Raw genomic sequence first — 57671 nt, forward strand, 5'->3', positions numbered from 1 at the left:
GCGTCGTCTTTCGTCGAGCGGCAGCGGATGTTCGCGCTTCCGCGTTCGTCGTGGGCTGATTACGACAAGTCCCTGATCAGCCCCGGCGGCGGCGTCTACGACCGGTCCGCCAAGGCGATTCCGGTGACCGCGCAGGTGCGTGCCGCGCTGGACCTGGCTCCGGAGGTGACCACGCTGTCCCCGCCGGAGATGATCAAGGCGATCCTGCTCGCGCCGGTCGATCTGTTCTGGAATGGCGGCATCGGTACTTATGTGAAGGCCAGTACCGAGACCAATGCCGATGTCGGCGACAAGTCCAATGACGCGGTGCGGGTGAGCGCGAACCAGTTGCGGGTCAAGGTGATCGGCGAGGGTGGCAACCTGGGTGCCACGGCGTTGGGGCGGATCGAGTTCTGCCGCAACGGCGGCCGGATGAATACCGACGCGTTGGACAACTCCGCGGGTGTGGACTGCTCCGATCACGAGGTCAACATCAAGATCCTGCTGGATGCGGTGGTTTCCAGCGGCGAACTCGCGGTGGCCGACCGCAACCCGTTGCTCGCCTCGATGACCGACGAAGTCGCTGATTTGGTGCTGCGTGACAACATCTCCCAGAACTTCCGCCTGGGGATGTCACGGGCCGACGCGGCGGGGATGTCGGGCGTGCACGGCAGGCTGATCGCCGATCTCGAGGCGCGCCGCGGCCTCGATCGCGAGCTCGAGGCGCTGCCGACGGATGCGGAACTGGCGCGCCGCGCCGCGGAGGGAACCGGGCTGACCTCGCCGGAGTTGGCGAATCTGATGGCGCACGTGAAGCTGTCGCTCAAAGCGGATCTGCTCGCCGGTGACCTGCTCGACAGCACGGCGTTCGCGTCGGTGCTGCCCGCCTACTTCCCCGCACCGCTGCGTGAGCGATTCGCGGCGGCGATCGGCAGGCACCCGCTGCGGCGCGAGATCGTGGCCACGGTGGTGATCAACGACATGGTCGACTTCGGCGGGATCACCTACGCCTTCCGGCTCGCGGAAGAGGCGGGCGCGACCACCGATGACGCGGTGCGCGCGTACACGGCCGCCGTGGAGATCTTCGATCTGCATGTGCTCTGGCAGCGGATCCGGCAGACCCCGATGTCCACGGCAGCGCGCAACGAACTGGAACTGGAGACCAAACGCAACCTGGACCGGGCGTCCCGGTGGCTGCTGTCCAACCGTCCACAGCCGATCGCGATCGGCGCCGATATCGCCCGGTACCGGGACGGTGTCCGTGCGCTCGCCAGCCAGGTGCCCGACTTGCTGACCGGCTACCTCGCCGACGATCTGGCCGAGCGGTCACGCGGGTCGATCTCCCGTGGCGCGCCGCAGGATCTGGCCGATGAGGCGTTCGGGCTCATCCACCGTTTCCCACTGCTGGACGTAACCGATCTGGCGGAGATCGCCGAGCGTGATCCCTCCGAGGTCGCGGTGCTGTATTACGCGCTCAACGAGCACTTCCAGATCGAGCGTTTGTTGACCGCGGTCGGCAACCTCGAGCGCGGCGGACGCTGGCGCACGCTGGCGCGTCTGGCGGTCCGCGAGGATCTCTACGATTCGCTGCGCTCGCTGACGCTCGACGTGCTGACCGCCACCGAACCGCAGGACAGCACCGCGGAGAAGATCGCGTACTGGGAGTCGACCAACCGGTCCCGGCTCGCGCGCGCAGGCGCATCGCTGGCGCAGATCTTCGCTGCCGAGACCCATGATCTGGCCTCGCTCTCGGTCGCGGCGCGGCAGGTCCGGAGCATGGTGAGCAGCGGTGGTGAGTCCACCGCCGTAGCGCCGACAGTCGTCGGCTGAATACCGACGATGCCCGGAGGTTCGACGCGCTCGGCGTCGGCCTCCGGGCATCGGCGTTTCCGCGGTTTCCGCGCGGCGAGTTCCGATGTGCTCGGCGTCAGCCTCCGGGCATCGGTGTTCCGCAGTTCCCGCAGAACTTGGCCGCCGCCGTCGATTCCGTGCCGCAGCTGGGGCAGTGCCGCGGCTGCGGCGCAAGGGATGTTCCGCAGTTCATGCAGAATCGCGCGCCCGCCGGGTTCGCGGTATGGCAGGTAGCACACAGGGATTGCCCCGTGTCGGCCGCGGCGGGCGGAAGTTGCGGCGCGCCCGAATGGTTGGACACATGCTGTCCGATGGCACTGATACCCAGTGCGGCGCCGAGGAATCCGCCTTCGCCATGGTGGTGACCGTGCGCGAGACCGTGTCCCGCTCCGAGCGCCAGTTCGCCCGCGGCATAGCGCTGGAAGTCGCCGGTCAGGCGAATGTATTTGACGTCCTTGGCGAGTCGCTTCAGCCGTTCCGCGTCCTCCGGCGCCAGTGTGATATCGAAATTACCCATGCGCGGGATACGCAGCCCGTACTCGTAGAGCGCGGTGTTGGTCTGGTGCATGACCGCGGCCTCGATCGGCTGTAATTGCGCAGAGAGTCCGAGTACTTGCCAGTCGCCTCGCGAAATGCCCTGGGTGACTGCGATTTTCATGGACTTGAGCAGCAAGTCCGCGCACCAGTTCTGTACTTTGTCCTGGTCGGTGAGATCGGCGGTGCCCGCCAGCGAGGTGAGCAGTTCGGCTGGATCGCGGATGGCGAGCGCGAACTCACCGAAGACGCGCAGGGTCACCACCTGCTCGCTGACCGGGTCGAGGATGTCGGCCAGTCGTCCGCCGAATCGGACGCCTGGTACCTCCCGGGTCGAGACGAAATACAGTTCGGCGCGATAGTAATTCCCGCCGGTGACGGTGTCGACGAGCGCGCCGAGCACCGGCAGTTCGTCGGCATCGATGCGATGCCGTCCGGGGCCCATCGCCGCGACCACCTGCCCGGACTTGACGAACAAGGCGATCTCGTCGGCGTTGACGATCGCACGTGTGTAGCGGCGGATATTGACATCCGGCCACTTGTAGACCATCTGGTTCTTACGGTCCTCGGGGACCGCTATGAACTCCCGTTCGAACCACGCCATCTGCGCTCCATCAGCCGATTTCATCCCGAGCGTACCGACACGCGGTGGCCCGATCAACGAGGCCCTTCCCATCACTGCTGCTCGGACACCTTTTCCAGGACTGTCTTGATATCCGGACTGTGACAAAGCCGGGTCGCTATTGAGCGTGCCGCTATCTAACGGTACATTGAGCGAAGTTATGATCGCCGTCACCTGAAAGGCCATCCTCATGACCACAGTTCGACCTCCCTCGGAGGTGCCCGCGCCGGCGGGCATCCACGAGGAGGATGCGGGTTACCACAAGTCGTTGCGCCCGCGTCAGCTGCAGATGATCGCGATCGGTGGCGCCATCGGCACCGGATTGTTCCTCGGTGCGGGCGGGCGGCTGGCCAGCGCGGGTCCGGGACTGTTCATCGTGTACGCCATCTGTGGCGTGTTCGTGTTCTTCGTCCTGCGGGCGCTCGGCGAGCTGGTGCTGCATCGCCCCTCCTCGGGGTCGTTCGTCTCCTACGCGCGTGAGTTCTACGGCGAGAAACTGGCGTTCGCGGTCGGCTGGATGTACTTCTTCCACTGGTGTATGACCGGCATCGTCGATATCACGGCGATCGCGACCTATGTCCATTACTGGGGGGCCTTCGAGGCGATTCCGCAGTGGTTGATCGCGCTGGTCGCCCTGGCGTTGGTGGTGAGCGTCAACCTCGTCTCGGTGAAGTGGTTCGGTGAGTTGGAGTTCTGGGCCGCGCTGATCAAGGTCGTCGCGCTGGTCGCCTTCCTGATCATCGGCACGATCTTCCTCGCGGGCCGGTTCACCATCGACGGGGAGCACACCGGACCCAGTGTCATCGCCGACAACGGCGGACTGTTCCCCAGCGGCCTGCTCCCGCTTGTTCTGGTCACCACGGGTGTCGTCTTCGCGTACGCCGCGGTGGAATTGGTCGGCACGGCGGCTGGTGAGGCGGAGAACCCGGAGAAGATCATGCCGCGGGCGATCAACTCCGTGATCGCCCGAATCGCGCTGTTCTATGTCGGATCGCTGGTGCTGCTCGGCCTGCTGCTCCCTTACACCGCTTTCAAGAACGGTGAGAGCCCCTTCGTCACCTTCTTCTCGCGAATCGGCCTGAACGGCGCCGGCTCGGTGATGAACCTCGTCGTCCTGACCGCGGCCTTCTCCAGCCTGAACGCCGGGCTGTACTCGACCGGCCGAATCCTGCGGTCGATGTCGATGAACGGCAGTGCGCCCACCATCGCTGCGCGAATGTCGAAGGGCGGAGTGCCTTATGTCGGCATCCTCGCCACCGGCGCGGTCGCGCTGATCGGTGTCGGGCTGAACGCGGTGGTGCCGGAGAAGGCATTCGAGATCGTGTTGAACATGTCGGCGTTGGGCACCATCGTCGCGTGGGCCGCGATCGTGGTGTGCCAGTTGCAGCTGTGGCGTTGGTCGCGCACGGGTCGCGCGGAACGTCCATCCTTCCGGCTGATCGGTACGCCCTACACGAGCTTCGCGACGCTGGCCTTCCTCGTGGCGGTAGTCGGTCTGATGGCCTTCAGCGACGACGACGTGCAGCGCGGCGCGGTGATCGCCATGGGTCTGGTCGTGGCTCCCGCACTGGTCGCCGGCTGGTTCCTGGCACGTAAGCGGGTACTGCGCATTGCGGAGGTCCGACAGGGCGTCACCGGCCAGTTCCCCGTCCTGGCCGAGCGTCCCCCGCGCAACCGCGCATCGGCGGGTAGCGACGCGGTGGTGATTCTCGACAAACCCGACGAGGAGTGAGCCAGTATCCGTCCCGGGCTTCGACCCGGGGCGGATACTATTCCCAATCTCGGGAACAATACTCGCGCGCATCGACAGGTAGCGGACCAGAATGAAACCCCGATTCAACGGTGGGTTTGAGAGGTTCGTATGCCGGAGCACCCCAGCGCCTCCGACCGTCCACTTGCGCATCCGTGGGCGAATCGGCGAATGCGCGGCACCGAAGTGCCTCGGCGAACTTCCGACCCCTGGGCGACTCGACATCTACTCAAGACCGAGATGCCCCCACGACTGCCTCATCCATGGTCGACGCCTCAGCATGTGGAGGGTCCACCGACCCAACGGTCCGGTACCGGTGAGTCGATCCCGAGCGTCGGACGGTCGACCGCCGCGGGGCTCGCGTCCGCCGAGCTCACCATCGGCACTGCCGGCCTGCTCGACGATCTCGAATCGGATCCCGGTTCCGGGCGCAGTGCGCGCTCCCGGCCGAGCGTCCGAAGATTGGGTGATGGCCTGGTGTCCATGCCCAAGGTGAGCCCGCTCGATCCGCGTACCGCGGTCATGCAGAGTCCGGAAATGCCGGAGCACAAACGGTTTTGCTGGAAGTGTCAGCAGCCGGTCGGACGAACCAGCGACGCCGGGCCCGGTGTGGTGGAGGGTGAGTGCGGCCGGTGTGGATCTCCGTTCAACTTCCGGCCCTCGCTCGGCCAAGGCGAGATGGTCGCCGACCAGTACGAGGTACAGGGCTGTCTGGCCCACGGCGGGCTCGGCTGGATCTATCTCGCCATCGATCGCAACGTGAGCGATCGCTGGGTGGTGCTGAAGGGGTTGCAGAATCCGCTCGACTTCGAGGCTCATGTGGTCGCGCTCGCCGAACGCCAATTCCTCTCCGAAGTCGCCTATCCCGGCATCGTCAAGATCCACAACTTCGTCAAGCATCGGTCTGGGCGTGACGTTCCCGACGGCTACATCGTTATGGAGTATGTCGGCGGCCGTTCGCTCAAGCGAATGCTCGATCTGCGCGCGCCGGACCGCATTCCGGTCTCGGAGGCGATCGCCTTCATGATGGAGATCCTGCCCGCACTGGACTATCTGCACTCGTTCGGTCTCGCCTACAACGACCTCAAGCCGGACAACATCATGGTCAGCGAGGACGAGGTCAAGCTGATCGACCTCGGCGCGGTCGCCGCGATGGAATCTTACGGCAGTATCTACGGCACCCCTGGTTACCAGGCGCCGGAGATCACCGAGACCGGTCCGACGGTGGCCTCGGACATCTACACCGTCGGCCGCACCCTGGCCGCGCTGGTGCTGAACATGCCCAAGACCGACGACGGTCATCAGCTGCCCGGTATTCCGTCGGCCGACGAGCAGCCGCTGCTGCGGCGATACCCTTCGCTGGACCGGTTGCTACGGCGGGCCACCGACCCGGATCCGCAGCGGCGGTTTCCGTCCGCCTATTCGATGTACGGGCAGCTCGCCGGCGTCCTCCGAATGGTGCTCGCCGCCGACACCGGATCGGAGCATCCCCAGGCCTCGCTCGAGTTCGGTTCCATGCGTGGCGATTTCGGCATCGAGACGCTCATCGGACAGACCGATGGCATGGCCGACGGACGTCATCGGCTTCCGGCGTTGGACGCGCCGAGTGTCGTGGCGGCCCTGCCGGTTCCGTTGATCGACAGCGAGGATCCCAGCGCCGACCTGCTGTCGACCTTGCTGCACGGCGACCCGAGGCACGCCCTCGACGCGCTGCGCCGCACTGCCGACCGGATCGTATCCGGGACGATCCTGGAGCCGGAGACCTTCGAGTTGGAGGGAACGCTGACCGCGGTCCGCGCGCACCTCGATCTCGGCGAGGTGGTCCCCGCCTGCGATCGGCTCGCCGACCTGCGTCCGGGTTACCCCACGGACTGGCGGATCGAGTGGTATTCCGCCGTTGCCGCGCTGCTGGACGGCCAATACGAGCGCGCCTATGAGTACTTCGCCCTGGTGCACGACATGCTGCCCGGCGAGATCGCGCCCGCCCTGGCGTTGGCCGCCACCGCGGAGCTGACACTGCAGCATCTCGGCACGCCCGACGACGACAACCGCTGGCATCGGCTCGCCACGGAGTACTACCGGACGGTGTGGCGGACCAACCACGGTGTGGTGAGCGCGGCGTTCGGCCTGGCCCGCAGGCTGGTCGCCGACGGCGAACTGTTGGAGGCCGTCGGGGTTCTGGACCAGGTGCCGGAGGCATCGCGGTATCAGAGCGTGGCGCGGATGACCGGGTGTCTGCTTTTGGTCTCGCAGCCTATTCCGGAGACCGCCGAGGCCGATCTCACCGAAGCCGCGGCGCGACTCGATGCCGCGCCCGACGAGCCAAGGGCACTGCAACTGCAGGTCATCGTTGTGGGTGCGGCGCTGGAGTGGGTGCGGGCGGGTGGGGCGTCGGTGAATTCCGAGGCGACCCTGCTCGGTTTCCCGGTGACCCCCCTGGGGCTGCAGCGCGGGCTCGAATCGAGTTTGCGCGCGCTCGCCCGCATCGCGCCGCAGCGCCTGCACCGGTACCGCCTGGTCGACCTGGCCAACTACGTGCGGCCGAAGACCAGGTGGTGACCGAGCTCAGGCCGTCCGCGCGGTAATCATGAAAAGCGCTGGTGCGGCCAGGATCACGAGCAGCCAGAGCCAGTTGCCGGTGGACACCGTGAGCACCACGGCGAACACCACGGCCGCCCCCGCCAGTACCGCCATGCGAGGCAGGGGATTGGTCGGCTGCACCACTGGTGGCGGCGGTGTGCTGCCCGGCAGGTCGGCGAACAGTTCGGCGAGCTGACTCTTGCTGGTCGCCGCCGCGACGGCCGCGCTGAGTTCGTCGAACTCGGTCAGGCCCAGTCTGCCCGCGCCTAAGTGCTGGGTCAGTTCGCGCAGTGCTCGTTCACGGTCCGCAATGCTGGCCGGGGGGCCTGCAGATTCAGCCATAACGGAAGAATAGGCGCAGTGGCAAAAGCCGTGTACCGCGTCGGTTTCCATGGGCGGGAAGGCCGGCGTTGCGCTGGCACGCCGCAGCGTGCCGCGCGAAGCGAATCGGACCGGATAGGGTGCCGTTGCTGAATTGTCGCTAAAGTCGGGGTGGTTACCGAAACATGCCCGTGCAGCCACCGTCGGCTCGTGTTGCGATGTGGTTTGCTTGAGGTATGACTGCGGGTGTGGAATACACGATCGATGAGCTGGCACGGGAGGCCGGTACGACCGTGCGCAGCCTGCGGGTTTACCACGAGCGCGGCGTGCTGCCGCCACCGCAGGTCAAGGGTCGGACCGGCTTCTATGGCGCCGACCATCTGAACCGGGTACGGACCATCAGCAAGCTGCTCGATCGCGGGATCAAACTCAACGGCATCAAAGAATTGCTCAATGCGTGGGATCGTGGCGACGACCTGGGGGACATCCTCGGCGTCGCCGAGTCCGAAGCGTCCGACTCGGTCGCTGCCGGTGACATGATCGCGGCGACCGAACTCGCCGAGCGCTACGACGACGTGCCCAACGGTCTCGCGCGCGTTGTCGCGGCGGGGCTGTACGAGCCGGTCGATGCCGCGACCTATCGCGTCGCGGATCGTCAGCTGGTGGATCGTCTCGAACGATTGCGGTCGGGTGGTATTCCGACCGATGAGGTTGTCGGCGAGCTGGAGAAGCTGCGCGCGGACGCCGAGCGCATCGCACGGCGATTCGTGGATCTGTTCCGCCGCACTGCCTGGTCATCGTTCCAGGACTCCGACCGGGGCCCGGCCGAAGTCGCCGAGCTCGGGGAGCGGCTGGCGACGACGCGCCTGGTTCCCGGTGAAGTGACCGCCGAACTCGTAAGCCTCTTTGTGGCAAGGTATCTCGATCAGGACGCCGAGCTGGTCGACGCACTGCAGGAGGCCTGACCGCCTCGGGCGGCAACCAGCGCTGGCTGTGTGCGCCTCGCATTCCCACCAATGGAGATGTGTGGCAGTAACGTGCCGTTAATCAGCGGTATATTGGTTTCATCCGGCCACGTGTTCACGGGGTGGGAAATCTGCTGATGCCCGCCTACCTACGTAGGCCCTCCGCGAATCTACCGATGCGCGCCGGTGTTGCTCTCCCCGACAATCTGCCAATCGCACAAAGCGGACAGATGGGTGTGGCAATGGGAAGCGTGACACTGTGGATGCAGATGTCGCTCGACGGCTTCGCAGAGGGGCCGGATCAGGAAATCCACTGGCCGGTGGTCGACGAGGAACTGTGCGAATCGTTTCTGGACGAACTGCACTCGGCCGACGTTTTCCTCTACGGGCGCAAGACCTACGACATCATGGCATCGTTCTGGCCGACCGCCGATGTGGATCCAGCGATATCGGAGTTCTACATCGACTTCGCGCGGTGCTGGAAGGAGACGCCCAAGGTCGTGTTCTCCCGCAGCCTGGCGGCGGCGGAGTGGAACACGAGGATTGTCCGGGACGATCTGGTCGGGGAGATCACCGCGATGCGCGCGCGGCCCGGGTGTGACATGGTCCTGTTCGGCGGCGCCGAGACGGCATCGATGTTCATGAAGCATGATCTGATCGATGAGTACCGGCTGTTCGTTCACCCCATCCTGCTGGGTGGCGGGATCCCGTTGTTCCCGACACCCTCGGTGGTGTCGGGATTGCAGCTGGTCGATGTGATGACCTTCGACAGCGCCGTCGTCCAGATGCATTACCAACAGGCGGCCTCGGCCTCGTCCCAGTAGCGCGCATGCGCCACGAGGTGGCACCCCGCCGCAGGGAAGGTGGCGGGGTGTCGTCGGAACTCGACCCGGCATTGTCGAGCGCGTAGCCGCCGCGTCGGCTAACTTTCGTTTGTATGGCCATGGTTCAGGCACGTGGCGGCGTGCTCCCCGCATCCACCAGTGAATTCATCGGCCGGGAAACGGAATTGGACCGGCTCGGCGTGTTACTGGACAGTGACGCGTGCCTGGTCACCCTGGTCGGGCCGGGTGGGATAGGTAAGACGCGGTTAGCGGCGGAGGTGCTTCGCCGCTGCCCGCGAGCCAGGCGCAGGCCGGTCTATTGGGCCAGGCTGGCCGAACTGGAGCCCGACAGCACGGCGACTGCGCAGGATGTGATGCAGTCGGCGGTGCGCACCGAACTCGGCTCTCGGCCGACCGCGGACACTCTGGTTCGCACTCTCACCAGCGGCGCCCCGTCCGCCGACCGGGCGGTTCTCGTGCTGGACAACTGCGAGCATCTGCTCGGCGCCATCGGCGCGATGATCGCCGATCTGCTGGAGGCGGCGCCGGGGCTCACGATCTTGGCTACCAGCCGGGAGCCGATCGGATGGGTCGACGAATACATCCTGGCCGTGCCCCCGTTGTCGGCCTGTCAGTCCCTCGAGTTGTTCCGTCGGCGAGCCGAGCTCGTCCGGCGGACGATCCCCGACGTGCGCGAGCAGGTGGCCATCGCTGCGCGGATCTGCCGCAGAGTCGACCACAATCCGTTGTTCATCCGGCTGGCCGCGGCACGACTGCGGCATCAGCCACCGGTCATGGTGTTGCGCGAGCTCACCGGAGACGCCGACGACAAGCGCCTGCACTGGACACATGGGGCGCGCGCGGGCGCCGAGCAGCGCCACCGCGGCGTGTACGACGTGGTGGCCTGGTCTTTCGCGCTCTGCGCCCCGAAAGAGCAGTTGCTGCTCGAGCGCTTGTCGGTTTTCGCCGCAGGCTACGAGACCGATGACGAATCGCGGCGCGGCGGCATCGAGCTCGACGCCGCGATCGCGGTGTGCGCGGACGAGGCCCTGCCCGCGGGTGAGATCGATTACCTGCTGGAACGGCTGGCCGAGCAATCGCTGCTGTCGACGCATCACACCACGACCACGGTCAGTTGGTATCTGGTGGAAAGCGTGCGTGTCTTCGCTCGTGACCGGCTGCGCCGCCGCGACCGCGGCGAGTCCGACCGTCTCGCCGCCCGGCATCGCCGGTACTTCCTGGACAAAGTCATTGCTGGACAGGCCATGTGGCTGGGCCCACAGGACCAGGCTTGGCTGCGGTGGGTGCGGTTGGCGTGGAACGACATCGTGCTCGGTATCGAATCCGGTCTCGCGGATCCGGCGCAGGCCCTCGTCGCGCTGGAAACCGCGACCGTTCTGTTGTCGATGAAGGTGCCGTTCGTGCGGTCTGGCGCGGGCGCGCTCATCCGGCTGACCGAGCGAGCGCTGGATGCCACCAGAGCGTGCGGGCTCGGCCCGTCCGGTCTCGGTGATCTGGCTACCGCCCTGCTCGGCTGGATCGCGCTCTGGCAGGGACGGACCGATCGCATCGCGCGGCTGCTTGCGGACTGCGTCACGTTCTCGACGGCTGGCGAATCCGGCGCCGGCCCGCGCTGCACCGATACCGATGTCGGCCTGTCCGCGCCGGTCGAATGGATGTGGGGCCTGGAGTTGATGATGGTGCGGGCCGACCGGCGCGCGATCACTGTGCTCACCCGGGCGCGGCGCAAGTTCGGGGAGATCGGCGACCGCATCGGCGCCGAGCGCAGCGACGTGTTCGTCGCGTTCTGCGCCGCGCTCGTCGGCGACCGGACCGAAGCGCTGGACAACACCGCGCGGTTCCTGGAGCGTTCGGTGTCGTCGGGCTCGACGCTGTCGACGGCGTGGGCAGAGATCGCGCGCGCGGTGGCGCTGGCCAAGCACGGGGCCGCGACCGAGGCGTGCGCGCTGACCAGTGGCGTGCTCACCCGCCACGCCGGCGAGCAGGACACCTGGACGGCGAGCTGGGCAGTCGGCGCGCACATCGTCGCGCTCGCACAGCTGCTCGTAGCGGATCGGGACACCGGAGGCGATCCCGCGACCGCGACCGAGATCGCCTACCTGGTAGGGAGTTTCACGGCGCGCCAGCGGTCGATGGGGATCGCCATCGATCAGGTTCCGTTGATCGCCGCCGAGATCCGCCGTGCGTCGGAGGTCTCGCGCGCGGTGCTCGGTGACCGGGCGTACGCCGCGGCCGAACGAAGGACCCGGCCACGCCCTGAGCTGGACGAGTTGTGGTGGTCGACCGGGGATGCGGCGCCCGCGCCCCGCCGGCCCGACCGGCCCGCCGCCCCACGTCCGCCGTCGAGGCGGCCCAGCTCTCGCTGGTGCGAGTTGTCAGAAGCCGAACGTGACGTCGCCGTCTTCGCGGCGGCGGGTTGGTCGAACAGCGCGATCGCCTCCTGCCGGCACAGCTCGATCAGGACGGTCGACGCGCAGGTCGCAGCGATTCGACGGAAACTGATGATCGTCTCCCGCGCCGACATCGTGGACCATATTCCCGAAGAACTCGGCGATCGCGTACGGTACGAGTCCGAGCGACGGCCCCGCCGTTCTCGCAGGTCGGTGGCTAATCGATAGGCTGCTCCGACCGACGGTTTCTGAATTGATAGGTGCACCGGCATGTCGGAAGTGAACAGCGGCCGTGGCGACGGCCCCGCCGCGCCCCGTGAATTCGTGGGCAGGCATGCCGAGCTACGGCAGATCGACACGCTGCTTCGCTCATCCAGCGCCCGGCTGATCACCCTGGTCGGTCCGGGCGGCATCGGCAAGACGACGCTGGCCGCGGAGGCGGTACGTCGATATCGCGGCGCGGCGCGGCGCGCGGTCTACTGGACACGGCTGGCCCGGTTGGCGACCGAAGCGGAGACCGGGACGGTCGCCGAAGAAGTGGTGCAGTCGGTCGCCAAGGACGACGTCGCGGGACGGTCGGCCTGGGACGGCCTGGTGGAGACTTTCAGCGGCGGCGACGTGGGCGCGGGCGAGCCGACGATACTGGTGTTGGACAACTGCGAGCACGTGCTCGGTGGGGTGGGTCCGCTGATCGTCAGCCTGCTGGAGGCGGTGCCCGGCCTCACTATTTTCGCCACCAGCAGGGAACCGATCGGCTGGATCGATGAGCATTTGGTGGCCGTGCCGCCGTTGTCCAGCGATCATGCCCTCGAGCTGTTCCGGCGGCGCGCCGAGCTGACCGGACGACCCATCTCCGAGGAGCCCGGGCAACTCGCCATCGCCGCCCGGATTTGCGGGCATGTCGACAACAACCCGCTGTTCATTCGGCTCGCGGCGGCGCGCTTACTGCATCGGCCGCCGGCGATCGTGTTGCGTGAACTGTCCGGCGACACCGACGACCGGCGCCTGCAGTGGTCACATAATGTCAGGGGAGGGGTAGGGGAGCGTCATCGCAGTGTGCGCGACGTGATCGCCTGGTCCTACGGCCTGTGCACCGATCGCGAACAGTTGCTGCTGGATCGGATGTCGGTGTTCGCCACCGGCTATGACTCCGAGAACAGTGAAGCTCCCAGTGGCGGGGTGGAGATCGACGCCATCGTGGCGGTGTGCGCGGACGCGTCGCTGCCCGGTGTGGAGATCGAGAGCTTGCTGGAGCGCCTGGTCGAGCGGTCGTTGCTCTCCGTGCATATGACCGCGGCGACGGTCCGGTATTACCTGCTCGAGAGTGTCCGGGTGTTCGTGCGGGATCGGTTGTCGGCGCGCGATGACGATCTGGACGAGGTGCGACTACTCGCCCGGCATCGGCGGCACTTCCGCGACCGGGTCGCCGCGGGTCCCGCCACCTGGTACGGCCCGCAAGAACAGGAGTGGCTCGCCTGGGCCCGCGCGGCATGGGACAACATTCTCATCGCCATCGAGACCAGTCTCGCCGACCCGGAGGAGGCCGTCATCGGCCTGGAGACCGCCGCGACGCTGATGGCGCTGCGCGTCCCGTTCATCACCGGATCCAACCGCGCCATCACCGGCCTCACCGAACAGGCCCTGGAAGCTACGCGACGGGTCGACCCACCGCCGACCAGGTTGCGGATCAACGCGACCGCGTTGGTCGGATGGATCGCCATCTGGCAAGGCAGGTACGCCTATACCGCTCAGCTGCTGGACGAGTGCGCAGCGGAATGCTTGTCCGACCCGGACCTGCGACGCCGTTGGCGCGAGACCACCGACAGCGATGTCGGTTTGCCCGCCGCGGTCGAGTTCACCTGGGGCCTCGAACTGCTTCTCGTCCAGCTCGACCTGCGGGCGGTCGACGTATTGGGCAGGGCTCGAAGGAAATTCGCCGCCGCGGGCGATCGGGCCGGGGAACAGCGCAGTGAGCTGTTCGAGGCGCTGACCTGCGCGAATTTGGGAGACGCCGACCTGGCGCTGGGCGCCGCGCGGCGGCATCTGGAGCGGGCCGTCGCCTCCGACGCGGGCTGGGCGATCTCCTGGGCGGAGCTGGCATGGATGATCGCGGTGTCCAGACACGGCGACCCGCATGAGGCGGTAACGCTCGGGCGCTCGACACTGGAGCGCGTCTTGACCACCGGTGATACCTGGACGGCGGGTTGGGTCGTCCACTTCCACACCATGGCACTGACCTACCTTCTCTCCGCCCGGATCGCCGCGGGCGACGCCGGCCGGGCCGAACTGGTCGCCGCCGCCACCGAGATCGCCCATCTCCAGGGCGGAATCGCGACGCTGCACCGATCGATGGGCATCGTCGCGGACCGGGTGACACTGGTGGCGCGCGGCATCGCCGGCGCTACCGAGGTGGCGACCTCGATCATCGGTGCGGCGGCCTACGCGGCGGCGGCCTACCGCGGCGCGCGCTTGCGGCCGGAACGTGATGAGTTGCAGCGGTTTGTGCTCGGCAGGCTGTCCATCGACCAGGTGCCGGGCCTGCGCCCAGAGGCCAGAGTGACTGTCTCGCGCTGGGACGAATTGACGCCGGCGGAGGGCGAGGTGGCGATACTCGCCGCCGCGGGCTGGGCCAACAGCGCGATCGCCGCGCGAAGGGGAAGTTCGATCCGGACGGTCGACGCGCAGGTCGCCACCGTCCGCAGGAAGCTGATGGCGGCCACCAGGGCCGACATCAGCTGGCACGTCCCCGATCAGCTCGAGGAGCGGGTACAGCTCGAATCCGAGCGGCGTCCGGCACGAACGCCGCCACGCCCGTAACCGCAGCTGCGGTTACGGGCGTGGCGTCAGGTGGTGTCGGGTTCGATCAGGTCAGCGAGCCGTCGATGCACAGGCTCGACGACCGCCAGGAACGCTGCGGGCCGGTGCCGGGGTCGAAGGACCACTGCGCGATCGGTCCCGCGGCCTTCCACCACAGCGCACCCCGTCCGTCCGAGACGACCTGGTATACGTCCTCGGAGCCCTCGACAAGCTGGTTTCCGACGCAGTAGTCGTTGTAGTCCGTGCCGTACTGGCGTGCTCCCGCGCTGAACAGACCGGCCGGGTTGGCGGACGCGCCCGGGTTCGCTACGGTGCTGCGCTGTCCCGTCGCGTTCCCGCGGTGCCAGTACGGGGCGCCGAACTGATCGGTACCGCAGGCGAAGCTCCAGCCGCCGGCGACGACCGAGTCGCCTTGACCGTAGCCATTGCCCGCCCAGAGACAGGGCGCGCCCTGGGCCTGTGCGGCGCCTGCTCCGAGGCCGAGGCCACCCGCGACCAGCGCGGACGACGCCAGCAGTGTCAGCGCCAGCGTCCGTGCCATGGCGGTGCGCTGGGCGAGCTTCAGACGCAGGGCGTTGATTTTAAACATGGGTGTTTCTCTTTCGTGTTCTAACTCTGCCGATGTCGATCGGATTTACGAGATTTCGGATGCTTCAGGTAATGTGCCGCTACATAGCGGCACGATGCGGGGAAGTCTCAGGGTGTTGGCGAGTGCGCCGGCGGTGCGATCACCGGCACCAGCTGGCCTGCGGCTTGCATACGGTGTATCCGCTGCCGTCCGGACGCTGTGCATGCGACCAGCTCGGGCTGCTGTTGCCGCCCGTGCCGGTGTTGCCCGGCGTTGGCTGGCTCTGGCGCTGGTGGTAGTCGCGGAGCGCGTTGTTGTGCTGTTGGGTCCGCAGCGGGCTGCGGTCGCGGTGGTTGAAACCCATGGGGTCGATGTGGTGCCAGCCGGTGGTGTCGCCGGTGCCGTTACGGGGGTCCGAGGGGCCGTGCGGCTCGGCGGTGGAGATGCCCGCTCCGCCCACGGTGATGGCGCCGATGATCGCGGCACAGGTGAGCAGTCGTCGGGCGGCAGTGTTGATAGTCATCGTAAGTCTCCGTTCGGATTTGAGCTGCCTGCGGCACGGCTCGCGGATCGGTCGATCCGGCGAGCGTCGGTGGCCGAAGCAGCCGCCGAAAGCTGGGGCGGGGAAGGGGGCCGGGCGGCAGCCGTCGCGGCCGTCGTGTCGGTCGCGGTGCGGTGCCGGTCGTCGCGGTCCCGGTCGTTGCGATGGGGGGAGCCCGGCCTGTCGTCTCCTTGGCGGCCCGGGCGTCCGGGGCTCGATGCCGCGACTGTCGCGTCCGGCTCGGCCAGCGCTTCGGTCGGCGCCGGGGTTTCCGGCGTGGCCGCTATCGCGCTCACGATCAGCGGACGGACGAGCCAGGTCTGTGTCCGTCGCTGTGGTGCCGTGATCCCGGTCATTGTCGAAGTCCGTTCTCTCGTCACCTCGGGGATCGGGTGCGGGCCGTTGCGGTCCGTTCTCCGATGCCCTGTCTATCGTGCCGTTGGATAACGTCACATTAATTGACGTGTCGATTATTGTCGAGCGGTTTCCCAAAATTGGGAAAATCCCTGGATCTGCCTGGCTGTTCGGGGTAACTAGCTGCAGTGATGTCGGCCGATGCGCGAGCAATGCCTAGCGGGTTAAACAAAATACGATCGTCCGTATAGTTTGGTCGGGTCGCTGAAGTCTAGGGGATCCGTGGGCGCGGTCTGACACGATCGGTGGTGTGTCGCGAAATTCGATGGCGGTGGTTGCGCCGGAATGACGGTCTCGACCCTGGGCGCGCACATCGTGGTGTGTGGATCGGCGATTCGGGCCGGTGTAGGAGCATCGCGGGAGATGGTCCGACTGGTTTCCAGCCGGATATCAGCTGAGCTGCGCGGTCCTCTTGATCATTTCGGTCGGCTGGTTGAGCTGGACGGGCGTGTAAGAGTTTTCGACGTGTCGTCGCGAGGGGGCGGCCCATGTTCAGGCGGGTCGCAGGAGCCCTTCGATACTGCGGCGCGCGCGAGCGGCGACCTCCGTGTCGCCGATCCGGAACGCGGTGTTGGTCGCGCACAGAACCGCGTCGAGTTGGAAGGCGACCAGATCGGCAGCCATCGTGGCGATCTCACCGGCGGACACCGCGAAACGCAGTTCGCGTTCCAGCAATCCGACCCATTCTCGATGGTCACGCAGCAGCGCGTCGCGAACCGGACCCGGCTTGCTGTCGTACTCGGCCATGGTCGCGACGCGGAAGCATCCGCCCGCGAACACTGGCGTCTCGGCGTAGGCCAGCCAGGATTCGACGAGTGCCCGCAGGCGGGCGAGGCCGTGCGGCGCGGTCCGTGCCGGGTCGACGACCGCCTCGGCGAACCGGTCGCGCGCGTAGTCCACGGTGGCCAGTTGCAGCGCTTCCTTGGTACGGAAGAGGGTCTGGATGCCGGCTTTGCTCAATCCGGTGTCGCTGGCGAGCCTGCCGAAACTCAGGCCGGTCAACCCGTCCAGCGAGGCGATGTCGACGGCCTGTCGCAGCACCGTCGCGCGGGTCTTCGCACCGCGCAGCAGCCGCCTGTCGGTGATGCCGCCGTTCTCGCCGGCGAGTAGCGCGGACTCCTGGCCATCTTGCATACGATCGATCGTACTTATGAACACCTGAATCGTTGCCGCGACCGGTGTTGCTGTGCTCGGATCGGGACGTGTCCGCTGCGGCTGTGGAAGACCTGGAAGACCTGATTTCGTGTTCGATTTCGATGGCAAGCCCGTCCGCTGCGCAAGCGAGGACTCGTGCGGCGGGCCCGGGACGCGACTCCACTGCGTGAACCGAAGCCGTTGTCACGCAGACCCGTAAGGACGTTTCGCGCGGTTCTCAGGTGCCGTACGGCCACGTCCAGTTCTCGACTTCGGGGATGTCCGCGCCATGCTCCCTGGTCCACATGCGCGCGGCCAAGCGTGCGTCGACCATCTCCTGGCGCAGCCCCGCGGCCTGCGCACCCAGGCTCGGTACGCGATCGATCACGTCCATCACCAGGTGGTAGCGGTCGAGGTCGTTGAGCATCACCATGTCGAACGGCGTTGTCGTGGTACCACGTTCCTGGTAGCCGCGCACGTGCATCCCGCTGTGGTTGGTCCGACGGTAGGTGAGCCGGTGGACCGACCACGGGTAGCCGTGGAAGGCGAAGATCACCGGCCGATCGTGCGTGAACAGCGTGTCGAACTCACAGTCGGGCAGTCCGTGCGGATGCTCCTCCCGTGGCCGTAGACGCATCAGATCGACCACGTTGACCACCCGAACACGCAACTCGGGCACGCGTTCTCGCAGTATCGCGGCGGCGGCCAGCGTTTCCAGCGTCGGTACATCGCCCGCGCAGGCGAGCACCACGTCGGGGGTGGTGCCCAGTATGTCGTTGTGGCCGGCCCAGTCCCAGATCCCGATGCCGCGTGCGCAGTGCTCGGCCGCGTCGTACGCCGAAAGCCAGTCGGCCTGAGGCTGTTTGCCTGCTACCACCACGTTGACGTAGTGCCGTGAACGCAGGCAATGGTCGAAGGTGGACAGCAGCGTATTGGCGTCCGGCGGCAGGTATACGCGCACGATCGAAGGCTTCTTGTTCAACACCACGTCGAGGAAGCCGGGATCCTGGTGAGTGAATCCGTTGTGGTCCTGCCGCCAGACATGCGAGGACAGTAGATAGTTCAGGCTGGCGACGGGACGCCGCCACGGCACCGCCGCGCTCGCGTCGAGCCATTTGGCGTGCTGGTTGAACATCGCGTCGACGATGTGGATGAACGCCTCGTAGCAGGTGAACACTCCGTGCCTGCCGGTGAGCAGATAGCCCTCCAACAGTCCCTGGCAGATGTGCTCGGACAGCACTTCGATCACTCGGCCCGCGCGGTCGAGTCTCTCGTCGTATTCGCCGATCTCGGCCTGCCAGTCGCGGCCGGTGACCTCGAGGATGTCCTGCAGCCGATTGCTGGCCAGTTCGTCGGGGGCGAAGGTGAGGAAGTTGTCCGGATTCTTTCTGGTGACCTCGCGCAGCCACCCGCCGAGCACCCTGGTTGCCTCGTGCTCGGTCGCGCCCGGCGCGCTCACTTCGACGGCGGAATCGCGCCAGTCCGGTAGCCGGAGATCGCGGACCAGCGCGCCTCCGTTGGCGACCGGGTTGGCGCTCATCCGCCGATCGCCGCTGGGCACCTGGTCACGCAATTGCGACACCGGCCTGCCCGTCGGGTCGAACAACTCCTCGGGGCGATAGGACCGCAACCACTGCTCGAGCACATCTCGATGCCTCGCGTCGGTGCGGGCGGCCGGCAACGGGACCTGGTGCGCGCGGAAAGTGCCCTCGACCCGATCGCCGTCCACCACGGGCGGACAGGTCCAGCCTTTCGGCGTGCGCAAGACGATCATCGGCCAGATCGGCCGATTCCCGTCGGCTCCGCCGCGCGCGGCGCGCTGAATCCGGGCGATGCGCTCCAGAGCGGCATCCATCGCGCTCGCCATAGCCTGGTGCACCACCGTCGGTTCGTCACCTGCGACGATGATCGGCTCGTAGCCGTATCCGCGCAGAAGCGAGACCAGTTCGGTCTCCGGGATCCGCGCGAGAATGGTCGGATTGGCGATCTTGTACCCGTTGAGCGCCAGGATCGGCAGGACCGCGCCGTCGCGCGCCGGGTTGACGAACTTGTTCACATGCCAGCTCGCCGCCAGCGGGCCCGTCTCCGCCTCGCCGTCGCCGATCACGCAGAACACCGTGAGCTCCGGGTCATCCAGCGCGGCGCCGAAGGCATGCAGCAGCGAATAGCCGAGTTCGCCGCCCTCGTGGAAGGAGCCGGGCGTCTCCGGCGCGCAGTGACTCGGGACGCCGCCGGGGAAGGAGAACTGTGCGAACAATGCACCCATGCCTGCCGCGTCCTGCGGAATGTGGCTGTACAGCTCGGAATATGTGCCTTCCAGCCAGGCGCACGCGTTCGGACCCGGGCCACCGTGGCCGGGGCCCGCGACGAAGACCGCGTGCAAGGCCCGCTGCCGAATCGCGCGATTGGCGTGTGCCCAGACCAGGTTCAGGCCGGGCACGGTACCGAAATGGCCGAGCAGGCGCGGTTTGATGTGCTCGGCGCGCAGCGGTTCGCGGAGCAGCGGATTGTCCATCAGGTATATCTGGCCGACCGCGAGGTAGTTGGCGGCGCGCCACCAGGCGTCGAGCGCGGTCAGTTCGGTGCGGTCGAGCAGACCGGGCGCGTCCGTCAACTGGTAGGGACGTGGGGCGACGGTGGCGCCACCGGTGTTGCCGACATTGTCGGCCGAGGTATCGCCACCTGTGCGTGTGCTGGGGGTCATGCGCCGACTCTCCTCACGATCGGGCACCACGAGGGACCGCTTGTCGCGCGTCTACACCGTCGCCGACCGGAGTCGACGAGGCCGGATGGAAAATTCATCGTCAGCCTAGCGGGCCGGCGGCGCGGAGGCGGGAAAGCGGCGCGCGCGGAGGTGGGAAAGCGCGGCGCGGTGCAGCGGCTCCCGCCCGGTTGGGCCGCTCGGGCGCGCGCGTGGTCTAGGGTCCGCCGCATGTACACACTCGCCAGGATGATCGGGATCGGCACCATCGCGGCGGCGGCCATCGCGCTGGCGGCCTGCGGCTCGGACGACGACAAATCCGCGGCGGTCTCCTCCGGGAAGGCCACGATGTCGGCCGGGGCGTCCGCGGCGCAGCGCCCGGCCACGCAGAGCAAGGGCCGCGAATGCACCGCCGAGGACATCGGCGTGACGGGTGACTTCGGCGCCGCGCCGACGATCACCATTCCGGACAACTGTGACCCGCCCGCGCAGCTGATCGTCAAGGACCTGATCGAGGGCAGCGGGCCCGGCGCCGTGGCAGGTCAGCAGCTCACCATGAACTACGCGTTGGTCGCGTGGTCGAACAAGCAGAAGCTGGACAGTTCCTTCGACCGTGGCAAGCCCTTCCAGTTGACCCTCGGCGGGGGCCAGGTCATCGAAGGCTGGGATCAAGGGTTGGTCGGCGTGCGGGCCGGCTCGCGCAGACTGCTGGTCGTGCCGCCGGACCTGGGCTACGGAGCGGGCGGGCGTGGCATCGCGCCGAACGAGACGCTGGTCTTCGTCACCGACGCGGTCTCGGTGGGGAAGTGACATACACCGGCCGTTCCGGCTGGGGATACCGCCGAGTGCGAGTCCGCTCGGCCGGAGTACTACCCTGATCGGGATGCGTACGCCGCATCCCTCGTCGTCTCGGCCGGGGCCGGGATCGGCTCGGGCCAGCGCCGATGGGGAGTGCGGCGACCACACGCAGGGCCGCTTCGCCGCTCATTCCGACCTTCCGGGTGCGCGGTGGAGCACGTCAACCGAACGCCGACCAGTACGAACAACGAACAAGGAGCATGTCCGTGAAGAGCACCGTCGAGCAGCTGAGCCCGACCCGGGTCCGGATCAATGTCGAGGTGCCCTTCGAGGAACTGAAGCCGGACTTCGACAAGGCCTACAAGGCGCTGGCCAAGCAGGTCCGGATCCCCGGCTTCCGTCCGGGCAAGGCGCCCGCGAAGTTGCTGGAGGCCAGGCTCGGACGCGGCGCGATCCTGGAGCAGGTCGTCAATGACGTGCTGCCCGGCCGTTACAGCGAGGCCGTCACCGCCTCGGAGGTGAAGGTCATCGGCCAGCCCGAGATCGAGATCACCAAGATCGAGGACGGCCAGGAGATCGCCTTCACCGCCGAGGTCGACGTTCGCCCGGAGATCACGCTGCCCGACTACGCGACCCTCGAGGTCACCGTCGACGCCTTCACCATCGGCGACGAGGACATCGAGGAGCAGTTGCAGTCGCTGCGTCAGCGCTTCGGCACCCTGACCGGCGTCGAGCGTCCGGTGCAGGACGGCGACTTCGTCTCCATCGACCTGTCGGCGACCGTCGACGGCGAGGAGGTGGCGGAGGCCGCCACCACCGGACTGTCGCACGAGGTCGGCTCCGGCCAGCTCATCGAGGGCTTGGACGAGGCGCTGATCGGGCTGTCGGCGGGTGAGTCCAAGGCGTTCACCTCGAAGCTGGTCGCCGGCGAGCACGCGGACAAGGACGCTGAGATCACCGTCACGGTGCAGTCGGTCAAGGAGCGCGAGCTGCCGGAGGCCGACGATGAGTTCGCTCAGCTGGCCAGCGAGTTCGATACTCTCGACGAGCTGAAGGAAGACCTGCGTAACCGGGTCGAGCAGGTCAAGAAGGTGCAGCAGGCCGGCGAGATCCGCGACAAGGTTCTGGAGACCCTGCTCGAGCAGGTCGAGGTGCCGCTGCCCGACGCCGTGGTGCAGGCCGAGATCGACGCGGTGACCCACGACGCGGTGCACGGCTTCGACCACGACGACGCGAAGTTCGCCGCGGCGCTCGAGACCCAGGGCAGCACCCGTGAGGAGTTCGATACCGACACCAAAGCGGCCGCCGAGAAGTCGGTGAAGACCCAGCTGCTGCTGGACGCGATCGCCGAGGCGGAAGGTACGCAGGTCGGTCAGGAGGAGCTCACCGAGCGCATCCTGTTCCAGGCGCAGCGCTACGGCCTGTCGCCGGAGCAGTTCATCCAGCAGGTGCAGCAGGCCGGCCAGCTGGGCGCGGTGTTCGCCGACGTCCGTCGTGGCAAGGCGCTGGCGGGTGTGGTTGGTAGGGTGACTGTCACCGACTCCGCGGGAAATGCCGTGGATACCACCGAAATGTTCGGCGGCCCAGAGGATTCGGTGAACGAGGGCGAGACCGAGGACAAGGCCGAGGAGACGGCCGCCGCGAGCGCCGAATAATTTCATGGAATGCCAGCGTGCTCGGCGCCCGAGGGGTGCACTGATTGCGCTGTGAGCGAAGAAGGGCGGTACCGGGAGTTCGGTGCCGCCCTGCTTCGTTACTGTTTGTGACAAGCGAACCCGAGATGGCTGTTCGGCTATCAGCAACGAGCCGGCGAGAGAAGGCAGGTATCCGTGACAATCAACCAGGCAGGGGTCATGACAACCGCGACTGCTGGTCTCAACCTCAGTGATTCGGTGTACGAGCGCCTGCTGCGTGAGCGCATCATCTTCCTCGGCACCCAGGTCGACGACGACATCGCGAACAAACTGTGCGCGCAGATCCTGTTGCTGTCGGCCGAGGATCCGACCAAGGACATTTCGCTCTACATCAACTCGCCGGGTGGTTCGGTGACCGCCGGTATGGCCATCTACGACACGATGCAGTTCGCCGAGTGCGACATCGCGACTTACGGCATGGGGCTGGCCGCCTCGATGGGGCAGTTCCTGCTCACCGCGGGGACCAAGGGCAAGCGCTACGCGCTGCCGCACGCGCGGATCATGATGCACCAGCCCTCGGCGGGCATCGGCGGTTCGGCCGCCGACATCGCGATCATGGCGGAGCAGTTCGCGCATACCAAGCGGGAGCTGAACGAGCTGCAGGCGCTGCATACCGGCAGGTCTGTGGAACAGGTCACCGCCGATGCCGACCGCGACCGCTGGTTCACCGCGAAGGACGCCCTCGACTACGGCTTCATCGACCACGTGATCAGCCACGCGAACCAGGCCAACGGCGGCAAGAAGTAATCCCTGATCACCCCTAGGTCGCCTGGACACCGCGAACGTCCAGCCGCCGCACAGACTTTGGAGACGAAGATGGTCAATCCGATCGACCCGCGCGCCGGCCTGTCCGGCATCGCCCCGCAGAGCCCACAGGCGCGGTACATTCTGCCGTCGTTCATCGAGCACTCGAGCTTCGGCGTGAAGGAGTCCAACCCGTACAACAAGCTGTTCGAGGAGCGCATCATCTTCCTCGGCGTGCAGGTGGACGACGCCTCGGCGAACGACATCATGGCGCAGCTGCTCGTGCTCGAGTCGCTGGACCCCGACCGTGACATCACCATGTACATCAACTCGCCCGGTGGCTCGTTCACCTCATTGATGGCCATCTACGACACCATGCAATACGTGCGTGCCGATGTCGCCACGGTCTGCCTCGGCCAGGCGGCCTCCGCCGCGGCCGTGCTGCTGGCCGCGGGCACCCCGGGCAAGCGCGCCTGCCTGCCCAACGCGCGCGTGCTGATCCACCAGCCGTCGCTGGAGGGCGGTATCCAGGGGCAGGTGTCGGACCTGGAGATCCAGGCGGCCGAGATCGAGCGGATGCGTCGTCTGATGGAGACCACGCTGGCGCGGCACACCGGTAAGGACGCCGACACCATCCGCAAGGACACCGACCGTGACAAGATTCTGACCGCCGAGGATGCCAAGGAATACGGGATCATCGACACGGTGTTCGATTACCGTAAGCTCAGCGCCCAGAAGTAATGTTCCGGCCCGTCATCCCGGGTATACCGGGATGGCGGGGTGAATTGTCGGTCCCGGCGGCGGTTCGCGCGTAAATTGCTCCACAACAGGGAATTCCGGCCGGGAGGTTGCGCATGTCGAGGCACACCGCCCGGCCGGTGGGCTTTCGCGGCGCCCCGAGTTCGAAACCCGCTTTCGGACCAGGCGCCGCAAGGCGGATGGTCGAAGCTCACGGCGACCATCGGAGGGACGGATTGCATTCCGTTGTCGTGAGAACTGGCACAACGCGCCGGAGAAACATGCTCGAGTTGTCGACCTCCATCCCACACACCGGGTACGGTCAACCTAGGGACCTTTGTTCCCGGTTGACAGCACTGCCTCATACTCCGGAAAACAGTCGGTGCGTATGCGGCTGCTACGGAGGCGGCGGACAGCTGGCAACCTGGACAGACGGTTGCACGCGGACAAGGAAGTAGGGACCCAAGAGATGGCGCGCATCGGAGATGGCGGCGATCTGCTGAAGTGCTCATTCTGCGGAAAGAGCCAGAAGCAGGTCAAGAAGCTCATTGCGGGACCAGGGGTGTACATCTGCGACGAGTGCATTGATCTGTGCAACGAGATCATCGAGGAGGAACTCGCCGAGTCGAGCGAGGTCAAACTCGATGAGCTGCCCAAGCCCGCCGAGATCCGGGACTTCCTGGAGAACTATGTCATCGGGCAGGACACCGCCAAACGCACTCTCGCGGTCGCGGTATACAACCATTACAAGCGCATTCAGGCCGGTGACAAGGGCCGCGACAGCCGCGGCGAGACTGTCGAGCTGGCCAAGTCGAATATCCTGATGCTCGGTCCCACCGGTTGCGGCAAGACCTATCTGGCCCAAACGCTGGCCAAGATGCTCAACGTGCCATTCGCCATAGCGGATGCCACCGCCCTCACCGAGGCCGGCTATGTCGGTGAAGACGTCGAGAACATCCTGCTGAAGCTGATCCAGGCCGCGGATTACGACGTCAAGCGCGCCGAGACCGGCATCATCTACATCGACGAGGTCGACAAGATCGCCCGCAAGAGCGAGAACCCGTCGATCACCAGGGATGTCTCGGGCGAGGGCGTGCAGCAGGCGCTGCTGAAGATCCTGGAGGGCACCCAGGCGAGCGTGCCGCCACAGGGTGGCCGTAAGCACCCGCACCAGGAATTCATCCAGATCGACACCACCAACGTGCTGTTCATTGTGGCGGGCGCCTTCGCGGGCCTGGAGAAGATCATCTCCGACCGCACCGGGCACCGCGGCATCGGTTTCGGTGCCGAGGTCAGGTCCAAGGCCGAGATCGACACCAGCGATCACTTCGCCGACGTCATGCCGGAGGACCTGATCAAGTTCGGTCTGATTCCCGAGTTCATCGGCCGCCTCCCGGTCGTCGCCTCGGTGACCAACCTGGACAAGGAATCTCTGGTCAAGATCCTCTCCGAGCCGAAGAACGCACTGGTCAAGCAGTACGTCCGGCTGTTCGAGATGGACGGGGTCGACCTGGAGTTCACCGACGACGCGCTCGAGGCCGTCGCCGACCAGGCGATTCTGCGCGGTACCGGCGCGCGTGGTCTGCGGGCGATCATGGAGGAAGTACTGCAGCCCGCGATGTACGACATCCCGAGCCGCGATGATGTCGCCAAGGTGGTCGTAGACGCGGACACCGTCAACGACAATGTGCTGCCGACGATCGTGCCGCGCAAGGCGCAGCGGGCGGAGCGCCGGGAGAAGTCGGCGTAATTCGGTCCAGGGTGGACGGGTGGTCCACCGGTGCCTCACTTCGAGGTTGAAGCAAGCCGCCTAGGGTGACCTCAGTGTCGCCCAGGAGCTACGGCGCCACCGTCGTTCGATGGCCGCGGACGACTGGCCGAGTTCTTGATGTCGACACGTTTCGCCGGCAAGTCTCCTGCCAGCGACTTTCGCACGGAAGGTAGGCGGGTCCCGCCGAGCGGTTGTCGGTTTGCTGTCAGCGCGCCCAGCGAGGACACGCTGTGCCGTTGTCGGTGCGGTCGACCGCTATCTCGCCGAGCTGTGCCGAACCGGAGTGCCGGTGTCTTGTCGCCGCGGTGCGGAAAGCCGTCTGTAGCGTCGGTCGATCACTACGATCGGATCATGTTTGGCAACCGGCGAGTGGAGCGCAAGATCGATGCGCTGAACTTCAAGCTCGATCTGATCATGAACCATCTCGGTATCACGGAGCTGCCTGCGACTGCGCCGACCCGGACCGGGGCCATCGTACCGAGCGGCGATGGTCTGGGTGAGATCGATGCTCTTTTGGCGCAGGGAAAGAAGATTCAGGCGATCAAGCGGTACCGGGAGTTGACCGGATGCGGGCTCAAAGAAGCCAAGGATGCGGTCGAGTGGCGGTATCCGTACTGAACCATGTTGTTTCGCGGGATGGTTCGCGGCTGCCGCGTGAAAGAGATTTCGGTACAGCTGGTTTCGGTGGTCAGGACGGTAAAGCCGTTCGGTGCAGCGAAATGAGCAGTCGCCAGATCTGGGCGGCCAGCTGTGCGGGGGTGGCTTCGATCGCGCCGTGCAGCCAGTCGGCGAGCACACCCGCGAATGTCGCCGCCACCGCGGACGCCACCAGGGCCGCGGCGGGTGCGCCCGCCAGCGCGCGCTCGGTCCGGCTACGTTCGCGCAGCTCGTGGTGGAGTAGCTCGCCGAGCGGGCCGCTGCCGCCCGGGCGCAGCAGCGCCCGGTACAGCGCGGAGTGCGGCGCGATCCCCTCGACGAACTCCGTCAACGCCGGTGGTGGACGAGACGGATCGGGTGTTCCGCGCCAGGCATGCAACGCCTGTACCGCGTCCCGGACGACTTCCGCGCAGGCGTCCACCGCCAGCGCCTGCGCGTCGGTGTAGTGCAGGTAGAACGCTGAGCGGCTCACGCGTGCGCGCCGCACCACGGCGGCCACGCTGACCTGTTCGAGCGGACGCTCGGCGCATTCGGCGAGCAGCGCGGCCCGCAACCTGGCCCGGGTGCGCGCGGCCCGTGGATCACCCTCGCTCATCCCGCGAGCAATACCGCGGCCAGCCCGAGAGTCGCGGGCAGCGCCTGCGCGAGCAGGATCCGCCAGTTCGCCGTGATCGCCCCGTAGATACCCGCGACGAGCACACAGATCAGGAAGAACACCCGCACCTGGAACCCGACCGGGGCGTCCGCCACCAGTCCCCACACCAGCCCGGCCGCCAGAAACCCGTTGTACAACCCCTGATTCGCTGCCAACGGCTTCGTCGCCACCGCCATCTCCGCATCGAACCCGGACAACTGCCGCCCTGGCTTCCGGTCCCACAGAAACATCTCCAACACCATGAAGTAAGCCTGTAGTACCGCCATCAACCCGACCAATACACCTGCCACGACCGCCACGATCAGCTCCTTTCGGCCTTTATCAACAACTGTCCATAAATTATGAACACCTGTCAATAAAGTCCGGGTCGGGAGTCGGGCGGCAGGCTATGCCGGCTTCCCGGGGAGTGTCAACTGTGCACGCCTTGCGGGTGACTCGATGACGGGAGGGAATGGTGCCGCGAGCAAATGGTTCCGCCCGCCCGCGATACGTTCTCACCCGCAAACGATGGGTCTGCCCGTCCAGCCGCTGCGGCAGTGGGCACGGCACCTGCACGGTTCACCGTCCATCGATCCGACCCTGATCAGCGCGACGCGCTCGCTCCGAGGTCAGAGGTGTGCGCCGTGGACCACTGGATGTCGTCCGACATTGCCCGCTGGGAGTCGGCGCCGTCGGGCACCTGCAGTTCGTCCGGGTCGTCCGGGATCGACTGTGGTACCGGCAGCGGGTCGTGTGCGCCTGGATCGGGCAGACTGCGGACCTGTTCGGTGGCGTAGGTGATCGCGCGGCCGTAGCGTGCGCTGGCGGCGTCGTGGATGAGCAGCGCGACGCCGATCATGACCGGCGCCACTCCGTGGACCGCGGCGTCGAACCACCGCCCCGCGCTCACGTGCGGGTAGGTGTTGAGGGCGACCGTCAGTGCGAGCAACGCGATCTCGGCCGCCGCGACCTGGCTGCGGTTGTCCAGCACACCCCACTCGGTGACCTTGTTCGTGCCGATCATGATGATGATCAGCGACACGCTGATCATCGCCTCGAGCAGATAGCTGAACCAGTACAGCGGATCGTCCGGCCCGCCGGGCGCGATGTTGTGCTGGACGTTGACCGCCGACCAGAGCATGCCCGAGGCGACCACACCCGCCAACGCGCCGAGCGACCATGAGCGGTGCCGGTACAGGGAGGCCAGCCTGGCATGCGGGCTGGATTCGCGCCGCTGTGCGGCGATCGCCTTGCGTGCCAGCAGGAGATCTCGAATATCTGCCTTCTCGATGGCCTCGGAGGTGTTGCGCGCTCGGTCGGACGCCTCGGCGGCGGCCTCGGCGTGCTTCCAGCGCTGCTCGCGATTCTGCGTCCGGATCCGTTCGGCGAGTTCGCGTTCGGCGTTCAGTTCCTCTTCGGACAGCGCGCCGGTCAGTGCTGGATCGAATTGGTAGGCGAGGCGGCCGCGAGCTTTCTCGACCTGTCTCGCCAGCCGCGCGACGTCGTCGTCGTGGGGATGTTCGTCGAGCATGCGGCTCCAAACGGTTGGGCGGAGGGGAACTCGAGAAACCGTAGACGCCGACACGGACTACCGCTCATCGAACGCGCAACGATAGCTCGCTGACCGGGCGCGGACATGCGGCCTCAGCACCCTCTATTCTTAGTCCATTCCCGGCCGGAGCGACAGTCCGGCGGGCGACCCGGCCCGAAGTACCAGGTCGGCCACCATCTTTCGGCCGCGCCGCGGACCGCCGGGGAGGCTCACGCCCAGGGCACTCGACACGAATCGGTGCTGAATCCTTGTGCGGTGATGCCGAGCGCGGAGTTGAACCGTGAGCGCGAATTCTCCAGTGCGATCTGATAGCTGAGCTCCACGACGCCCGCTGGGCCGAATCGCCGCTCCAGATCCGCGACCTGCTCGTCGGTGACGGTGGTCGGGGTGGCGGTGATCGCGTCGGCGTAAGCGATGGCGGCGCGCTCGTCGTCGGAGTATCGGGGCGACGTCGCGTAATCGGCAATGTGCTCGAGTCGTTCGACGTCCAGCTCGCCGAGGCGCATGAGCATGGCGCCGAAGTCGACGCACCACGAGCAGCCGACCGTCCATGCGACGCGATAGACGGCGATCTCGCGGACGGCCGCGGGCAATGTGGTGCTGGCCTTCTGTGCCATGAGCTCGTGGACGGCGTTGGCGGCGAGCAGTTTCGGATGGTTGGCGGTGACCGCGAATGGCTCAGGAACCGCGCGGTAGCGGCGCTGCGCGAGTCGATACAGCAGCTTGGTCAGGGGGCCGGCCTGCTGCGGAGTGACGGCGGCGATACGGGTGGCACCCATCTCGATCTCCTTCGATCAGTGGATTGTTCCTACTTCTCGGACGAGAGACCGCTACGGAATGTGATGCGACCGCGCTGTGACCTGGCGCACCAGGATCCACACCGACTATTCGGGCTCGATCCGCCGGTCTGCCTGGCTCCAGTCGGCGCGCATTCTGGTGATCCGGCCTTCCTCGTCGAACTCCATCACATCGATCGGCGACAAGACGACCCGTTGATCGCCGACCTTGGTGACGACGGTCACGGCTCCTCCGCGAAATGAGAACGCGTTCCCATTCCCATCCTAGCTCCGTCCACCGGTCAAGGCTCGGTCCCGCCTGCCTCGTCCGGCACCACGACTTGTACGCCGGTGGCGAGCAGTGTGGTGGCCGACAGCCCGAACAAGGTGTGGAAGGCATCGCTGAAATGGGAGGGACTGGCGAATCCCGCGTCGGCGGACGCGGTGGTGAGGTTCGCGCCCTTGGCGATCGCCCGCCCGGCGCCGAGCATCCTGGCCCAGAGCCGGTACCGCCGGAACGACGTCCCGGCCTGCGCCGAGAACAGGTGCAGAAAACGAGATTCCGACAGATGCGCCGCCGCGGCGAACCGGTCGGCGGTGAGCTCGCGTGCGGGATACGCGCGAAGAGTGGCCATCGCCTCCGCGATGCGGGCGTCCATCGACGGACGCGACGCCAGGCCGATGAGATCCGCCAGCGCCCGCGGATCGGGCCGGTCACGACCGGCTGCGTCCGCGAGCGCTGCCTCGCCCTGATGCGTCAGCCCGATATCGTTGTCCCACAGGGTCATCCGGTCGCGGCATGCGCGTGCCCGGGCAGATCCGGGATCAAGGTAACAGAACATCATGTCGTCGCCGTCCGCGACGACCTGGTGCACCCTGCGCGGCGGAATCAACGCACTCCGCACGATTCGCGCGGTCCCGTCCGCCTCCAGTGTGAACGGCGCGTCCACTCCGACCGTCAGGCATTCCACCGCGGTGGAATGCGCCCCGAGGCGCAGCGACGGTCCGCGATAAATGGCCTGTCCGGCCCACAGCCACAAGACTGCGGGCGGGCGCGCGTGCAGCGGACTCATGCTCGCCATGCTGACACGGTGCGGGCGCGGCGAGAAGAAGTCGATTGTTCTGTTGTCGCGCCCGCGCCGTGGGACACGGTGACGATCGGCGCAGACCGATCGCGCCCGGTGTCGGGGATCGCCGTTGATCCTCCTGGTTCGCCGTTGAACCTGCTGTCCCGCATTGCTGCCTTGCTGATCCTGTCGAGGAAAACGCCGGCGCTGTTACTTGCGCCGCGGCGACCTGTCGGGCGTAGGCCCATACTGCGGCGCACTCGCGTTGCGATAAGTGCCGATGACCACGCCGCTGCTGGTCACGCGGGAGTCCGCGTGCCGGAGCCCGAGCGGTGCGCTGTCGGCGGTGAGAAGTCGCTTCCCGGCGCCGACCAGTACTGGAAGGTCGGTAGACGCCGTCGAGGGTGGCGAACTGGGTGCGCGACAGCGCTACGACGTGGTGTTCCTTTCGTCCCATTCGGCCGCTGCGTGCAGGTCGGCTGCGTGATCGGACGGCATGGACCCGGAGAATTCATCGCTATTTCCGCTGTGTCGGCCCCGGTGTGTCGGCCTTGCGGGTTCGGCGCCGTGATGTTTACTCGGTCCGGTCAACCAGATGTTCGAGTGAGTGGAAGCGGAGGAGACATGGCACTGCCTACCATGACCGCAGAGCAGCGCACCGAAGCGCTGGCCAAAGCGGCTGCGGTCCGCAAGGCACGCTCCGAACTGATCGGCAAGGTGAAGGCGGGCAAGGTTTCGGTTGCCGAGCTGCTGAAGAAGGCCGACTCCGACGAGTTGGTCAAGAAGACGAAGGTCGCCGCCGTGATCAAGGCTCTGCCCGGCGTCGGCCCGGTCAAGGCGGCGAAGCTGATGGACCAGGCGGAAATCCCGGAGGATCGCCGCATCGGTGGTCTCGGCGCGCGTCAGCGTGCCGCGCTGCTCGACGCGCTGAAGGACTGACGAACGCGTCGCCGTCCTCCCTACCGGGGACGAACGCTCACGTCGGCGCCAGATCGCCGCGCGGGCGCTCGCTCGAGAAGTGCACGAAGAATGCGGCGTCCTCCGACAGCCGCCCCGGATCACGCCCGTGGTGACGAGCACGGCCCACGGGCGTCCCGGTCACTGTGCACATCGACCGGGACGACCGGACCCGGCGCTGATCAGCGGGACGCGCGCGGACGGCGTCCCGGGAAACGGCTATCGTTCGACCGCGGAATATCGCCACGCGGCGGGGCGAAGACGCAGACCAGACCGGCGACAACGAGTAGGAACGCGCCGATCAGGCTGACCGTGAAGCTGGTCGCGCCCAGCGCGGCGGGCCGGTGCGTAGCGTGATAGACGAAATGCGGGATGCCGAAGGTCAGCCAACCGATGCCCGCGATCCGAGCCGCCGTGGCGCCGTCGACGACGAGCGCGGCGATCGTGACGGCGGTCAGCGCAAGAAAAAACGCGCCGACATCGCCGGCCAAGTGGTGGTTGTAGGGCCCGTCCACCGCCACCCACCGTGTGCCGAATCCCGGAAAGCTGGAGTACCAGGAATGCGGCGCCACCGTGGCCCACAGCCCGACGATCGCGCCTTGCACCGCCAAGATGGCCAGGATGATCCTTGCGATCACCAGTCGGCCGCGGAAATGCTCGAATCGCCTGCGTGCGCGCAGACCCACACCGGTTGCCGGTACCGAGATCCGCATCGGCCACTCCGTTCTCGCCGAACAGTTCCGAACGCTTGCCGTCACGGTAAGACGGACGATCCGGTGCGGCAAGAGTGCGTCAGACCAATTGCGCGGCGGCTTCCGATTCGAGACGGACGCGCTCGGGCCTGCTGTAGACGTTCATGGTCTCTCCGCGCAGGAAGCCGACCAGCGTGAGCCCGGACTCGGCGGCCAGGTCGACGGCAAGCGAACTCGGCGCCGAGACCGCGCCCAGCATCGGGATCCCGGCCATGACCGCCTTCTGCACCAGTTCGAACGAGGCGCGACCGCTGACGATGAGCACCAGATCATGAGCGGGAATCAGATTTTCGCGCAGCGCCCAGCCGATCACCTTGTCCACCGCGTTGTGCCTGCCGATATCCTCCCGCACCGCGAGCGCCGCGCCGTCGGCGGTGAACAAGCCCGCGGCGTGAATACCGCCGGTCGCGTCGAACACCGACTGGCGGCCCCGCAGGGTGTCCGGCATGGTGGCCAGCGCGCGGGTGTCCACCACCGGGCCCTCCGCCGGCAGCGGGAACCGGGTGCGGGTGCGCACCTCGTCCAAGGCGGTCTTACCGCACAGGCCGCACGCGCCCGTAGTCAGGAAGCTGCGGGTCGGCACCGGGACGGGATTGCGCAGGGTGAGGTCGAGGACGTTGTAGGTGTTGCGTCCCTCGTCGTCGGTACCGGCGCAGTAGCGCGCGGCGGCGATCTCGTCGGCATCGCCGATCATGCCCTCGCTCAGCAGGAATCCGTGCACGAGATCGATGTCGTTGCCCGGCGTGCGCATCGTGACCATCAATGACTGTCCACCGATGCGGATCTCGAGCGGTTCCTCCACGGCGAGCGTATCCGGGCGCTGGACCTCCCCGGCCGGTGAGATCCGGCGCATCCGGCGGCGGGCGGTCACACGGCTCATGATCGGCTCGGCTCGAGTCGAACGGTGACGGCCTTGGACACCGGTGTGTTCGACCGCGCCGCGACATGGCCGAGCGGGACCAGCGGGTTGGTCTCGGGGTAATAGGCGGCCGCATTGCCGCGCGGGGTGGGGTAGGAGACGAGGCGGAAGCCTTCGACGCGGCGTTCGATGCCGTCGGTCCACTCGGAGACCACGTCCACCAGATCGCCGTCGGTGAAACCGAATGCGGCGATGTCGTCCGGATGCACGAGTACCACCTTGCGGCCGCCGTGCACACCGCGGTATCGGTCATCGAGTCCGTAGATGGTGGTGTTGTACTGGTCGTGGCTGCGCAGTGTTTGCAGGATGAGCCGGTCCGCGGGCACCGGCAGCCAGGTCAGGTCGTTGATCGCGAAGTTGGCTTTGCCGGTGGCGGTGTGGAACTCGCGGCGGTCGCGTGGCGGGTGTGGCAGTTGGAATCCGCCGCGCTGCCTGACCTTCACGTTGTAGTCCGCACAGCCGGGCACGACCCGGGAGATCGCGTCGCGGATGGCGTCGTAGTCGCGGGCGAACCGCGCCCACGGCACCGAGTGGTCGGCACCGAACAAGGCGAGCGCGAGTTCGCAGACGATGGCGACTTCGCTGCGCAGCTGATCGCTCACCGGTTTCAGCCTTCCGGTGGACAGGTGCACCATCGACATCGAATCCTCGACCGAAACTTGCTGTTTCACGCCCTCGCGGAGGTCTTCGTCGGTGCGGCCGAGAGTGGGCAGGATCAGTGCGGTCCCCCCGTGGACGACGTGGCTGCGATTGAGTTTGGTGGAAATCTGCACGGTGAGGTCGCAGCCGCGCAGTGCGGCCTCGGTCACCGTGGTGTCCGGGGTGGCGGAGACGAAGTTGCCGCCCATCCCGACGAAGACCTTCGCGCGGCCGTCACGCATCGCACGGATGGCCTCGACGGTATCGAAGCCGTGTTCGCGGGGGCTGGTGATCCCGAATTCGGCATCGAGTGCGTCGAGGAAGGCATCGGGCATCTTCTCCCAGATGCCCATGGTGCGGTCGCCCTGGACGTTCGAGTGGCCGCGCACGGGACAGACGCCCGCGCCGGGCTTACCGATCATGCCGCGCAGCAACAGGAGGTTGGTGGCCTCTTCGATGGTGGCGACGCCGTGTGCCTGCTGGGTCAGGCCCATGGCCCAACAGATGATGATCTTCTTCGATCGTGCGAACAACTCGGCGGTGTGGTCGAGTTCTGCTCTGGTGAGGCCGGTAGCCGCCAGAACAGTGGCGAAATCTACCGAGCGCACGGACTTTTCGTATTCGGCGAAGCCCGCGCAGTGGGCGTCGACGAACTCGCGGTCGACCACCGTTCCCGGTGCGCGATCCTCGGCCTCGAACAGCAGTCGCCCGAGCGCCTGGAACAGCGCCATGTCGCCACCTAGGCGAATCTGCAGGAAGTCGTCGGCGATCGGCACGCCGCTGGTGAATCCCTTGACCGTCTGCGGGTCACGGAAGCCGAGCAACCCGGTCTCCGGCAGCGGGTTCACCGCGATGATCCGAGCGCCCTCGGCCTTCGCGCCGGCCAGCGCGCTGAGCATGCGCGGATGGTTGGTACCGGGATTCTGGCCGGCGACGATGATCAGGTCCGCGGCCTGGAAATCGTCGATCGTCACCGAGCCCTTGCCGATCCCGATCGAGCTCGACAGCGCGGTGCCGGAGGACTCGTGGCACATGTTCGAGCAGTCGGGCAGGTTGTTGGTGCCGAAACTACGGATCAGCAGTTGGTAGAGGAACGCGGTCTCGTTGCTGGTGCGGCCGGAGGTGTAGAAGACGGCTTCGTCGGGCGTGGCCAAGGCGCGCAGCTGGTCGGCGATCAACCGGTAGGCGTCGTCCCAGGCGATCGGAGAGTAGTGGGTGTCGCCGGGGCGCAGCACCATCGGGTGGGTCAGCCTGCCTTGCTGACCGAGCCAATATCCGGACTTGTCCGCCAGGTCCGCCACGGAGTGCGTGGCGAAGAACTCCGGAGTGACCGTGCGCAGCGTCGCCTCCTCGGCGACCGCCTTCGCGCCGTTCTCGCAGAACTCGGCGGGCCTGCGGTGGCCGGACGGCTCCGGCCAGGCACAGCCGGGACAGTCGAAGCCGTGCACCTGGTTGACCCGGGAGAGCGTGCGCGCGGTGCGCAGCACACCCATCTCCTCCATCGAGCGTTTCAACGCGACCGCCACGGCAGTGACGCCGGCGGCCTGCTCCTTGGGTGGGGTCACCGTTAGCCGAGACTCGTCGATGTCCTGGGCCGGTCCATTTCGATGCATGCTGGCCATTGTGCTCCAAAGCTGTCTGAGTCGCTCGGGGGGTCAGCTCCTCGCACGGTCGGCACCCGAATCGGGTGCCGAAAAATCTTCCCGGATTCGGTTGCTTCGCGGGTACCGCTGCTCGTAGATACGAGCCATCGCCACTCAGCGGCCGCGCCGCGTGGCGACGCTGTCGGTGCCGCCGGTGTACTGGTCATCGCCGTGATAGGTGAGGATGCGGTCGCTGATGCGCACGCGCCAACCGGGCGGAAGTTCGGTAGGGGCAGTGCTGATTCGGGTCCACTGGTCAGTGTCTGGGGCGGCGATGAAAGTGCCTGCGGTCGCACGGGCGTCGCGGACGTAGACTTTGCCGCCGTCGACCGACACGTAGGCGTGGACGCGGGAGACGTGGCGGTCACGCCTGATGACGAGCGGGGCGGCGGTCGCCGCGCGGACCGACTCGTCGACCTGCGGCCCGCACCCGATGACGTAGGGACGGTCCAGGGGATAGGCGGCGCCATCCGCCGAGACCAGTGCGCCGAGGATCGCGTCGCTCGCGTCGACTTCACCACGCGCACGCGTTCCGCCGTCCGCGGTCGCGGTGGACGTGCGCAGTGGTGCGGGTTCGGCATCGGCCTGTCCTGCGGGCTGTAGCCGGGACCAGGCGAGCGAAACATCCGGCACTGACCGCGGCGGGCGCGGCTTGGCGGGCCGGCGCGCCGACTCGGGTCGCGAGGCGGTGGCGGGAACTGACGCCACGGCGTCGGACGCGCCGGTCGGCTCGGGCGTCGCCGCGAAGCCCGCCGCGGCGGTGGGTTCGGGTTCGGACTTCGAAGCTGCAGCGGGCTCGGGTGGTGCGATCTGTGCGGACGACGCGGAGCTGGCAGCGCGTTCGTCCGCACGTTGCTCGGCGGCCTTTCCCTTCCGCCGGACGGTGGCGAGCAGGACGAAGCCGCCACCGGGAACCACACCCGCGCGCAGATCGCTGCGCGGCTGCGGCGTCGGTACGGTGCCGGTGTCGGCGCCGACGGTGATGCGCCGCACCGGTTCACGCACGATCTCATCGACCCAGGTGAACGCACGTGCGCCGGACAGTCGACGGGTGCCCTCCGCGCCGTGGATCTCGGCGGCCACCGGTCCGCGCAACAGGATCAGTGTTCCCTCTTCGGTCGGCGCGACCACACCGAACGGCGGTGGCTCCGAAGGACTCCCGAAAATGACCGCGGCCAGGCGTTTGGCGAGCGCCGCACCAGGGTGTTCGGCGTCGGTCACGGCTTCGATGGCGCCGAGTATTCGGTCTGTGGCGGCGGATTCGCCACTGAGGTAGGCGACGACCACACCGAAGCGGGCGACCAGACCGTCGCCCGGCGCGATACCCACGGTGGATGGAATTCCGCGCACCCGCGCCCTCCTTCCCCGGCGCAACTACCGGAATATCGAAGCCAGCATAGAGCGTTGCCCACGGGTTAACGGTGGCCTCGACCTACCCTGTTGCGGGGTGCGCGTCCTGTCCACGTTGCGGTCTCGTCGTCGAATTTCTCGCTGTCGTGCGCCTTTTCATCACCCAGGTCGACCGTGTCGAGCCGGTCCTCGACCCGGACGCGGTTCATGCCAGATCGTGATGGCTGTGATGTCCGTCTCGATCGTTTGTCTCGGAGTCTGGAGTATCGCCGACCGCTCTCGGCATCCCCCTCGGAACCTGTCGTCCCGATTGCCCGGGGGGTGGATACCGAACAGCTCAGCCCCGGCCGTGGCGAAACGCCGTGATGAGGCGTGTGGACAGTCGCGGCCTGAACAAACGTTGTTCGTGTCAAACAGTGTTCGTAGCGGGATAAGCTCGGCCCATGAGCGCAGCACCCGCCAGTCGCCGGGCTCGCCCGGCCAAAGCCCCGCTGAGCCGTGCGGTGATCATCGAGACCGGCCTGCGGATCCTGGACCGGGACGGCGCCGCGGCACTCACCATGCGCCGGGTCGCCCAGGAGCTGGATACCGGCGCGGCCTCGCTGTACGTCTACGTCGCCAACCGCGACGACCTGATGGGCGCCATGCTCGACCACGTCCTCGGCACCATTCCCGAACCGGCGGGAGCGACCTGGCGCGAGCGGCTCACGGCGTTGGTCGAGTCCACGGTCGCGGCGATGAGCCGCCACGAGGGACTGGCTCTTGTCGCGCTCGGTGCGATTCCGACCGGTCCGAACGCGTTGGATCTCATCGAACGGATGCTGGCGCAGCTCACCGCGGCGGGACTGGACGATCGAACCGGTGCCTGGGCGGTGGACCTGATCTATCTACACATCGCCGCGGCGGCCGTCGAGCAGAGCGTCCACAACACCGAGGACGGCACCGAGGCGGATTACGTCACCGCTGTTGCCCAGCAGTTCGCCCGCCTGCCCGCCGACCGGTATCCGACCCTGGTGGCCATGCGCGACACGATGCTGGCCGGCAACGGCGATGCGCGCGCGGCCTGGGCGGTGCGGGTACTGGTCAACGGTATTCTCGCCACGCCCGCCGACTGATCGGGGCGGGCGGAGAACTCGCTCGCTCGCGGCGCGGACCCGGTACACAATGGCCCGATGATCCGCCCAGCGACGACGCACGACCTGTGCGCACTCCAGGACATCGAGCGTGCCGCCGGCGTGCCGTTCGCGGCGGTGGGCATGACGGCGGTGGCCGAGGATGAGCCGCCGGCACTGGACACGTTGCGCGAGTTTCAGCGGGTCGGCCGCGCCTGGGTCTGGGCCGACGCCGCCGATTACCCGATCGGCTACCTGGTCCTGGGCCTGGTCGACGGTATCGCCCACATCGACCAGGTCTCGGTGCGCCCTGCTTTCGCCGGGCGGCGGATCGGCAAGCGCCTCATCGACCGGGCCGTGCGGTGGGCTGCCTCCGAGGGGATGGCGGCGATCACCCTGACCACGTTCACCGAGGTCGCCTGGAACGGGCCGTATTACGAGCGGCTCGGCTTCCGATATCTGTCGTTGGAGGAGGAGACGCCCGGTTTGCGGGCGCTGCGGGCGGCCGAACACGCGCACGGCCTCGACCGGTGGCCGCGCGCGTGCATGCGCGCGGAACTCGCGGGACGGTCGATGGACCGATCCGAGCGCGGACTGGTCGAGAATCGTCCTAGGCGATAGGCGCCAGCGCTGCCGCGGCCGCCGGGGCGGCCGCCGCGCGATCCTCGGCGACCAGGCCGATGCGGGTGCGCCGATCCAGCAGATCGTCGGCGTCCAGCGCGCCCTCGTGCGAGACCGCGAACGCGAATTCGGCGCCGATCACATCGATTCCGGGCGCCACCGGCTCGGCGAGGGAAGGGTCGCGGCGCGCCGCGACCGCGATGGCGGCCGCCTCGCTGCCGTAGCGTTCGATCAGCTCCGGCGCCGCATCGATGCGGTCACGCTCGGCGCCGGAGACCGCGCCTACCAACGGCAGTCGCCTGGTGCGACAAGGCCCGGCGGTGAGGTCGCCGCGCGCGATCGCCGCATCGATGGCATCCTCGGCCATTCGCCGATAGGTCGTGAGTTTGCCGCCGACAATGGTGATGACGCCGGTCGGCGAGTGCAGCACCGCATGCTTGCGCGAGATGTCGGCCGTGCTGTCGTCTGTGGTCTGGAGCAGCGGGCGCAGCCCGGCATACGAGCCGCGAATATCCGCGCGTGTCAACGGCTCCCGCAGCGCGGGGTTGATGGTGTCGAGCAGGAAATCGATCTCGTGGTCGGTCGGCTTCGGCTCGTCGGGCACCGGCCCCGGCGCGTCCTCGTCGGTCAGGCCGAGGTAGACCCGGCCGTGCGCGGCGGGAAAGGCGAAGACGAACCGGCTGGTGCTGCCGGGTACCGGCACGGTCAGCGCGGCGCTGAGGCCGCCGAAGCACGCGGCGGAAAACACCAGATGGGTGCCGCGGCTCGGACGCAGTTCGATGCTCGGATCGACCTGGTCGGCCCAGACGCCGGTGGCGTTGACCACGGTACGTGGCCGCAGCGCGATGGTTTCGCCGGTCAGGCTGTCGCGCACCATCGCCGATTTCCCGGTCACATCGAACGCCGCGGTGCGGGTGAGCACTGTCGCGCCGTACGCCGCCGCGGTGCGCGCCAGCGCGACCACCAGGCGGGCGTCGTCGACGAGTTGCCCGTCCCAGGCCTGCAACCCGCCGCGTAACCTGTCGCGGCGTACGGTCGGCGCGAGCCGTAACGCCTCGGCGGCGGCGATCCGGCGCGACCGGGGCAAGATCGCGGCAGGTGTCCCTGCGCCGCGCCGGAGCAGGTCGCCCGCCAGGAAACCGGCGCGTACCAATGCGGTCTGCGTGGGGCCGATGCCGGGGATCAGCGGCACCAGCTGGGGCAGTGGGCGCACCAGATGTGGTGCCGTAGTGCGGATCAAGATGCCGCGTTCCACCGCACTCTCGTGGGCGATGCCGACTCGGCCGCCAGCCAGATAACGAAGTCCGCCGTGGACCAACTTGGAACTCCAGCGGCTGGTGCCGAAGGCGAGATCGCGGCGTTCCACCAGCACGGTCCGCAGCCCGCGGGCGGCAGCGTCCAATGCCGCCCCCGCGCCGGTGACACCGCCGCCGATCACCAGCACGTCGATCTCGGCGCCGTCGCCCAGCCGCCGCAGATCCGCGGCGCGGCGGTCGGCGTTCAGCGCGGAATCTCCGGTGTGCACCGAATTCGCGGTCATGACAATGCCTTTCCGGTAGGAAGGGGTCCCGTGGCGGGGGTGTTCATCGGGGCCGGCTCGGGCCGCCGTCGTCGAGGTAGCCGTCGATCGCGCGACGGAGTTCGGTGTCGAGGTCCGCGTGCGCGAGGATCGGCGCGACGGTGCCCGCCGACTGCACGACGGACTGGACGATCAGCAGCATCATGGTGGCCATTCGGTCCGGATCGCCGTCGCGGACGGATCCGTCCTGCTGACCGTCGCGGATACCCGCCGAGAACAGCTCGATCAGCGCTCGCTGGTTACGGCCGAGCCTGCCGAATACATACGTGAGCATCAGATCGGTGTCGGTGCGGAAGATTTTGCCGAACAACGGATTGGACCGGACCTGCGCCGCGCCCTCGACCACGCCCTCGACCAACCTGGTGCGTGCGATTCCGGTGGACGGCATGGTGGCGGCGACGATGCCGCGCAGCTCGCGCACCAGCAGTTCGGCCACCAGCGCGCCGGTGTCGGGCCAGCGGCGATAGACGGTCGGCCGGCTGACACCCGCTCTGCGCGCCACCTCGGTGAGCGTGGTGCGGCGGACGCCGAACTCCTGCACACAGGTGCGGGCCGCGTCGAGAATCGCGAGGTCGCGTGCGGACAGCATGTTCTCGGCGTCGGTCTCGTCGGAAGCGGTCAAGGTGGCACCACCGGTGGTCGGTTCGTCGACGGCTCGGCCGCCGACCAGGAGAGGGTTTCGTTACTGCTTGACATTCTATGTCAAACTGTAACTTATGGTGGAGACGCAGCATACCGATGAGCATTCGGCTCGCGCGGCTGACCCGGGTGGCCGTGGGGCCGCGGCGAGCATGGTCTGGGACGCCTGGGGTATCCCTGCCGGACACAAGCCGCTTTCGGCGCAGATCCGGGGTCTGCTGACCCAGGTATTCGGGGTGTCGGGCGACCCGCTGCCGCGACGCGATGAGCACGACGTGCCGCTACGCGAATCCGCGCTGACGCCCGGGCAGCGAGCCGAGTTGGTCGAGGTCGTCGGCGCTGCCAACGTGTCCACCGGCCACCGCGACCGGCTGCGGCACGCGGGGGGCAAGAGCACCCCCGACCTGCTGCGTCGCCGTGCCGACGGCCCGCAGGACGCACCCGACGCCGTCGTCTTCCCCGCTGATCACGAGCAGGTTCTCGCTGTGCTCGCCGTGTGCGCCGAGCACGCTGTCGCCGTCGTTCCGTTCGGCGGCGGCACCAGCGTTGTCGGTGGCGTCGATCCGGTGCGCGGCCGCTTCGCCACGGTGATCACGCTGGACCTGCGCAGACTCGACGCCGTGACCAGGATCGATCCGATCAGTGGCACTGCGACACTCGGTGCGGGACTCACCGGTCCACGTGCCGAGGAGTTGCTCGGCGCGCACGGACTTTCGCTCGGTCACTTTCCGCAGAGCTTCGAGTTCGCCAGCATCGGCGGCTTCGCTGCGACGCGGTCCTCCGGCCAGGCGTCAGCGGGGTACGGCCGCTTCGATGACATGGTGCAGAGGCTGAAGATCGCCACGCCCAGCGGCACCCTCGAGCTCGGCCGCGCCCCCGCTTCGGCGGCGGGGCCGGACCTGCGCGAACTGTTCGTCGGTTCGGAAGGCGCACTCGGTGTCGTCACCGAGGTCACTCTGCGGGTACACCCGGTCCCCGAAACCATTGCCTATCAGGCATGGTCGTTCCCCGATTTCGAAACCGGCGTGGCCGCACTGCGCTCGGTGGTTCAGGCGGGCGCCGCACCGACCGTCCTGCGGCTGTCCGACGAGGCGGAGACCGGAGTCAATCTGGCCCGCTCCGGCAACGTGGGGGGCAAGTCGGTGGCGGGTTGTCTGGCCATCACCACATACGAGGGCACCGCGGCCCATGTCGCGGCACGTAGTGCCGAGGCCGCCGCGGTACTCGTCGCCGCGGGTGGCGCGGCGCTCGGGGCGACGCCCGCCGAGGAGTGGGAGCACGGTCGTTTCGCCGCGCCGTACCTGCGTGATGCGCTGCTGGACGTCGGGGTGCTGTGCGAAACGCTGGAGACCGCGACTACCTGGTCGAACCTGGCGGCGTTGAAGACCGAGGTGACGACCGCGCTGACCAACGCACTCGGAGCGCAGGGGACGCCACCGCTGGTCATGTGCCATATCTCGCACACCTACCCGACCGGCGCCTCGTTGTACTTCACCGTCGTCGCCAAGCAACGGGACGACCCGATCTCCCAGTGGCAGGTCGCCAAACGAGCCGTCGGCGACGCCATCATCGCGGCAGGCGGCACCATCACCCACCACCACGCGGTCGGTACCGACCATCGGCCTTGGCTCCCGGACGAAGTCGGCGACCTGGGCGTACGAGTCTTGCGCGCGGTGAAGGCCGAACTCGACCCCGCCGGCATCCTGAATCCCGGAAAGCTGGTGCCGTGATCGAGAACTCGACCGTGCGGACGATCGCCGTGGTCACCAATCCGCAGTCCGGGCTGGGCAAGGGCGGTGCGGTGGCGAGCGCCGCGATCGCCCGGTTCCGCGCCCAGGGCGCCGAGGTCACCGAGGTGAGTGCTCCCTCGGCCGCCGAATCGGTTCGGCGGGTGCGCGACGAGATCGCCGGTGTGGGGCAGGGGCCGAAGCCCGATGCGGTGGTCTGCGTCGGGGGCGACGGTCTGATCAACGTGATTCTCGCGGCCGTCGCCGAGACCGGTGTCCCGCTCGGCATGATTCCCGCGGGCACCGGCAACGATCTGGCCAGGGAACTCGGCGTGCCGACCGAGGACCCGATCGCCGCGGCCGATCTCGTGCTGAACGGACGGACGCGGACCATCGACCTCGGCCATCTCGAGTCCGCCGCGTCCGGGGCCGGACCGATCTGGTTCGCCACCGTCACCGGCACGGGGTTCGACGCGCGGGTCACCCTGCGCGCCAATGATATGCGCTGGCCGAAGGGGCGGCTGCGCTACACGGTCGCGGCGCTCGTGGAGATCTCCGGACGCTACACCGTGCCGTACCGGGTCGAGCTGACCGGTGCTGTGACCGCCGGGCTCGGCAACCCGGGCGAGGGCTCGCTGCTGGAGACCGAGGCGGTCCTGGTCGCGGTCGGCAACACTCGCACCTATGGCGGCGGCATGCTCATCTGCCCGGATGCCGTACCGGATGACGGACTACTCGATCTGACCGTGGTCGGCGCCTTGTCCAGGGTCGAGATGCTGCGCCTGCTGCCATCGCTGTCGGCGGGCAAACGCCAGGATCATCCGCGGGTCAAGCAGTTCCGGGCCGCGGCGGTCACGCTCACCGCGCCGGGCGCGCCCGCGACTGCCGACGGCGAGCCGGCGGGCACCCTGCCGATCACGATGCGCGCGGTGCCCGACGCGCTGACCGTGTTGGTTCCCTGATCACCGTGCGGGCACGGGTTTTCGAGCACTAGGCCGCGAAGGCCACGCGACGCAGCCGGTCGATGGTCGTGCGATCGACGATGACGACCGAGCACCACCCGCCTGTCGGCCCACGCTGCTCGGTCGTCACCGTCCGCATCAGCCGCCGCCAGCGCCGCGCGTGCGCCGCGAATGCCACCCGGTTGACCCGCCGTCCGCGGGCCTGCTGGCCCGCCCGCGCCACGGACGCGGGCACATCGAGCATGAGCAGGTGCAGGTCCCGGCCGTAGCGGCCCGCCCAGTGCGCGATCAGCGCGCGCGTCCAGCGGAAGGTGGCGCAGTCGTGGATCACGACCGCACCGGTCGCCTCGCGCAACGCGGTGCGGATCGCGAGGAAGTGCGCGGTGTGCACCACCGGGCGCCGGAGCAGATAGGGCAGCCACGACAGCCTGCGCCGCCACCGATTGCGGGCCTGGTGCGAGTCGAGCACCAGGCAGCCGTCCGGTCCGTCCGGCGGCGTCTCGGCGTCGGCGGTGGCGCCGAATAACCTGGCCAGCGCCGTGCTCTTGCCCGCGCCGGGGACACCCGCGACGATCAGTGTCGCCGACCTCGGGTACCGCAACTCCACGATCACACCACCGCGCAGGTCGTGCAGCGTGTGCGGCGCCAAGGGCCGCGGTAGCGGTTCGGGGCAGTGGGTCGACAGTACGTCGAGCGGGAGACTCGCCTCATGTGTAGTTCCCGGCCGAGATTCGTTCGTCATCCGGGAAAACCCTGGTCTTTCAGAGAGATTCGTCGGGACGGGATCTCCTGCGGCATTCATATTCTCCAGAGTCCCCAGTTCTTTCCGATCCGGCAATATCCGACATTTCAGTCACGTCTGGATCGAGGTGGCTGTCCGCCTGCGGATGAGTGCATCCATCCCGGCGGCCGAAGGGGCTGGGGATCCACCGGCCCGATCTGCGCCCCGCCCGTCGTGCTGCTGCCGCGGTGACAGGCGACCTGGTGTTCTTCCCCGGCGCGATCCCTTGTCGGGACACCGACCGGGGATCGTGCCTGAACGCGCGCAGAGGTACTCGGGCTCCTGAGGTTGTGCGTTCAGCGGTCGGCGGCCTCCGCGCGCCGAAGCGTTGACCGACCGGCGGGGCGCGGCCGGTCCCCGAGCGACGAGGACAGCTCGTCGCGCGGGCTGCGCGTTCGAGGACAACAGCTGATGCGTCGCAGATCCAACCGGGGTGCACCAGCGTCGACGGAGGTCGGGTCGCGGCAACCTGCCAGTCCAGGCGACCTTCGCGGCAGGCGCCGAGGTCGACGTCGCGATCGCGATCAGCAGTGACGTGATTTCGATCGCCACGACCGTTCCCCTTATCTCGGATAAAGGGAACATTCGGGGTAGAAAATGCTGGAAGCTGAGAATTGCGTATGGATTCAGGGTCGAGCCCGGGTTCGCCGGTAAGCTCACTGACGTGGGCGGAGTGTTCGGTGTCCCTCATCCACCGAAGGCTCCGCCTCTCCTTGCGTCCAGTGCGTAGAGCTGTCCCTCGGCCGGGCGGATCCCGCCCCGCAGCGGGTTCGTCGTCGATCGCCGAGAGCGGCTCCGGCGGTGCCGAGCGGTGTCGTCCGCATCAGATCCCGGCCGGTACTGTGACGTATTCGTCACCGGAACGGATGACCCCGAGTAGATAGGTGTCGACCGACGCGAAGTGCGTGGATCGTCGCGCTTTAGAATCGCGGGGTGACCAGCGCAGCCCCTGACAACACGCGTAATCGTGCCGATGCCCTCCCCAAGAGCTGGACGCCCAGCGAGGTGGAAGCCGAGATGTACGAGCGCTGGGTAGCCGCTGGCTATTTCACGGCGAGCATCACCGGCGGCAAGCCCGCGTACTCGATCGTGCTGCCGCCACCCAACGTCACCGGCACACTGCACATGGGGCACGCGCTCGACCACACTCTGATGGATACGTTGTCCCGCCGCAAGCGCATGCAGGGCTACGAAGTGCTCTGGCTGCCCGGTATGGACCACGCGGGGATCGCCACCCAGACCGTGGTGGAGAAGCAGCTGGCGGTCGACGGTAAGACCAAGGAAGACTTCGGCCGCGAGCTGTTCGTCGAGAAGGTGTGGGACTGGAAGCGCGAGTCCGGCGGCGCCATCCAGTGGCAGATGCGCGCGCTCGGCGACGGTGTCGACTGGAGCCGCGACCGCTTCACCATGGACGAGGGTCTGTCGCGCGCCGTGCAGACCATCTTCAAGCGGCTCTACGACGCGGGTCTGATCTACCGTGCCGAGCGGCTGGTGAACTGGTCGCCGGAATTGCGCACCGCAATCTCCGACATCGAGGTCAAGTACGAGGATGTGCAGGGCGAGCTGGTCTCGCTGCGCTACGGTTCGCTCGACGACGACGAACCGCATGTGATCGTGGCCACCACCCGGGTGGAGACCATGCTCGGTGACACCGCCGTCGCGGTGCACCCCGAGGACGCGCGCTACCAGGCGCTGCTCGGCACCACGCTGGAGCACCCGATCACGGGGCGGCAGATCCCGATCATCGCCGATGATTACGTCGATCCGGAATTCGGATCCGGCGCGGTGAAGATCACCCCGGCACACGACCCCAACGACTTCGAACTGGGTCTGCGGCACGGCCTTTCGATGCCGACCATCATGGACGAGCGCGGCCGGATCACCGGAACCGGGACCGAATTCGATGGCATGGATCGTTTCGAGGCGCGCGTCAAGGTGCGTGAGCGGCTCGCCGAGGAAGGCCGGGTCGTCGCGGAGAAGCGGCCGTACCTGCACAGCGTCGGGCACTCCGAGCGCACCGGTGAGCCGATCGAGCCTCGCCTTTCCATGCAGTGGTGGGTCAAGGTCGAATCGCTCGCCGAGGCCGCCGGTGACGCGGTGCGCAATGGCGACACGGTGATCCATCCGAAGAGCCAAGAGCCGCGCTGGTTCGAGTGGGTCGACGACATGCACGACTGGTGTATCTCGCGCCAGCTGTGGTGGGGTCACCGCATCCCGATCTGGTACGGCCCCGAGGGCGAAGTGGTCTGCGTCGGCCCCGACGAGCAAGCACCCGAGGGGTGGGTGCAGGACCCGGACGTGCTCGACACCTGGTTCTCCTCCGGCCTGTGGCCGTTCTCGACCATGGGTTGGCCGCATGCCACCGCCGAACTCGAGAAGTTCTATCCCACCAGCGTTCTCGTCACCGGCTACGACATCCTCTTCTTCTGGGTGGCGCGGATGATGATGTTCGGCACCTACGTGGCCGACGACGCCGTGCTGACCACGGGCAAGGGAACCGCGCGTCAGGTGCCGTTCAAGGACGTGTTCCTGCACGGCCTGATCCGCGACCAGTACGGCAAGAAGATGTCCAAGTCGCGTGGCAACGGGATCGACCCGCTGGACTGGATCAACGCCTACGGCGCCGACGCCCTGCGGTTCACCCTCGCGCGCGGCGCGCAGCCGGGCGGTGACCTGTCGGTCGGCGAGCCGCAGGCGCTCGCCGCGCGCAGCTTCGTGACCAAGCTGTTCAACGCGACCAAATTCGCGCTGATGAACGGTGCGCGGGTCGGTGACCTGCCCGATCGCGCGCAGCTCACCGATGCCGACCGCTGGATCACCGATCGGCTGGAAGCGGTACGCGCCGAAGTGGATTCGGCGTTCGACGGCTACGAGTTCGGCAAGGCGTGCGAGGCGCTCTACCACTTCGCCTGGGACGAGCTGTGCGACTGGTACCTGGAATTGGCCAAGGTCCAGTTCGCTGCCGAGGGTGCGCGCGCCGAGGCGACCCAAGTGGTGTTGGGCACCGTTCTCGACGCGGTCCTACGGCTGCTGCATCCGGTTATCCCGTTCGTCACCGAGTCGCTGTGGCAGGCGCTGACCGGCGGTGAATCGGTGGTCATCGCGCCGTGGCCGCAGCCCTCCGGTGTTCCCGTGGATCACACCGCCGCGCAACGCATCGCGGACGCCCAGCGGTTGATCACCGAGATCCGCCGGTTCCGCAGCGACCAGGGCCTCGCCGACAAGCAGAAGGTGACGGCCAAGCTGGTCGGTGTGGACGCGGCGGGACTGAGCACGCTGGAGGAGTCGGTGGCGAACCTGGCCAGGCTCACCGAGCCGGGCCCCGTTTTCGCCGCGACCGCGTCGGTGGAGGTGCGCTTGAGCGGGGCGACGGTCACCGTGGAATTGGACACTTCCGGCACGGTCGACCTGGACGCCGAACGCCGCCGCCTGGCCAAGGACCTGGCGGCCGCGGAGAAGGAACTCCAGGGCACCGCTGCCAAACTCGGCAACGAGGCGTTCCTGGCCAAAGCGCCCGAGCAGGTGGTCGACAAGATCAAGAACAGGCAACAGATCGCCGCCGCCGAAGTCGCGCGCATCAGCGCCCGCCTCACCGAGCTGAGCGGCAAGTGAACGCCGAACCGGAACCGCAGTACGGCGACGACGAGCACCGCGGCGGCGCGGCCCGGCTGCACTCCGGCCCGTCGCCGGTGGAGCTGGCCGAAATGGCGCTGGTCGAGGCCGAACTCGACCAGCGCTGGCCGGAGACCAAGATCGAACCGTCGTTGACGCGGATCGCCACGCTGATGGACCTGCTCGGCGCCCCGCAGCAGAGCTATCCGGCGATCCATGTCGCGGGCACCAACGGCAAAACCTCGGTGACCAGGATGATCGATGCACTGCTCACCGCGCTGCATCGGCGGACCGGCCGGATCACCAGTCCACACCTGCAGCTGGCCACCGAGCGGATCAGCATCGACAACGCGCCGATCTCCCCGGCCGAGTACGTGGCGACCTACCGCGAGCTGCTGCCATACGTCGAGATGATCGACAAGCAGTCGGCCGCCGCGGGCGGGCCCGCCATGAGCAAGTTCGAGGTGCTCACCGGTATGGCCTTCGCGGCCTTCGCCGAGGCGCCGGTCGACGTCGCGGTGGTGGAGACCGGCATGGGTGGTACCTGGGACGCCACCAACGTCGTCGACGGACAGGTGGCGGTGATCACGCCGATCGGTCTGGACCACACCGACTACCTCGGGACCGACCTGGCGTCCATCGCGGGGGAGAAGGCCGGGATCATCAAGCGTGCGCCGGAGAGTCTGGTCCCGCGCGACAACGTCGCGGTCATCGCGGAGCAGGAGCCGGAGGCGATGGAGGTGCTGCTGCGCCGCGCTGTCGAGGTGGACGCAGCGGTGGCGCGTGAGGGCGCCGAATTCCGGGTGCTCGCCCGACAGATCGCGGTCGGCGGTCAGCAGCTCGAATTGCAAGGTCTCGGCGGGGTGTACGACGAGATCTTCCTGCCGCTGCACGGCGAACACCAGGCGCGCAATGCGGTGCTCGCGCTCGCCGCGGTCGAGGCGTTCTTCGGCGCGGGCGCTCAGCGGCAGCTCGACATCGACGCGGTGCGCGCCGGTTTCGCGAGTGTGACCAGTCCGGGCCGGCTGGAGCGCATCCGAAGCGCCCCGACCATCTTCATCGACGCCGCGCACAACCCAGCCGGCGCGCGTGCGCTGGCCGCGACCCTCACCTCGGAGTTCGACTTCCGCAAGTTGGTCGGCGTGGTCGCGGTACTCGGTGACAAGGACGCCGAGGGCATCCTCGCCGCACTGGAGCCGGTATTCGACGAGATCGTCGTCACCAGCAACGGTTCGCCGCGTGCGATGGACGTGGAGACCCTGGCCGATCTCGCGGTGCAGCGTTTCGGCGACGAGCGGGTAGTCACCGCGACGACTCTGCCGGACGCGCTCGAGACCGCGATCGCGCTCGCCGAGGAGATCGGCGGGCAGGGCGAAATGGTGTCCGGTGCGGGTGTCGTGGTGACCGGCTCGGTGGTGACGGCAGGCGCGACCCGCGCACTGTTCGGTAAGGACCCGGCATGAGCGTCAGGCCCGGAGGCGGCAGCTTGTGTGACCACGGAGGGCCCGCGTGTGCCGAGGAGGGTGCAGCATGAGCGTCAGGCCCGGAGGCGGCAGCTTGTGTGACCACGGAGGGCCCGCGTGTGCCGAGGAGGGTGCGGCATGAGCGTCAGGCCCGGAGGCGGCAGCTTGTGTGACCACGGAGGGCCCGTGTGTGCCGAGGAGGGTGCAGCATGACCGAATCTGCCGACCAGGGTGAGCGGCCGGTGCCGCCGCCCGCGGCCGATCCGTGGAAGGGCTTGCGCGGCGTGATGGCGGGCACCTTGGTGCTCGAGGCGATCGTCGTGCTGCTCGCGCTGCCGGTGGTCGCCGACGTCGGCGGCGGGGTGACCTGGCTGTCGGGCACCTACTTGGTCGTGCTCGCGGTGGTGATGTTCCTCGGCGCGGGGGTGCAACGGCGTTCCTTCGCGCTGCCGTTCAACCTGGGCCTGCAGGTGCTCGTCCTGCTCGGCGCGGTCATCCACCCCTCGATCGGCGTCATCGGCATTGTTTTCGCGATCGTCTGGGGTTTCATCCTGGTGCTGCGCGCCGATGTCCGCGGCCGTATGGCGAAGGGGTTGCTGCCGAGCCAGCGGGCCCCACGCTCCTAGCCGCGGCCGGTGCGCCGAGATCGATGTGGATTCGGTCACACGGCGTCCAGCGACACCCGTCCCGGTGTTGGTGCGGTATCGCGGGGTGCCCGGAGAGGTTGCCTGGCCGACCGCTGGTTCGGTGCCCGGACGGATGCCCGTTAGGCTGTGCGCCGTGACTGAGCAGACGTTGGTACTCATCAAGCCGGACGGCGTGGGCCGTGGCCTTGTCGGCGAGGTGCTGGCACGGATCGAGCGCAAGGGCCTGAAGATCGTCGCCCTCGAACTGAAGCATGTGACCGAGGAGCTGGCCAGGGGCCACTACGCCGAGCACGCCGAGAAGCCTTTCTTCGATTCGCTGATCGAGTTCATCACCTCCGGGCCGGTCGTGGCGGCCATTCTGGAGGGCCCGCGCGCGATCGCGGCATTCCGGCAGATCGCGGGCGGCACCGACCCGGTCGAGAAGGCCGTGCCGGGCAGCATCCGCGGAGATTTCGCGCTGGAGACCCAGGAGAACTTGGTGCACGGGTCCGACTCGCCGGAGTCGGCCAAGCGTGAGATCACCCTCTGGTTCCCCGCGTTCCCGGTCTGATCGGAGTCCTGATCGCCGTGCCCGCGCCGGCCGGATGCTGGGAGAATGCGCTCCGGGCACGGCGTAGCCGAGCGCCGATGGCGAGCGCCCGGCGGCCGGTGTGGGATACTGGCATCGGCTGCACTCGACGCCGACTGTTCGCGCAGATGCGTGTACGAGAGGTGGCGATCGTAGCCGGGTGATACCACGGTTCGATGCCGATCATCGCTGCCATGGACAAACAGCCCGTTGCTGGGGTTCGCTGTTCGCGTCGGCACGCTGGATGAGCGCTCGATCCGCGGAGTTCAGCCATACAGCCAGGCGCCGCGTGACCAGTTAGCCCGAACAACAAACGACATGGAGATAACCGGGCATGCGGGGCGAGACCACTTGACCTCGCGTCTTTGCGCGCGAGTCGAATAGACAGCGCCCCCGCGTCGGCCGCGTCACTCCCACCAGGAGGGACGCGCCCGGGGGTCCCGAGGAGACTTTCGTGGCCGATCAAGAGCCGCTGGAACCAACATCACAGGATGCCGAACAATTGCCGGAGCGAATCCGAGTTCACGCACTTGCCAAACTGCTGGGGGTAACGAGCAAGCGCATCCTGGCGAAGTTAACCGAGCTGGGGGCGGACGCGCGCAGCGCGCAATCGAACGTCGACCGCGTTGTCGCCGAGTCGGTGCGCGATGCCCTGGGTGCGGGAGAGGAAGCAGCCCCTGCGGGCGAGCCCACCTCCGTGCAGAAGGGCACCGCTGAGCAGGCTGGTGGCATCGTGCGGCCGAGCGATACCGAACCGGTGTCCGCGTCGCCCGAGCAACAGGAACCCGCGTGGCAACCGCGGGCCGAGGGCTCCGTCGGCGGTCCCGGTGTCATCTTCTCCGCACTGGACGCGCCCAGCCCTGGGCACCCGATGGAGGTGTCGAGCGCCCCGGCGCACCAGCCGTCGTCGCTGTTCACGCACCCGGTGCGGCAGAACCCGGAGGTTGCCGCTCCGGCGGCGTTCGAATCCGCCGCCGTGGTGCAGACGCCGCTGTTCCTCCCGCCGGACGCTCAAGCCGCCGAGCAGGCGCGCAAGCAACGTCGCGCGGAACGCGAGGCGCGTCGCGCCGAGCAGCCGACACCGGAGCCGGTCGAGGAGGACGTGGCCGAGGTCACCGAGGACGACGGCGAGTCGCTCGACCAACAGGGTGATGCCGATGGCCAGCCGCGCCGCAGGCGTCGTGGCCGCCGTGGCCGTGGCCGCGGCCGCGGCGAGCAGTCCTCGGAGGGTGAGGGTGACGAGACCGACACCGAATCCGAGACCGAGGACGAGCAGGCCGCCGAGAGCGCCGAGCCCGCCGAAGTCGCGGAATCCGGCGAGACCGCCACTTCCGAGTCCGACGACGAGGACGGTGGCCCGGAGGGGTCGACTCGTCGCCGCCGCCGCAGGCGTCGCCGCAAGGTGGCGGGCGATTCCGGCGAGAACGAGCAAGCCGATGACGATCCGCCGAACACGGTCGTGCACGAGCGTGAACCACGCAACAAGAGCCGTAGCCGCGCCGCCGCTGTCGACGAGGTGCAGGGCATCACCGGTTCCACCAGGTTGGAAGCCAAGCGCCAGCGTCGCCGCGACGGTCGCGAGGCAGGCCGTCGCCGGCCGCCGATCCTGACCGAGTCGGAGTTCCTGGCGCGCCGTGAGGCGGTGGACCGGGTCATGGTCGTGCGGGAGAAGTCCTTCCCGGATCACCCCTCCGCCACCCAGGTCGCGGTGCTCGAGGACAACATTCTGGTCGAGCACTTCGTCACGAGCACCGGCTCCGCGTCCATGGTCGGCAACGTCTACCTCGGCAAGGTGCAGAACGTCCTGCCCAGCATGGAGGCGGCGTTCGTCGACATCGGCCGTGGTCGTAACGGCGTGCTCTATGCCGGTGAGGTGAACTGGGAGGCTGCCGGGCTCGGCGGCCGCGAGCGCAAGATCGAACAGGCGCTCAAGCCGGGTGACCAGGTGCTGGTTCAGGTCAGCAAGGACCCGGTCGGCCACAAGGGCGCCCGCCTCACCACCCAGATCAGTCTGGCCGGACGTTTCCTGGTCTATGTGCCGGGTGGTACGTCCACCGGGATCAGCCGCAAATTGCCCGACACGGAGCGCAAGCGGCTCAAGGACATCTTGCGCGACATCGTGCCCGCCGATGCCGGTGTGATCATCCGCACGGCGTCCGAGGGTGTCAGCGAGGCCGAGTTGGCCCGCGACGTGGAACGGCTGCAAGCGACCTGGCGCACGATCGCTGGGCAGGCGGGCAAGGACAGTGGCGCGCCGAAGACCCTCTACGAGGAGCCGGACCTCCTGGTCAAGGTCATCCGCGACCTGTTCAACGAGGACTTCTCCAAGCTGGTCATCGAAGGTGACCGGGCTTGGAGCACGGTGGAGAAGTACATCGGCACCGTCGCGCCGGATCTGCTCGCCCGGGTATCGCGGCACGAGAACAACGGTGTCGACGTGTTCGAGACCTACCGGATCGACGAACAGCTGGCCAAGGCGCTCGATCGCAAGGTGTGGTTGCCCTCCGGCGGCACCCTGGTGATCGACCGCACCGAGGCCATGACGGTGATCGACGTCAACACCGGCAAGTTCACCGGCTCCGGCGGTAGCAACCTGGAAGAAACGGTCACCAGGAACAACCTGGAGGCGGCCGAGGAGATCGTCCGCCAGATGCGGCTGCGTGACATCGGCGGCATGATCGTCGTCGACTTCATCGACATGGTGCTCGAATCCAACCGGGATCTGGTGCTGCGTCGCCTCACCGAGGCGTTGGGCCGCGACCGGACCCGCCATCAGGTCTCCGAGGTCACTTCGCTCGGTTTGGTGCAGATGACCCGCAAGAAGCTGGGCACCGGGCTGGTCGAGGCGTTCTCGACTACCTGTGAGCACTGCCACGGTCGTGGCATCCTCGTGCACACCTATCCGGTGGAACTCGGCGGCGACGAGAGCGCGGGGCGGCCCCGGGAGAGCGGCTCGCGCAGGCGCCGTGGACGGGACAAGGGCGCCGCGAGCACCGCGCCCGCCCAGGCCGCGAACGGCGCCACCCCTGCGCCGGACAGCGGCGACGAGGACGCCGCTGTCAAACGGGCGCACCCGGTCGCGCTGGCGATGGCAGGTCATCATCCGGAGGACGTCGAGCAGCTGACCAAGGCGGAGGCGGTATCGTCGCCGGTCGCCGAGCCGCAAGCCGAGTCTGCCGGTCGTGTGGTCGCTCGGGCGGACTCGGTCGACGAACCCGATGCGGTCGCCCATGCCGCGGCGATCGAGACCGATGACGTGGAGCCGGTCCAGGCCACGGTGGCGGTGCCCGTCGACGAGGCGGCGACCGAGCCCACCGAGGCCGTAAAGGTGGTCGGGAAGGCGCAGCCCGGATCCGAGCCGCCCGCTGCGGTCAGGGCCAACGGCGTGTCCGACCCAGCGGCGGCACGTCCGGCCCGTCGTCGCAGGGTTGCGCGTTCGGCGGCCGCGCCCGCTGCGGACAGCTCCGGCGCGGTGTTCGTGTTACCCACCGGAGAGCAGGCGCCGACACCCGCGATCGACTACTCCGAGCCGGAGCCGGTCGAGGTGCCCCGGCGCGCGCGACCGCGCCGGCGTGCGGTCGGCCGCCCGGCGGGTGCACCGGACACGTCGAACTGACACCCGTCGCTCACCGTCCACGTGGCCCCCGTCGGTGTGACCGGCGGGGGCCACGTGCGTGTGCCGCAGCGAACTCGCAGCGTCGGCGGAGTGCAGGCTCGGGCACCGGTTTGGTTGTGGCGGTGCGCGTCCTGTAATCTTGGACAGTCGCTGCCCGGTGACAGCGTGTTCTGTCTTCGTGGCCCGGTTCTCGACAGTTCGATACCGAGAGCCACCAGGCACCGAGGCGGCGGCGATTACCAGACCATTGTGTGGCGGTCTCCGGTGGCATTCTTCGGCCGGAGCAGCTGCCGCGTGAGCAAGTGTCGAGCACTATGAGTGCCGAGCACTACAGGAAAGAAGGGCAGCCGACCGATGGCAACGTACGCGATCGTCAAGACCGGCGGAAAGCAGTACAAGGTCGCGGTCGGTGACCTGGTGAAGGTCGAGAAGATCGAGGGCGCGCCGGGCACCGCTGTGGCGCTGAACCCGGTTCTCGTCGTCGATGGCGCCGAGCTCACCACCGACGCGGCGAAGCTGGCGAAGGTCTCCGTGGCGGCCGAGGTCGTCGAGCAGACCAAGGGCCCGAAGATCCGCATCCACAAGTTCAAGAACAAGACCGGCTACCACAAGCGCCAGGGTCACCGTCAGCCACTGACGGTCCTGAAGGTCACCGGCATCAAGTAAGACATCCCGAGGAGATTCAGCTATGGCACACAAGAAGGGTGCGTCCAGTTCCAGGAACGGACGCGATTCCAACGCCCAGCGACTCGGCGTCAAGCGCTTCGGCGGCCAGACGGTCAAGGCGGGCGAGATCCTGGTGCGTCAGCGTGGCACCCACTTCCACCCCGGCGTGAACGTTGGCCGTGGTGGTGACGACACGCTGTTCGCCCTTGCGACCGGTGCGGTCGAGTTCGGCACCAAGCGTGGACGCAAGACCGTCAACATCATCGTCCCGGAGCCGGTCCAGGCCTGACCGCAGCACGGCGCGGCCGGGCGGAGTCCTGCCGAGTCGAGCCAGGCGAGGCAGCCGCCCAACCACTTCCGGACAACAGCGAGCGGGTCAGGGTCTGATGAACCCTGGCCCGTTTTCGTGTTCCGATAAGACCAGCCCGAAGTACGACCAGTCCCGAAGGAGGATGATTCGGCCTATGTCCAAGTTCATCGACCGTGTCGTACTGCATGTGCGAGCCGGTAAGGGCGGCCACGGCTGCGCCTCGGTGCACCGTGAGAAGTTCAAGCCGCTCGGCGGACCCGACGGCGGCAACGGCGGCAACGGCGGCGACGTGATTCTCGAGGTCGACGCCAATGTGCACACGCTGTTGGACTTCCACTTCCACCCACACGCCAAGGCAGGCAGCGGGAAGCCGGGGGAGGGCGGCAACCGCGACGGCAAGCAGGGCGTCGATCTGGTGCTGAAGGTGCCCGACGGCACCGTGGTGCTCGACGACGACGGCAAGGTGCTCGTCGACCTGGTCGGCGCGGGCAACCGCTTCATCGTGGCCCGGGGTGGCCGCGGCGGACTCGGCAACGCCGCGCTCGCTTCGAAGGCGCGCAAGGCCCCCGGTTTCGCGCTGCTCGGTGAGGAGGGCGAAGAGAGCGACCTGGTGCTCGAGCTGAAGTCGGTGGCCGATGTCGGCCTGGTCGGCTTCCCCTCGGCAGGCAAGTCGTCACTGGTTTCGGTGCTCTCCGCGGCGAAGCCGAAGATCGCGGACTATCCGTTCACCACGCTGGTTCCCAACCTCGGCGTGGTCGCCAGCGGCGAGACCACCTTCACGGTCGCGGACGTGCCCGGTCTGATCCCCGGTGCCAGCGAGGGCCGTGGCCTCGGGCTGGACTTCCTGCGGCACCTGGAGCGCTGCGCGGTGCTCGCCCATGTGGTGGACTGCGCCACCCTGGAACCGGGTCGCGACCCGGTGTCGGATGTGGACGCGTTGGAAGCCGAGTTGGCCGCCTACAAGCCCGCGCTGAGCGCCGACGCCGGTCTCGGCGACCTGGCCGACCGTCCGCGAGTGGTGATCTTGAACAAGATCGACGTGCCGGACGCCGCCGAACTGGCCGAGATGGTGACCACGGAGTTCGCCGAGCGAGGCTGGCCGGTGTTCGAAATCTCGGCGGTGAGCCGGGCGGGTCTGCGCCCCTTGACCTTTGCTCTCGCCGACCTGGTGCACCAGTACCGCCAGCAGCATCCGAAGGCCGCGCCGAAGCGTCCGGTCATCCGCCCGATCGCGCTGGACGAGACCGGATTCAGCGTGCTCGCCGACCCGGAGGAGCCCGGCGGCTTCATCGTGCGCGGTACCCGGCCCGAGCGGTGGGTCCGCCAGACCCAATTCGACAACGACGAGGCCGTCGGTTACCTGGCCGACCGGCTCGCCCGTCTCGGCGTCGAAGACGAGCTGGTGAAGAGGGGGGCCGAGCCGGGGGCTCCGGTCACCATCGGCGACGTGACGTTCGAGTGGGAGCCGCAGATCTCGGCCGGCATCGACATGGTGCCCACGGGTCGTGGCACCGACATCCGGTTGGAGCAATCCGACCGGGTGAGCGCGGCCGAGCGCAAGCACGCGTCCCGCGTGCGGCGTGGGCTGGTGGACGAAGACAAGGAGTAGGACCATGGACGACGGTCGGGTCATCGCCTGGTCGCGGTGTGGGTCGCGTGCGGCGGACTCGACCGGGCACGGCGCTGCTCGGGTCCGGGTATTCGCCAGGGCTGTCGTCAATTCGATTGTGGTGCAAGGGGTGCAGCTGCGATGCAGGTGAGTTCCGATACCGCCGAGGCAGATTCGGCGTCGGGTACGAGTGCGGCCCGGCTGGCGATCGGATCGGCGCGCCGGGTGGTGGTGAAGATCGGTTCGTCCGCACTGACCAGTCTGGAGGGCGGGCTGGACACCACGCGGCTGGATCGGCTCGCGGACGCGGTCGAGGCGCGGATGCGCGCGGGATCCGACGTGGTCGTGGTGTCCTCGGGCGCCATCGGTGCGGGAATCGCACCGCTCGGGCTGAGTAGCCGTCCCCGTGACCTGGCCACCAAACAGGCCGCCGCGAGCGTTGGGCAGCTGGCACTGGCGCACGCCTGGGGAACATCGTTCGCGCGTTACGGCCGTACGGTCGGCCAGGTACTACTGAGCGCCAACGATTTCGGCCGCCGTGAGCACTACCGCAACGCGCAGCGCACGCTGGATCGCCTTCGCTCCCTCGGCGCCGTCGCGGTGGTGAACGAAAACGACACCGTCGCCACGGAAGAGATCCGATTCGGCGACAATGACCGGCTCGCCGCGCTGGTCGCCCACTTGGTCGGCGCGGACGCACTCGTGTTGCTGTCCGACGTCGACGGCCTCTACGACGGCGATCCACGCAAAGGCGCGGCAACCCTCGTTCCCGAGGTCCGCGGCAGCGCCGATCTGGACGGTGTCATCGCGGGCAGCGGTGGTGCGCTCGGTACCGGTGGCATGGCGTCCAAGCTGTCGGCTGCCCGCCTTGCCGCTGATGCGGGAGTGCCTGTTCTCTTGGCCGCCGCGTCCTCGGCGGCCACCGCCCTGACCACCGGTGCGGTGGGCACTGCCTTCGCCGCCCGTCCGGTTCGCCTGTCCGCCCGCAAGTTCTGGGTCCGGCACGCGGCCGACAGCCGCGGCGCGCTGCTCATCGACGACGGCGCGGTACAGGCG

46 protein-coding genes (1 of these 46 running past the window's edge) are annotated in these 57671 nt (G+C 67.8%); 27 read left to right on the forward strand and 19 right to left on the reverse strand.

All coding sequences use genetic code 11. The annotated features are described in order from the left end of the window. On the forward strand, nucleotides 1-1809 hold a 1809-nt coding region (locus AB0B25_RS10285), incomplete at its 5' end, for an NAD-glutamate dehydrogenase domain-containing protein (RefSeq protein ID WP_357176926.1). Between the two features lie 97 nt (nucleotides 1810-1906). On the opposite strand, the gene AB0B25_RS10290 is transcribed toward AB0B25_RS10285, so the two are convergent. Then, a complete protein-coding gene (locus tag AB0B25_RS10290) occupies nucleotides 1907-2968 on the reverse strand; it encodes an SPFH domain-containing protein (RefSeq protein WP_357176927.1) in 1062 nt (353 codons plus the stop codon). Between the two features lie 208 nt (nucleotides 2969-3176). On the opposite strand from AB0B25_RS10290, the gene AB0B25_RS10295 reads away from it, so the two are divergent. Both AB0B25_RS10295 and AB0B25_RS10300 read left to right on the forward strand, forming a co-directional pair. Next, nucleotides 3177-4718, forward strand: a complete 1542-nt coding sequence (locus tag AB0B25_RS10295; RefSeq protein ID WP_357176928.1) for an amino acid permease — start codon at nucleotides 3177-3179, stop codon at nucleotides 4716-4718. A 300-nt stretch (nucleotides 4719-5018) separates the two neighbouring features. Then, the gene (locus tag AB0B25_RS10300; RefSeq protein ID WP_357176929.1) at nucleotides 5019-7295 is read left to right on the forward strand and encodes a tetratricopeptide repeat protein; all 2277 of its coding nucleotides are present in this window, start codon (nucleotides 5019-5021) and stop codon (nucleotides 7293-7295) included. A 6-nt stretch (nucleotides 7296-7301) separates the two neighbouring features. Here the strand turns inward: AB0B25_RS10300 and AB0B25_RS10305 are convergent, their stop codons facing one another. Then, nucleotides 7302-7658: a DUF1707 domain-containing protein gene (locus tag AB0B25_RS10305; protein WP_357074823.1), complete on the reverse strand. Its 357-nt coding sequence runs from the start codon at nucleotides 7656-7658 to the stop codon at nucleotides 7302-7304. A gap of 215 nt (nucleotides 7659-7873) precedes the next feature. Between AB0B25_RS10305 and AB0B25_RS10310 the strand changes: the two genes are divergently transcribed. From AB0B25_RS10310 to AB0B25_RS10325, 4 genes are all read left to right on the forward strand, one after another. Next, a complete protein-coding gene (locus AB0B25_RS10310; RefSeq protein WP_357176930.1) occupies nucleotides 7874-8602 on the forward strand; it encodes a MerR family transcriptional regulator in 729 nt (242 codons plus the stop codon). A gap of 242 nt (nucleotides 8603-8844) precedes the next feature. Next, complete coding sequence (locus AB0B25_RS10315) at nucleotides 8845-9426, forward strand: dihydrofolate reductase family protein (RefSeq protein ID WP_357176931.1); 582 nt, start codon at nucleotides 8845-8847, stop codon at nucleotides 9424-9426. A gap of 113 nt (nucleotides 9427-9539) precedes the next feature. Then, complete coding sequence (locus tag AB0B25_RS10320) at nucleotides 9540-12065, forward strand: AAA family ATPase (RefSeq protein WP_357176932.1); 2526 nt, start codon at nucleotides 9540-9542, stop codon at nucleotides 12063-12065. A 42-nt stretch (nucleotides 12066-12107) separates the two neighbouring features. Then, entirely contained in the window at nucleotides 12108-14654 is a 2547-nt protein-coding gene (locus tag AB0B25_RS10325; RefSeq protein WP_357176933.1) for an AAA family ATPase, read from the forward strand. Between the two features lie 46 nt (nucleotides 14655-14700). On the opposite strand, the gene AB0B25_RS10330 is transcribed toward AB0B25_RS10325, so the two are convergent. The 4 genes from AB0B25_RS10330 to AB0B25_RS10345 all read right to left on the reverse strand — a co-directional run bounded on the left by AB0B25_RS10330 (nucleotide 14701) and on the right by AB0B25_RS10345 (nucleotide 20015). Beyond that, nucleotides 14701-15243, reverse strand: coding sequence for a hypothetical protein (locus tag AB0B25_RS10330; RefSeq protein WP_357176934.1), 543 nt, complete (start codon nucleotides 15241-15243; stop codon nucleotides 14701-14703). A 139-nt stretch (nucleotides 15244-15382) separates the two neighbouring features. Continuing rightward, the gene (locus AB0B25_RS10335; protein ID WP_357176935.1) at nucleotides 15383-15745 is read right to left on the reverse strand and encodes a hypothetical protein; all 363 of its coding nucleotides are present in this window, start codon (nucleotides 15743-15745) and stop codon (nucleotides 15383-15385) included. Nucleotides 15746-16669: 924 nt separating this feature from the next. Then, nucleotides 16670-17311, reverse strand: coding sequence for a TetR/AcrR family transcriptional regulator (locus tag AB0B25_RS10340; protein ID WP_357176936.1), 642 nt, complete (start codon nucleotides 17309-17311; stop codon nucleotides 16670-16672). Between the two features lie 238 nt (nucleotides 17312-17549). Continuing rightward, nucleotides 17550-20015, reverse strand: coding sequence for a phosphoketolase family protein (locus tag AB0B25_RS10345; RefSeq protein WP_357176937.1), 2466 nt, complete (start codon nucleotides 20013-20015; stop codon nucleotides 17550-17552). A gap of 228 nt (nucleotides 20016-20243) precedes the next feature. Here AB0B25_RS10345 and AB0B25_RS10350 point away from each other — a divergent pair, with 228 nt between their 5' ends. From AB0B25_RS10350 to AB0B25_RS10375, 6 genes are all read left to right on the forward strand, one after another. Further along, the gene (locus tag AB0B25_RS10350; protein ID WP_357176938.1) at nucleotides 20244-20822 is read left to right on the forward strand and encodes an FKBP-type peptidyl-prolyl cis-trans isomerase; all 579 of its coding nucleotides are present in this window, start codon (nucleotides 20244-20246) and stop codon (nucleotides 20820-20822) included. 254 nt (nucleotides 20823-21076) lie between these two features. Beyond that, nucleotides 21077-22465 (forward strand): trigger factor, encoded by a 1389-nt coding sequence (gene tig, locus AB0B25_RS10355; protein WP_357176939.1) that lies wholly within the window; start codon nucleotides 21077-21079, stop codon nucleotides 22463-22465. Nucleotides 22466-22663: 198 nt separating this feature from the next. Continuing rightward, a complete protein-coding gene (locus AB0B25_RS10360; RefSeq protein ID WP_357074854.1) occupies nucleotides 22664-23251 on the forward strand; it encodes an ATP-dependent Clp protease proteolytic subunit in 588 nt (195 codons plus the stop codon). Between the two features lie 69 nt (nucleotides 23252-23320). Further along, nucleotides 23321-23989 (forward strand): ATP-dependent Clp protease proteolytic subunit, encoded by a 669-nt coding sequence (locus AB0B25_RS10365; protein WP_357176940.1) that lies wholly within the window; start codon nucleotides 23321-23323, stop codon nucleotides 23987-23989. Between the two features lie 466 nt (nucleotides 23990-24455). Then, entirely contained in the window at nucleotides 24456-25736 is a 1281-nt protein-coding gene (gene clpX / locus AB0B25_RS10370) for an ATP-dependent Clp protease ATP-binding subunit ClpX (protein WP_357074859.1), read from the forward strand. A gap of 372 nt (nucleotides 25737-26108) precedes the next feature. Continuing rightward, a complete protein-coding gene (locus AB0B25_RS10375; RefSeq protein WP_357176941.1) occupies nucleotides 26109-26375 on the forward strand; it encodes a 50S ribosomal protein L7/L12 in 267 nt (88 codons plus the stop codon). Between the two features lie 70 nt (nucleotides 26376-26445). Here the strand turns inward: AB0B25_RS10375 and AB0B25_RS10380 are convergent, their stop codons facing one another. The 6 genes from AB0B25_RS10380 to AB0B25_RS10405 form a co-directional block, all read right to left on the reverse strand. Continuing rightward, on the reverse strand, nucleotides 26446-27009 hold the full coding sequence (locus AB0B25_RS10380; protein ID WP_357176942.1) for a TetR family transcriptional regulator: 564 nt from the start codon (nucleotides 27007-27009) through the stop codon (nucleotides 26446-26448). Next, nucleotides 27006-27368, reverse strand: a complete 363-nt coding sequence (locus AB0B25_RS10385) for a DUF1304 domain-containing protein (RefSeq protein WP_357176943.1) — start codon at nucleotides 27366-27368, stop codon at nucleotides 27006-27008. The genes AB0B25_RS10380 and AB0B25_RS10385 overlap by 4 nt, the downstream gene beginning before the upstream one ends. Before the next feature lie 284 nt (nucleotides 27369-27652). Then, complete coding sequence (locus tag AB0B25_RS10390; RefSeq protein ID WP_357176944.1) at nucleotides 27653-28579, reverse strand: hypothetical protein; 927 nt, start codon at nucleotides 28577-28579, stop codon at nucleotides 27653-27655. 230 nt (nucleotides 28580-28809) lie between these two features. Next, entirely contained in the window at nucleotides 28810-29379 is a 570-nt protein-coding gene (locus AB0B25_RS10395) for a carboxymuconolactone decarboxylase family protein (RefSeq protein WP_357176945.1), read from the reverse strand. Between the two features lie 105 nt (nucleotides 29380-29484). Next, complete coding sequence (locus tag AB0B25_RS10400; RefSeq protein WP_357176946.1) at nucleotides 29485-29622, reverse strand: hypothetical protein; 138 nt, start codon at nucleotides 29620-29622, stop codon at nucleotides 29485-29487. Between the two features lie 56 nt (nucleotides 29623-29678). After that, nucleotides 29679-30458, reverse strand: coding sequence for an AraC family transcriptional regulator (locus AB0B25_RS10405; RefSeq protein ID WP_357176947.1), 780 nt, complete (start codon nucleotides 30456-30458; stop codon nucleotides 29679-29681). A gap of 609 nt (nucleotides 30459-31067) precedes the next feature. On the opposite strand from AB0B25_RS10405, the gene mihF reads away from it, so the two are divergent. After that, on the forward strand, nucleotides 31068-31382 hold the full coding sequence (mihF, locus tag AB0B25_RS10410; protein WP_357074883.1) for an integration host factor, actinobacterial type: 315 nt from the start codon (nucleotides 31068-31070) through the stop codon (nucleotides 31380-31382). A gap of 200 nt (nucleotides 31383-31582) precedes the next feature. Here the strand turns inward: mihF and AB0B25_RS10415 are convergent, their stop codons facing one another. The 4 genes from AB0B25_RS10415 to AB0B25_RS10430 form a co-directional block, all read right to left on the reverse strand. Then, on the reverse strand, nucleotides 31583-32113 hold the full coding sequence (locus AB0B25_RS10415; RefSeq protein ID WP_357176948.1) for a hypothetical protein: 531 nt from the start codon (nucleotides 32111-32113) through the stop codon (nucleotides 31583-31585). A 79-nt stretch (nucleotides 32114-32192) separates the two neighbouring features. Next, nucleotides 32193-33032: a formate dehydrogenase accessory sulfurtransferase FdhD gene (gene fdhD / locus AB0B25_RS10420; protein WP_357176949.1), complete on the reverse strand. Its 840-nt coding sequence runs from the start codon at nucleotides 33030-33032 to the stop codon at nucleotides 32193-32195. Continuing rightward, entirely contained in the window at nucleotides 33029-35323 is a 2295-nt protein-coding gene (locus AB0B25_RS10425; RefSeq protein ID WP_357176950.1) for an FdhF/YdeP family oxidoreductase, read from the reverse strand. Before AB0B25_RS10425 ends, fdhD begins: the two co-directional genes overlap by 4 nt. A gap of 144 nt (nucleotides 35324-35467) precedes the next feature. Further along, nucleotides 35468-36703: an FHA domain-containing protein gene (locus AB0B25_RS10430; RefSeq protein WP_357176951.1), complete on the reverse strand. Its 1236-nt coding sequence runs from the start codon at nucleotides 36701-36703 to the stop codon at nucleotides 35468-35470. 443 nt (nucleotides 36704-37146) lie between these two features. On the opposite strand from AB0B25_RS10430, the gene AB0B25_RS10435 reads away from it, so the two are divergent. Further along, entirely contained in the window at nucleotides 37147-37818 is a 672-nt protein-coding gene (locus AB0B25_RS10435) for a TetR/AcrR family transcriptional regulator C-terminal domain-containing protein (protein ID WP_357176952.1), read from the forward strand. 57 nt (nucleotides 37819-37875) lie between these two features. Then, entirely contained in the window at nucleotides 37876-38436 is a 561-nt protein-coding gene (locus AB0B25_RS10440; RefSeq protein ID WP_357176953.1) for a GNAT family N-acetyltransferase, read from the forward strand. Here the strand turns inward: AB0B25_RS10440 and AB0B25_RS10445 are convergent. Together AB0B25_RS10445 and AB0B25_RS10450 are read right to left on the reverse strand one after the other, a co-directional pair. After that, nucleotides 38426-39976 (reverse strand): glycerol-3-phosphate dehydrogenase/oxidase, encoded by a 1551-nt coding sequence (locus AB0B25_RS10445; RefSeq protein ID WP_357176954.1) that lies wholly within the window; start codon nucleotides 39974-39976, stop codon nucleotides 38426-38428. The genes AB0B25_RS10440 and AB0B25_RS10445 overlap by 11 nt on opposite strands. 43 nt (nucleotides 39977-40019) lie before the next feature. Continuing rightward, a complete protein-coding gene (locus AB0B25_RS10450) occupies nucleotides 40020-40637 on the reverse strand; it encodes a helix-turn-helix domain-containing protein (RefSeq protein ID WP_357176955.1) in 618 nt (205 codons plus the stop codon). A gap of 169 nt (nucleotides 40638-40806) precedes the next feature. Here AB0B25_RS10450 and AB0B25_RS10455 point away from each other — a divergent pair, with 169 nt between their 5' ends. Together AB0B25_RS10455 and AB0B25_RS10460 are read left to right on the forward strand one after the other, a co-directional pair. Continuing rightward, nucleotides 40807-42384 carry an FAD-binding oxidoreductase gene (locus tag AB0B25_RS10455; protein WP_357177080.1) on the forward strand — a complete coding sequence of 526 codons (1578 nt, stop codon included), beginning with the start codon at nucleotides 40807-40809 and terminating at the stop codon, nucleotides 42382-42384. Then, on the forward strand, nucleotides 42381-43343 hold the full coding sequence (locus tag AB0B25_RS10460) for a YegS/Rv2252/BmrU family lipid kinase (RefSeq protein ID WP_357176956.1): 963 nt from the start codon (nucleotides 42381-42383) through the stop codon (nucleotides 43341-43343). The genes AB0B25_RS10455 and AB0B25_RS10460 overlap by 4 nt, the downstream gene beginning before the upstream one ends. A gap of 28 nt (nucleotides 43344-43371) precedes the next feature. On the opposite strand, the gene AB0B25_RS10465 is transcribed toward AB0B25_RS10460, so the two are convergent. Continuing rightward, nucleotides 43372-44085: an AAA family ATPase gene (locus tag AB0B25_RS10465; RefSeq protein ID WP_357176957.1), complete on the reverse strand. Its 714-nt coding sequence runs from the start codon at nucleotides 44083-44085 to the stop codon at nucleotides 43372-43374. Nucleotides 44086-45057: 972 nt separating this feature from the next. On the opposite strand from AB0B25_RS10465, the gene AB0B25_RS10470 reads away from it, so the two are divergent. From AB0B25_RS10470 to proB, 9 genes are all read left to right on the forward strand, one after another. After that, entirely contained in the window at nucleotides 45058-47736 is a 2679-nt protein-coding gene (locus AB0B25_RS10470; RefSeq protein WP_357176958.1) for a valine--tRNA ligase, read from the forward strand. 92 nt (nucleotides 47737-47828) lie between these two features. Next, nucleotides 47829-49199 (forward strand): folylpolyglutamate synthase/dihydrofolate synthase family protein, encoded by a 1371-nt coding sequence (locus AB0B25_RS10475; RefSeq protein ID WP_357177081.1) that lies wholly within the window; start codon nucleotides 47829-47831, stop codon nucleotides 49197-49199. Nucleotides 49200-49408: 209 nt separating this feature from the next. Further along, nucleotides 49409-49825, forward strand: a complete 417-nt coding sequence (locus AB0B25_RS10480; protein WP_357176959.1) for a DUF4233 domain-containing protein — start codon at nucleotides 49409-49411, stop codon at nucleotides 49823-49825. Nucleotides 49826-49979: 154 nt separating this feature from the next. After that, nucleotides 49980-50396: a nucleoside-diphosphate kinase gene (gene ndk, locus AB0B25_RS10485; protein WP_357074923.1), complete on the forward strand. Its 417-nt coding sequence runs from the start codon at nucleotides 49980-49982 to the stop codon at nucleotides 50394-50396. A 472-nt stretch (nucleotides 50397-50868) separates the two neighbouring features. Continuing rightward, nucleotides 50869-54030 (forward strand): translation initiation factor IF-2 N-terminal domain-containing protein, encoded by a 3162-nt coding sequence (locus tag AB0B25_RS10490; RefSeq protein ID WP_357176960.1) that lies wholly within the window; start codon nucleotides 50869-50871, stop codon nucleotides 54028-54030. 354 nt (nucleotides 54031-54384) lie between these two features. Beyond that, the gene (gene rplU / locus AB0B25_RS10495; RefSeq protein WP_357074929.1) at nucleotides 54385-54696 is read left to right on the forward strand and encodes a 50S ribosomal protein L21; all 312 of its coding nucleotides are present in this window, start codon (nucleotides 54385-54387) and stop codon (nucleotides 54694-54696) included. Nucleotides 54697-54718: 22 nt separating this feature from the next. Further along, nucleotides 54719-54985, forward strand: a complete 267-nt coding sequence (gene rpmA, locus AB0B25_RS10500; protein WP_357074932.1) for a 50S ribosomal protein L27 — start codon at nucleotides 54719-54721, stop codon at nucleotides 54983-54985. A 175-nt stretch (nucleotides 54986-55160) separates the two neighbouring features. Beyond that, nucleotides 55161-56615: a GTPase ObgE gene (gene obgE, locus AB0B25_RS10505; RefSeq protein ID WP_357176961.1), complete on the forward strand. Its 1455-nt coding sequence runs from the start codon at nucleotides 55161-55163 to the stop codon at nucleotides 56613-56615. A gap of 141 nt (nucleotides 56616-56756) precedes the next feature. Then, on the forward strand, nucleotides 56757-57671 hold the 5' portion of the coding sequence (proB, locus tag AB0B25_RS10510; RefSeq protein WP_357176962.1) for a glutamate 5-kinase. The gene runs 231 nt beyond the window's last position; only the first 915 of its 1146 coding nucleotides appear in the window; its start codon is at nucleotides 56757-56759; the stop codon falls past the right edge of the window.

This window comes from Nocardia sp. NPDC049190 (genome assembly GCF_040648115.1).
GTDB lineage: Bacteria > Actinomycetota > Actinomycetes > Mycobacteriales > Mycobacteriaceae > Nocardia.

Excerpts from the sequence above, each read along its gene's own strand:
- AB0B25_RS10290 (WP_357176927.1), bottom strand. The coding sequence starts at position 2,968 with ATGGCGTGGTTCGAACGGGAGTTCATAGCGGTCCCCGAGGACCGTAAG.
- AB0B25_RS10295 (WP_357176928.1), top strand. The coding sequence starts at position 3,177 with ATGACCACAGTTCGACCTCCCTCGGAGGTGCCCGCGCCGGCGGGCATC.
- AB0B25_RS10305 (WP_357074823.1), bottom strand. The coding sequence starts at position 7,658 with ATGGCTGAATCTGCAGGCCCCCCGGCCAGCATTGCGGACCGTGAACGA.
- AB0B25_RS10310 (WP_357176930.1), top strand. The coding sequence starts at position 7,874 with ATGACTGCGGGTGTGGAATACACGATCGATGAGCTGGCACGGGAGGCC.
- AB0B25_RS10315 (WP_357176931.1), top strand. The coding sequence starts at position 8,845 with ATGGGAAGCGTGACACTGTGGATGCAGATGTCGCTCGACGGCTTCGCA.
- AB0B25_RS10320 (WP_357176932.1), top strand. The coding sequence starts at position 9,540 with ATGGCCATGGTTCAGGCACGTGGCGGCGTGCTCCCCGCATCCACCAGT.
- AB0B25_RS10325 (WP_357176933.1), top strand. The coding sequence starts at position 12,108 with ATGTCGGAAGTGAACAGCGGCCGTGGCGACGGCCCCGCCGCGCCCCGT.
- AB0B25_RS10330 (WP_357176934.1), bottom strand. The coding sequence starts at position 15,243 with ATGTTTAAAATCAACGCCCTGCGTCTGAAGCTCGCCCAGCGCACCGCC.
- AB0B25_RS10335 (WP_357176935.1), bottom strand. The coding sequence starts at position 15,745 with ATGACTATCAACACTGCCGCCCGACGACTGCTCACCTGTGCCGCGATC.
- AB0B25_RS10340 (WP_357176936.1), bottom strand. The coding sequence starts at position 17,311 with ATGCAAGATGGCCAGGAGTCCGCGCTACTCGCCGGCGAGAACGGCGGC.
- AB0B25_RS10345 (WP_357176937.1), bottom strand. The coding sequence starts at position 20,015 with ATGACCCCCAGCACACGCACAGGTGGCGATACCTCGGCCGACAATGTC.
- AB0B25_RS10350 (WP_357176938.1), top strand. The coding sequence starts at position 20,244 with ATGTACACACTCGCCAGGATGATCGGGATCGGCACCATCGCGGCGGCG.
- AB0B25_RS10360 (WP_357074854.1), top strand. The coding sequence starts at position 22,664 with ATGACAACCGCGACTGCTGGTCTCAACCTCAGTGATTCGGTGTACGAG.
- AB0B25_RS10365 (WP_357176940.1), top strand. The coding sequence starts at position 23,321 with ATGGTCAATCCGATCGACCCGCGCGCCGGCCTGTCCGGCATCGCCCCG.
- clpX (WP_357074859.1), top strand. The coding sequence starts at position 24,456 with ATGGCGCGCATCGGAGATGGCGGCGATCTGCTGAAGTGCTCATTCTGC.
- AB0B25_RS10375 (WP_357176941.1), top strand. The coding sequence starts at position 26,109 with ATGTTTGGCAACCGGCGAGTGGAGCGCAAGATCGATGCGCTGAACTTC.
- AB0B25_RS10380 (WP_357176942.1), bottom strand. The coding sequence starts at position 27,009 with ATGAGCGAGGGTGATCCACGGGCCGCGCGCACCCGGGCCAGGTTGCGG.
- AB0B25_RS10390 (WP_357176944.1), bottom strand. The coding sequence starts at position 28,579 with ATGCTCGACGAACATCCCCACGACGACGACGTCGCGCGGCTGGCGAGA.
- AB0B25_RS10395 (WP_357176945.1), bottom strand. The coding sequence starts at position 29,379 with ATGGGTGCCACCCGTATCGCCGCCGTCACTCCGCAGCAGGCCGGCCCC.
- AB0B25_RS10405 (WP_357176947.1), bottom strand. The coding sequence starts at position 30,458 with ATGGCGAGCATGAGTCCGCTGCACGCGCGCCCGCCCGCAGTCTTGTGG.
- mihF (WP_357074883.1), top strand. The coding sequence starts at position 31,068 with ATGGCACTGCCTACCATGACCGCAGAGCAGCGCACCGAAGCGCTGGCC.
- AB0B25_RS10415 (WP_357176948.1), bottom strand. The coding sequence starts at position 32,113 with ATGCGGATCTCGGTACCGGCAACCGGTGTGGGTCTGCGCGCACGCAGG.
- fdhD (WP_357176949.1), bottom strand. The coding sequence starts at position 33,032 with ATGAGCCGTGTGACCGCCCGCCGCCGGATGCGCCGGATCTCACCGGCC.
- AB0B25_RS10425 (WP_357176950.1), bottom strand. The coding sequence starts at position 35,323 with ATGCATCGAAATGGACCGGCCCAGGACATCGACGAGTCTCGGCTAACG.
- AB0B25_RS10435 (WP_357176952.1), top strand. The coding sequence starts at position 37,147 with ATGAGCGCAGCACCCGCCAGTCGCCGGGCTCGCCCGGCCAAAGCCCCG.
- AB0B25_RS10440 (WP_357176953.1), top strand. The coding sequence starts at position 37,876 with ATGATCCGCCCAGCGACGACGCACGACCTGTGCGCACTCCAGGACATC.
- AB0B25_RS10445 (WP_357176954.1), bottom strand. The coding sequence starts at position 39,976 with ATGACCGCGAATTCGGTGCACACCGGAGATTCCGCGCTGAACGCCGAC.
- AB0B25_RS10455 (WP_357177080.1), top strand. The coding sequence starts at position 40,807 with ATGGTCTGGGACGCCTGGGGTATCCCTGCCGGACACAAGCCGCTTTCG.
- AB0B25_RS10465 (WP_357176957.1), bottom strand. The coding sequence starts at position 44,085 with ATGACGAACGAATCTCGGCCGGGAACTACACATGAGGCGAGTCTCCCG.
- AB0B25_RS10475 (WP_357177081.1), top strand. The coding sequence starts at position 47,829 with ATGGCGCTGGTCGAGGCCGAACTCGACCAGCGCTGGCCGGAGACCAAG.
- AB0B25_RS10480 (WP_357176959.1), top strand. The coding sequence starts at position 49,409 with ATGACCGAATCTGCCGACCAGGGTGAGCGGCCGGTGCCGCCGCCCGCG.
- rplU (WP_357074929.1), top strand. The coding sequence starts at position 54,385 with ATGGCAACGTACGCGATCGTCAAGACCGGCGGAAAGCAGTACAAGGTC.
- rpmA (WP_357074932.1), top strand. The coding sequence starts at position 54,719 with ATGGCACACAAGAAGGGTGCGTCCAGTTCCAGGAACGGACGCGATTCC.
- obgE (WP_357176961.1), top strand. The coding sequence starts at position 55,161 with ATGTCCAAGTTCATCGACCGTGTCGTACTGCATGTGCGAGCCGGTAAG.